The following is a 57671-nucleotide window of genomic DNA, read 5'->3' on the forward strand; positions in this document are numbered from 1 at the left end:
CTCTGCTCAATGCAAATCAGTAACGCAGATTAATTGATATTAGGTATTAATTATTTTGAGTGGGTGTCTGGTGATTTAGCGCTTTTGCTAAATCAACGCCAACTTTGGTACGATACATATCAGGACTCTTTATAATATATTTGTGTGGTAACTTTTATATTACCTCACTTTTTATGAAGTGAGGGAGTCCAATTATCTGTTTTTCCGTTTAATGCTCTTATTAAAAAGCGAACACGCTAGATTGATAAATCGGAACTTCCATTAATAAAATGGCTATTCATGACGTAATATCAGCGAAGGTCGGGTACTTGCGGCTTTAAAAGCAAGGCTTGCCACAGTCAGCCAGGTAATGCCGGTAATAAAAGCGGCTGCTAGCAGATAAACCCAAAGGGCTTGCTCGATACGATCATTAAAATTTGCCAACCAATCACCTATTAGCCAGTAACTGAGTGGATAGGCGATAACAATACTTATTGTCACCAAAATTAGGAATTCTTTGGCGAGTAAATTGACGATACTCAAACGTGAAGCACCAAGTACTTTACGCATGGCTACTTCTTTTTGACGGCGCAGGGTAGCAAAGGAAGCCAAGCCAAACGTGCCTAAACAGGTAAGGAAAATAGCTAATAGACTAAAAACGCTAACCATTTCTAAAGCTAGATGTTCGTTTTTATGGGCGTTGGCATAATCATCAGCAAGCGTGGTTATTTTCACGTCATTTAAATGTAACTCTTGGCGTATTAGCTGACGAACTTGGCTGCTTAGTTTAGCCATGTTGGTATTGTTTGCCTTAATGATGATATGACCTGTGCTAAAGAGGTCGTCAAATCCCAAGTTAAAGGATATTGGCAATGCCTGTTGCCGAGCCGAGCCAATTTTAACATTTTCGATAACGCCAACCACTTTAGCGGTCAGTTTAGAATTTGTGTCCATCAATGTTAGGCCAATAACTGACTCTGGCGATGGATAACCGGCTAATTCCACCATGCTACGACTGACTAATATGCCGACTGTGCTATTTTTTTCATCATCAATCTGATACCAGTCACCACTAAATTTCGGCGAGAAGTCTCTACCGGCCAGCAGTGTCAGTCCTAAGGTTTCAACCGCATAATAACCAGTGACCACCGTAGGTTGAGGACCAGTTAACGTTTCCCCATTTGGCCAAGTAAAAAACAAACCGCCATTAATATCATTGGTTAAGTCGAGACTAGACAATGTAACTTGCTCAACCCCAGGTAAATGTCTAATAGCCGTCAATAAACTGTTATTTTCTTTTCTATACAAGGCATCAGCCGGTAGCTCTTTTATCACCAAACGTGATGATTTCTCATAACCAATCGCTAAACTATCTATCAGACTCATCTGCTGAGATAAAGAAATCAAGGCAATAATTAAACCAACAGATAAAGCAGCCTGTAAACACAAGGTTAGCTTTCTAACAAAAACAGCGGTAGCACCACGTACTAAATCACCACTAAGCACTCTTTTTGCACTAAAAGAGGCAATAAAGAGCGCAGGATAAAGCCCAGATAACAAACCCACGGTTAATATCACCATCACGGATATTAACATGAACTCAGAAGCGTAAATCAAACTGAGCTCACTGCCCATCAGCTGATTAAAGTAGGGTAAGGCAAACTCGACCATGGCAAATGCCAGTAAAGCGGCCAAGGCAACCACTAGCAATGATTCAGTAAGAAACTGAAAAACCAACTGTGCCTTGGTTGCACCCAAGGCCTTACGAACACCTACTTCTTTAGCGCGTTTTGCCGATTGGGCAATATTGAGGTTGATAAAATTGATACTGGCAATCACGATCAACATAACACTCAAAGCAATGCATATTTTCAATACTGACGATGAGCCACTTTCTTTCATCAGAAAAGGCCCATTGCTTTTTAAGTGCATATCTTCCATGTTTATTAAGCTCATGGTAATCGCGCTATTCCCCTGTGATCGGTTTAACACAGCGGTCATTTGTTGCTCAAAATCTGCTATGTCGGTATTGGCTAAAAGTTTGTAATAAGCATAACCTTGGCCCTCGTGGATAAACTTAGCTGGCATATGAATCAAGCTATCAAACTGAACATGGCTATTCTGTGCTAAATCCTTAAAAATAGCGCCGATAGTATATTGGCCTTGCTGATGTTTTAAGGTGCGACCAACCACTTGAGACTCGCCAAACAAGCGTAATGCCTCTGATTCACTTAATACCAATTGATTCGGTTGTGTTAATGCCTGAGTGATATCACCAGCGACAATATCCAAGGCAATAAAGTCGAGAATATTAGTGCTTGCGCTATAAAAGTTGTTCAGCCGATAATCATTGCTATCCACTTGTACTAGTTTACTCACCGCTAGATTAAGTCGGCTGAGATCATCCGACTTTACTAATCTAAATATATCTTCTACCTGACTATGGTTTTTCAATGTTTCGGCATTTTTATAATTACTCTGTGAAATTACCTGTAACCCTATCGAGGACCAATCAGTGTGGGCAAGGTATACCCGCTCACTATCGGGCTGGTGTTTGTCATAGGACAATTCATGCTGAGCAAATAACGCCATTAAAATGGCTGCAGCTAAGCCTATACTTAAACCTATGACATTAAGAAAAAAATGTTGCTTATCATTTCTTATCGCGCGCACTGCCGTAACAAAATAATTTATGACCATGTTAAGCAACCTCGGCTGTCTGTGATACTTGAGTCGCTTTATCAAGCATGATTTGACCATCAAATAAGCGCACTAAACGGTCGGCATAGTTAGCCTCTTTTTCAGAGTGAGTGACCATAATAACGGTAGTGCCGGCTTTATTTAATTCACGTAACATCGCCATTATTTCATCGCCATTTTTTGAGTCCAGATTACCGGTTGGTTCATCGGCTAATATTAATTTTGGTTTGCCGACCAAGGCTCGCGCTACTGCCACCCGCTGTTGTTGACCGCCAGAGAGTTGCTGAGGGAAATGATCGCTTCGATGATCTATGGCAACACGTTTTAAAATCGCCTCTACCCGCTGTTTACGTTCGGCCTTGGCAATGTTTTGATACTGCAGTGGCAATTCAACATTCTCAAAAACCGTTAACTCATCAATTAAATTAAAACTTTGAAAAACAAAACCAATGGAGGTTTTACGAACTTGGGCTAATTGTTTTTCATTGAAACCAGCAATATCAGTGCCAGCAAATTCGAAACAGCCACTTGTGGCTGAATCTAACATACCCAAAATAGATAATAAGGTTGATTTACCACAGCCAGAAGGCCCCATGATGGCAACAAACTCGCCGTCATTTACGGTTAAATTAATATTGCTCAGTGCAGTTGTTTCTAAATCTAAGGTACGAAATACCCGGCTTAAATTAGTTATTTTAATCATTATTATTATTCCCTTGATGTAATTTCATGTAAATTAATTTAATTGCAATTGTTGCGCTTTATCGAAGTTGCCATAGCTTGAGGTGATCACCCGATCGCCTAACGCTAATCCTGACAACACTTCAAAATAGTGTTGGTTCTTTTTTCCTAGACTAATATTTCGACGTACTGCGCTACTGCCGTCTTTCGCTATTAGGTAAACCCAATTACCACCACTACTGCTAAAAAAAGCACCGCGATTAAGCAGTAAGGCATTGTCTCTGTTGCCACCAATCATTAGTTCAATATCAATGCTTTGGCCGCGCTTTATACTGCCAGTACCTTCGGGTAGATCGACTTCAATTTGAAATTGTGATTGGCGGACTCGGCTATCTATCTTGCTGACTTTTGCTGTCACTGTGCCGATGTCAAGCTTAACCATAACGGCTAAACCTCGTTGTACCTGGTTCAAATAATATTCATCAAGGCGTATTACTAATTTATATTCATTGGGAATATCTATTTGCCCCAGGCGGGCACCACGTTCTTTTGACTCACCTATTTCGACATTAAACTCACTTAAATAACCCGAAATAGGTGCTTTTATTAGCAAGTTTTCGAGGTTAGAGCGGGCAAAAGTCAGATTTTTTTCTAGCATTATTGCGCTTTCTTCTAGTTGTTCAACCTGTACCTTGCGAATGCTATTTTCTTGCTGTTGTCGCTCTAAGGTAAGTTCTTGTCTAGCTTTATAATAAGTGAGATTGTCTCTGATCTCTGTTAATTGATCCTTAGCGAGCACACCTTTGCTCACTAAAAGTGCAGATTGTTTTAAACGCCGTGTTAAATGGCTTATTTGTAGATTAATTTCTAGTAAATCCCGACGTAAGTTTAACCGGCTTGTTGCCATGTTCATTTGAGTATTCCGTAAAAAATTCAGTTGTTCGGTGACTTGTGCCTCACGCCCCATAACATCGAGTTGCAAGTTGGTATTGCTCAATCGCACTAAGGGTTGACCTTGCTCGACATACTCACCTTGTTCAACTAGGCGTTCTTCGACCTGACCGCCGGTTGCGGTGTCTAGGTAAATCGTTGTTTTTGGTACCACCTGCCCACGTAGACTCAAGGCATCGATGAATGCACCTTGGCTGACCTGACTTATGGTGATGCTATTGAGGGCTAAGTTATGGCTGCGGCCACCCGTAGTAGACTGGCTAAAGCCATAGGCAGCGGCTGCTATGACAAAAATAATTATGCCAATCAGACTAGGTTTTAAATACCTTTGCAGTATCGATCTAGTTATCTTTTTATCCATAATAGTTATCCATCAAAATATCCATAGAGCGTTTTCCTACTAACTTAGGGTTAGCTTGATTTGTCTTAATTGTCACTGCTGCTCTCTAGTTAATACAAGACTTGTGCCAAAATAATTAAGTAATATAAAACAGTAACTTAATGTTTTTATGATTAAAAAGGTAAGATATAGTGTCCACTTATAGAACAGTACCGCTAAAACAAACTGTCCATTTATGGACGCTATTTTGCTAGACGAGTTAATGATAAGTAAGATAGACTAAAAAAAAGTGTAAAAAATGGATCATAAAAATGAAGCAAGCGGGCTCAATTTTAGTTGTTGATGATAATCCTGATATTTTAGTCGCAATGCAGTTATTGCTTAAACAGCATTATCAAACAGTCGTTACTACTGATAATCCTTTTGATATTGGTAAAACACTTAACGAGCAACAAATAGAAGTGATATTGCTCGATATGAACTTTAACCGTGATGCCATCAGTGGTCAGGAAGGTTTTTATTGGCTGAAGAAAATTATTGCCCAAGACCCGTCTGTGGTGGTGGTGTTGATGACTGCCTATGGCGACATTAAGTTAGCCGTAGATGCCATCAAAGCTGGCGCCGCTGATTTTATTGCCAAACCGTGGCGAAATGAACAGTTATTAGCGGTAATTGCCGCGGCTTTTTCTCATGCAAGGGATAAGCAACAAGTCGGTAAACTTACGCGTCAAACAAAAGGATTAAATCAGGCACTTAGCGGGCAAAAGTTTGATTTTTTAGGACAAAGCGCCGCCATGCAAGCCGTATTTTACACCATAGAAAAAGCGGCGAAAACCGATGCTAATATTTTAATTACCGGTGAAAGTGGTACGGGAAAAGAGCTGGCAGCTCATGCTATACATCTAGCGAGTAAGCGTAGTGAGCAGGCTTTTATTAGTTTAGACATGGGCGCTATTGCAGCAAGTTTATTTGAAAGCGAGCTATTTGGTCATAAAAAAGGTGCTTTCACCGATGCTAAAGCCGACCGCGTAGGGCGTTTTGAACTTGCCCATGGCGGGAGTTTATTTTTAGATGAATTGGGTAATTTACCGATAAGCGAACAAACCACCTTATTAGCGGCATTGCAAAATCGTCAGATCACCCCTATCGGCGGTATTAAAACCATAGACGTTGATATTCGACTGATTTGTGCGACTAATGATGATTTGCCACAAGCGGTGCGGGACAATCGTTTTAGACAAGACTTACTTTATCGTATCAATACCGTGGAAATACGTTTACCGCCATTACGGGAGCGAGTTGATGATATCCCCTTACTGGCAACCTATTACCTCGATCACTTTAGTCATAAATATAAAAGGCAGTTAACTATTGCCCCTGAGGATATGCGCGCTCTTTGTCGCTATACCTGGCCTGGTAATGTCAGAGAGCTTGCTCATGCCATTGAACGAGCTGTCATTTTAACTGATGATGATGTATTGGATATTCGTTCCGTGGTAGGCACTGAGTTAGCTCAGCTAAATGTAGCGACTAATGCCTTTGAACTAGGCAAGGGCGGCTCTACAACACATGATAATGACTACGATACTTTTAATTTAGAGACCTTAGAACAGCGGGCTGTTCGTGCTGCTCTCAAACATCATCAGGGCAATGTTAGTCAAGCAGCTAAAGCACTTGGCCTAACACGAGGAGCTATGTATCGACGTTTGGATAAATATGGTCTTTGATAAGCCAAGTAAAAGTGAATGGCTTGAACGGGCCGCAAATATCTTACTGAACTTAAGCAAAAAATGATGTGCTATGAATTACATAAATAATCGACCACTGATCTTATTGAGTATCAATCTTGTTGGCATAATGGTTTGTATTATGCTACTGACAGGCATGTATATCAGCGCAGGTATATCTCCCGCTTGGTTGCTATTACTGGTGGTAACAGTTGCACTACTGGCATCTTTGTTGTCCTTATTTAAACGCCAAAACCGGCAGGTTTTTCAAGTGATAAGAGCCCTTGCAAATGGTGACAATACCTTAGGTTTTAGTGCTCAGCATCCAATGCGTCAGCATCTTGAACAGGTAAAAAAACAAATGCAGCAGGCGCGCTTTAATGCCGAGCAAAAAAGTGAGTTTTTAAAAGCTTTATTAGTGCATATCGACCTTGCTGTTATCGTGTCCGACGCGCAAGGCAACATAATTGAGTCTAATCCTGCGGTGGCCAGGTTACTGGGTAAAACAGCCACTCACCTTAGTGAACTTAGTCATATCGGTACCATGGCTTTGGCGGTAGAAAAAAACTTACATAGTACAGTGCAGTGGCTACGCGGAGAACAACTAGACACCTTAACGTTACAAGTGAGTGTTGCTGAAATTCAAGGGCAGCAACGTAAAATTATTACCCTACAATCGATTCATGAAATGTTATTGAATAAAGAGCAACAAGCTTATAAACGCTTAACCCGTGTACTTACCCATGAAGTTGCTAATAGCATAACGCCACTAGCTTCTATTGCCCAAACCTGCCTGGGACTTATGCCAGCAAACTTGTGCTTTGTTGATGAAGAAAGTAAAGAAGACTTAAACTTAGCGCTTAACACCATAGCATCACGTACCCAATATTTAGGTGAGTTTATTGCCAGTTTTAGGCAAATTAGCTGCTTAGCTATGCCAAACTTAGCGCCAACTCAGCTGGGAGAAATTATAGCGCGTACGCAACTATTACATCTGCAGCAACTCGCCGAGCATAATATTACCTTAACTATTGATAGCCAAAGTCAGCAGTTAGTGATGTTAGATAGCGGACAAATAGAGCAAGTACTTATCAACCTTGTTAAAAATGCCATTGAGGCAGTAGTGACTTTTAAAAATCAACAAGTTGATTTGGGCGAAAGCGATGTTGTGCAAGGTGAAATAACCTTAATCGTAGCGAAAAATAGTGCTCAGCAACTCTATATTGAAGTGGCTGACAATGGCGCTGGCATAGCAAGCCATGTAGTCGAGATGATTTTTGTGCCCTTTTTTACCACCAAGCAGCAGGGCTCGGGTATAGGGTTAAGCCTTTCACGACAAATCATGGTTAATCATGGCGGCGATTTAGTCTATGTCACCCGTCCTCAAGGAGCCTGTTTTAGGTGCATATTTGGTTAGTACATTGAGCAAAGGAGTAAATGACCGCTTTGTCGAAGCTATAACTCTTTGACATTAAATCGTAACGTCCGCTGACGTATCGTAAGTGTGAGTTTGGTCGGGTGATTTTGAACAACAAAAAAAGACGATTTTGTGGTAACAGTAACCCTTAGCTTCTAATCAATGCCAATAAAAAACAGATCAGTGTTAATGATTTCTTGGTGGTAGAAGTGATCCTAAGAGAGCAATTTTATTTGCTGATTGCTTACCTAGAATATTATGCTAATCACCTATTCTTATTCTGTATGACTTTTCAAGATGTAAAATAACTGCTTATTCGATAGGTTTTACCTATCAAGCTGATAAATACTATCGATTATACTAATTTAAGCCTCGGCGCTATTATTCTCCCGTCTTCAGGAAACGCTTTAACTCTTTATCGAGCAAACGTTTCCAACATCATTACTACACTTAACGGGAGTTCATTATGAACCAATCAATTATTAATACTAAATTACTACCTTTTAACGCTACCGCTTTTCACAATGGCGAGTTTGTTGAATTAAGCGAAAAAGATGTTGCCGGTAAATGGTCAGTATTTTTCTTCTACCCGGCTGATTTTACTTTTGTTTGTCCTACCGAATTAGGTGACATGGCAGACCACTACGCAGAATTGCAAAAAATGGGTGTTGAAGTTTACTCAGTATCAACGGATACCCACTTTACTCATAAAGCATGGCATGACGTTTCAGATACCATTAAAAAAATCCAATATCCTATGATTGGTGACCCAACGGGCGCAATTACTCGTAACTTCGGTGTCATGATTGAAGCCGAAGGTTTAGCACTTCGTGGTACGTTTGTGATTAACCCTGAAGGTGAAATCAAAATTGCTGAAGTACATGACCTAGGTATAGGCCGTAGCGCAGTTGAATTACTTCGAAAAATTAAAGCCGCGCAATATGTAGCAGAGCATGATGGTGAAGTATGTCCAGCAGCATGGCAACCAGGTGCAGATACTCTAGCGCCATCACTAGACTTAGTAGGCAAAATCTAAAGTATTAGTTATGTTTTTTAATTAGTTTAAATGGCACTTATTCTTTGTTGTTCAGCAATCACATAGGCAAGCTATGCTCATGCTTCACGCCTCGAATAAGCGTCATTTAATGCTAATTTAACTCAAACAATAGCGAAACATGGATGTTGAGCCGCTACTAATACTCTCTAAAACCTACAAAGTTTATTTCCCTTATTACTTTTCCACTTCCCAGTAAATATTTCAGAGGTCATTATGTTAGACGCAAATCTACAAGCACAATTAAAAAGTTATTTAGACAATTTAAAAACACCAGTCGAGCTAGTCACCTTTACTGATGAAAGTCCTAAGGCAAAAGAACTTAGCCAATTAGTAAATCAAATTGCTGAGTTATCACCGTTAGTTACCGCCATTGATGGCAATAATACTGCCCAAGCGAGCAAGGAAAGAATCCCTTCTATGTTAGTGCGTAGTGTTGCTAGCAAGAGTGAAATACGTTTTGCTGGCTTACCTATGGGCCATGAATTTACCTCACTGGTGATGGCGTTATTACACAGTGGCTCACATCCGTTAAAACTTGATGCGGAGCAAATAGAACAAGTGCGTAACCTTGAAGGTGAGTTCGAATTTGAAACTTATATCTCATTAAGCTGTCAAAACTGTCCCGATGTAGTGCAAGCCTTAAATATGATGGCGGCGATAAATCCGCAAATAAAACATACCATGATTGATGGTGCGCTATTTCAAACCGAAGTATTTGATCGCGATATCATGGCGGTACCCAGTGTTTATTTAAATGGCGAGTCATTTAGCCAAGGACGAATATCATTAACGGATATTTTAAACAAGGTCGATAAAAATTCTGCTGCTCGTCAAGCCAAAGCGCTGGAGAATAAAGCAGTCTATGACTTTTTAGTGGTGGGTGGTGGGCCAGCAGGTGCGGCAGCGGCAATTTATGCGGCACGAAAAGGCATTAATACTGGCTTGGTCGCTGACCAGTTTGGTGGGCAAGTTAGCGATACCCTAGCGATTGAAAACTTTATTTCGGTAAAAGCCACCCAAGGACCAAAACTGGTTGCCAGTTTAGAAGAACATGTTCGAGATTATGATGTTGATATCATGAGTGGGAATAAAGCCAGCCAAGTGAAGCGTAATGAAGAGACCGGTTTAATTGACGTTAGCTTAGCAAATGGCGCGGTATTGAGTAGTAAAACGGTAGTCTTAGCGACGGGAGCGCGCTGGCGTGAAATGGATGTGCCGGGTGAACATGAATATCGTGGTAAAGGTGTGGCCTATTGTCCGCATTGTGACGGGCCATTATTTAAAGGCAAGCGAGTAGCGGTTATTGGCGGCGGTAATTCAGGCATTGAAGCGGCCATTGATTTAGCCGGTCTTGTTGAACATGTGACGGTATTAGAATTTGCTGACCGCTTACGCGCTGATGACGTATTAGTGAGAAAAGCGAACTCATTAAGCAATATAACGATTATTACTCATGCGCAAACGACTGAAGTGTTAGGTGATGGTAAGCGAGTCACTAGCTTGAGTTACACTGATCGCAGCACGGGTGAAAATCATGAGCTAGCATTAGCCGGTATTTTTGTACAAATAGGCTTGATGCCGAACAGTGAGTTTTTACAAGGTGATATAGAGCTAACTAATCGCGGTGAAATTATCGTCGGCAGTCGTGGTGAAACGTCAATAGCGGGTGTCTTTGCCGCTGGGGATGTTACCGATAGCCCATATAAGCAAATTATTATCGCTATGGGCAGTGGCGCCACTGCCGCCCTAGGAGCTTTTGATTATCTTATTCGCCAAGATGTTTAATAAGGAATAGCTAGAGTGTGGAAATATTAGTTAGATAGCGTTAATTAGCAATTGTTTTTTTAAAGAAAGAACGCCGTTTAAAAATTACTTTTAAGCGGCGTCTTTAGTTATAAATTACTTATTTGAAGTTATTGTATTTGCTGATGACGACTTTACTTACTTCAAGCAAGTAGGCGGTTAATTGTTCAATGTTAATGGGTTTGGCTAGGTGTTTAGTAAAACCTACTGACAGAGCTTTTTCTTTACTACGGCTATCAACATCAGCCGTTAAAGCAAAAATAGGTAAATCAGCATATTCAGGCATAGCTCTTATTTTTTTTGTTGCTTGATAGCCATCTAAAACTGGCATCTGACAATCCATTAAAATAACATCCACCGACTCACGCTGTAAGTAATCGATAGCCAATTGGCCATTTTCGACCATCACAGCATCAATCCCTAGCTTAGTCAGTATGGTCTTGATGAGTTTTTGGTTGATACGATTATCTTCAGCAACCAATACTTTTAAGACCGAGATTTCATCAGGGTAGCTAGCAGGCTGAGTTGTTAGTCCTACATTACCTTGTCGACTTTCTTCATTTTGTCTGACTAACGGTTGCCATGAATGATGGCTGAACACTGTTGCTTTAGGCTTGGTGCTCGTCAGAGGCAGCCAGCAAGTAAAAATAAAGCTAGTACCAGTTCCTACTTTACTTGCTACCGATAGATCTCCTGCCATTAATTGGCTCAGTTTCTTAGCAATAGTTAAAGCTAAACCTGTGCCAGCAAAGCCACGAGATGTGGCATCGTCCGCTTGGGTGAAGGGTTTAAATAATTGTTCAATACCTTCTGCCGTAATGCCAATACCTGTGTCTTTTACTTTTATCGACAGATGCGCTTTATTATCGGTAACTGCAAGTAACTCAGCGCTCATGGATACATCACCACTGTGGGTGAATTTCATCGCGTTACCACATAGATTTATTAAAATTTGTTCTATGCGTGTTTGATCGCCTAAAAATGTCATGTCTGCAGGGATATTATCTATTAAGTGCCAACGGAGTTTTTTAGTGCTGGCTTCACCCTCAAATAAGCTGTAAATCCGAGTTAAAACTAAATGCATATCAAACGCTGCATCGGTGAGATATAACTTTTCTGACTCAATTTTTGAGATATCAATAATGTTATTTACTATGTGCAGAAGTAAGTCTGATGCAACATCTATATGTTGCAGGTAGGACTTTATTTCCTCCATGTTGCTAGATGCTCTGGCAAGTTGCGCGAAGCCAATCACTGAGTTCATTGGTGTTATTATTTTATGACTCATATTGGCGATGAATTGACTTTTTTCCTTATTGGCATAATTGGCCGCTTGCATCGCCTTTTGTAAAGATTCTGTCCTTTGCTCAACTTGATGATTAAGTTGTAATTGCCTGTTATGCATTAATAACAGCGAGGTAACTATTGTGGTGGCAATGACGAGCAGTAGTAAGTAAAACTGCAGGAATTCTTGCTGTTGCTGTTGGTTTAAATAACTTTTTTTAGCAAATAAATGGATATACCAGGTCTGTCCGGCAACATCGAAGGAATAGCTAAAATACTGGTTAATATCCGTCGACTTAATTTGACTGTCAGTGGCATTGGAGAGAAACCATTTGTTTTTGTTTTGTTCATACAGTTGGTAATGAAAGAGTTTTTGTTGTGAAGCACTAATCGCATTAGCAATAATTTTTTCTGCTAAAAAAACCCCAGTGGCAAAACCAATTAATTTTTTATCGGCGGTGTTTTTTGTTGGCATAGTTTGCGCAAAGACTGGAAAAAACAACAAAAATGCGGGTTCTTTATTAAAAGATTGCACCAGTTGAATTATCGGGGTGGCTTGCGGTTGATAATTTACCATGGTGCTATCTAGAGTCTTTTTTCGTGATGGATTGGAATAGACATTAAAGCCGATTGCTTTACGGTTACTCTGCTCAGGACTGATAAATTTCACGTAAACAATATCGTCATTAATGGCTAGCGGCTTGCCTCGAATAGTGGTTTTTTTATCGTATATTTGTGTTAATTTTTTTTCATGTTGAAGTTTGTCATTTTGTTTAATTAGCGGGTTCCATGACATGGCTTTAAGTGTGTTAGAGCTGCGAGTGAGGTTATAAACAAAGGCATGGAACTGTGCACGGCTGACATCAGGATTTTGTTGAAGAAACTCCGCTAATAAACTTAATTGCTCAATACTACTGCTTATTTGTCGGTAAATACCGTTTTCTATTACTTTCACTTCCTTGGTGATTAACTCATTGGCATGGATATTTGAGCTAGTAATAAAAAACTTGGTCAGTAAAATGATAATAATGAATAAAGCACTGACTGAATAGAGAATAATCCACCTAGCTTTACGTTGCTCGGTTTTTACCTGACGAAAGTTAAGTAAACTCAGAATAAAAGGCAGGGCAAGTAATACGCCTAATGAGTCAGCAAACCACCAAAAAATAAACTTTAACTGCAAGTCTGCCACAGCATAATGAGGACTGAATAGAGCAAGCGCACTAACGCCGATACTGGCAGAGATGAGGTTAACAAAAATACCGACAATAAAGATAAAATAAAGTGTTTTTTTGTTGTGCCATTGACGGAGTGGATTATCAAGCCAGTATCTAAGTAAGGCACTGCCCACCATAGCTTGCAGACCCGCACCACTCGCTATCATCACATTTTGTAGCGAGGTGACTGAAAGTAAAGTTGCGGCGTCAAAATTAGGGTTTACTGAAAAATTGAAAATATAGGATGCCAGGAATACGGCAGGAAAAAAGCGCCACCACCATAGATAGCAGCCAACCAAAGCGATACCTGCAGGCAACCAGATAGGAATAATTTGGCTTTGCCAGGAAATGGACGATAAAAAGTAACTGGAAATCACAGAGCTAACAAAAAGAGTAAGGTATAGTGGCCACGTTTTAGCTAATGAATACTCGTCTTTTAATAAGCAGGCGTTGTCCACAGTAATCCTTTGTTTTTTATAACGTAGATTTTTAATTAACTATAAAGCAAAAGTAAGCATTTACAACAATAGGCAAAGCTTTTGTTATGTTTTGAACCTAGTACTTATGGTGGTCTTTTTTGGTGTTTTGTAAGCACAGGGATTTTTATTTAAGTATCAACAGTCATCCATCCAGGCTTATTTAAACTGATTTTAGCGTAACTAAGGCGACAAAAATAAGTGGTGTGTAAATTGCTTGCAATATAAGTGTCAATATATTGTGGAATTTATCAAATGATCAATAGTCTAGGCCTGTATAGCTCCGTATTTAATAACAATTTAACTGTCGCTCAACAAAATACTTCTGAGATAGAAGCGATAATTGAAAATCATACTGAAAACAGTGTTAAAAGTGAAGGTTCTGCGGGCATAGCGACTAATAATTTATTTTTATCAAGCAGGGCTCAAAAGATAAATGCCATTAGTAGCGAGTTTTTTAGCGGTGCCCAGCTGACATTAGATGATGTTGGCAAGTTAAAAGAAAAACTTTACCAATTTGGACTGATTTCAAAAGGTGATTATGCGGCTTTAACTAGTGACACTGTCAATGAACAAAATAGTGCCGTTAGCGAGAAAATGTCCACCACCACTTTAACTAGTTATATCGGCGACTTTATTGAACGTTTGAATAAAGAGGATGTTGATGAAGAAACTCAAGGTGATGATGTAGTCACTGAAAGTGAAACCATAGTTGCGTTAACTGCGGCATTAAATATCGCTAAGGACATCCTAGCTAATGTTGAAGAGCAGAAGCATAAGGCTGATTTTAAGTCATCTCTGCAAGGTGTGTTAGCTTTACTTAAATATACTATCAATGATCAATCATTTGCAGGTTTACCCTTGGATGATCAAATAGGGTTGTCTAAGGTACATCAAGCGCTGGAAATTGTGGACCACCTATCGCCACAACGACTGAATAACGACAAAGTTAATCAGTATATTGAGTTATCTTTTCGCTAGTCGATTGAGCTTACTCTTTTGTTTAGCATGCTAACCTAGTAATAATGACTTGCTGATATACTCGATAGAAAAGATACTAGGGTCATGTAATAGCTGTGTATCTATCATATTCATATTTGATGGTAAGGGATTATAATTGCGTTTGTTTAAAGTTACCTTGGCGATATGCTTAGTCATTGTTATTACCCTTAGTACGGTATTTTATAGCCGTAGTTCAGTGGTTACTTCAATGGTAAATAATTATCTAACACCGCATAATAGTGCAATAACGTGTCTAGATTTTAATATAAATGCCAATTTTGATCTGTTGATTAGCCGCTTATGTATTGACACTCCCTATGCTGAGCTAGAGTTAATTAATACCAGAATAGAGTGGCAGTTTGAACCGAGCTACTTAACAGCGGCTAAAATAGCGGATGCTATTTCAGCGATACACATTGCCTCAGCTAATGTGCGTGCTAAGGCTGATATTTTTTTACCAGCCCGTTCAGCTGCGCAAAAATCTAACGAGTTTCCTGCTCAACTTAGCCAGTTACTCAATGATATCGTCGAGTTTACTGTGCCAGTCGAACTTGATATCCAAGCATTTAGTTATCAAGTCTTCACTAATCAATACAATCAACAGCAATCTATTTATCAAGGGCAATTATCAGCGACAGCAGAGCAGTTGCATTTTTCCCTAGCTAACGCTAAAAAAGAGTCTGTTCTTGTCCTTGAACTCGTGCGAAAGCAGCAAGGATTTAGCGCTAACATAAACACTGATTTAGCCAGCTTGAGAACTTTTTTGACTCTGCATCAATCGGCTTTACCGCCAGCATTAGTCGCACCATTAGTGACGGCAGACAATGAATCTTGGTCCGTTAAGGGGGCGTTTAACAGCCAAATTGACTGGCATCAGCAAGTCTTGACTATGGCAAATACACTCAGTCATTTTTCTTTTCGAGCAGAGCAAGGCTTTGCCCAATCAGGGCCTATTGAGATCGAAGCAACATTGGCTTGGCAATCAGTATTCACGGCTGGCAATTTAACTTTGGATTTTACTCATGATAAGAATCAAGCAAATTATCAGCACAATAAAATACAGCTAATTATTGAACAACCACAGCTGCTTAAGACACTCTCTGCCCAAGGAATTTCTCCGCAAGTACTCAATTTCCTTAACGATAATGTTATTAACGAGGTAAGTGTGAGCCCAAGGGGCTCGGTAAAGATAGATTTCACCAAGCAGCGTATTATAAGCGATGGCTTTAATATCAGCACTAGCAATATCAATGCACCACTAACACTATCACTCAATAATTTAGCACTCAGTTATCATGATAAGCCAGCAATAACGGTTAACTTACAAAAAGCGCAATTTTCACTGACAGGACAAGTAAATGTTGGCCAATTAGCGCCTTTTAGTAAGCAGCCGGTAAAACTAAATATTATCGGTGCACTGGTACAGCATAATGACTTTTGGCAAGTAACGCTTGGTGAAGACACGGCCATTGAAATAACTCAGCTAAGCCTGCCATCAAGTATGGGTCAGCAAGAAAAAATAAAAAATAAAGCAATAGTGACCTCGCTTATTAGCCACTGGCAAGGCAGTGTCGCTATTGCCAAGCATGACCGGAAAAGTCAGCTAAATAATAGTGCGGGGGTGACTTTTGAGTTGGAAATTAACCACCAGATAAGCCAGCTACATCTTGCTAATATCATCCATATTAACAGGCTTGAGTTAAATACTAAGGTCAGTGGTAGTGTTGATAATATAGTCATACATGCCGAAGTGATTGCCGACAACTTAGCCATTGCTAGGGTAAAATTAACCGGTGATATACGTCAACCCAGCATAGAGATCTTCGCCAAAGAGCTACTAATTACCGACTTATTCGCCTTAAAAATAAAGCTGCCCATTGAGATGGAACTTATTGATGGCACACTCAGTTACCACTTATCAGGGCAAATTAAAAATAATGAAAATTTCATGGCTAATCAGATGTTATTGGCTTTGTCGGTAAAGGATGTTAGCGGTGAAATAGATGGCACTTGGCTGCAAGAACTTAACTGGCAACAGCAATTTATGCTACAACATGGTCAGCTAACATCCATAGCTACAGATGTTAAAGGTAAGGCTAATGCGGTCAATAATCTGACCATTGCCAAGATCGAAACCGCCACGGTAATTAGTCAATTTTCGACGCAAATCGCTATTGATTTTGTCCAAGGTGAGCTAAGCCTGGTTGCTAGAAATAGCCAAGGTAATTTGTTTGGCGGGTCTTTTGCTATTGCTCACGCACAATGGCCTTTTAGTAAAACGTTGGCCGTAGAGCTTAAATTAACTAAAATAGACTTAGAAAAACTACTCGAGTTAGATAAAAAGCAAGGTATAGTTGTTACTGGCAAGGTTTCAGGGCAATTGCCTCTATATTATGATGGCGAACATTTTCTTATTAAAGCCGGGCATTTACACAATGTTGGTGATGGCCTTATCCAAGTTTATAATAACTCTGCGGTCGCAGGGCTAAAAGCCAGTAGCACAGAGTTTAGTTTGGCATTTGCTGCCTTGGAAAACTTACACTATCATCATTTAACTTCTGCCGTATCAATGACGGATGACGGTTATATGTTGCTCGTGACCGAAATCAAGGGCAGAAATCCTGATTTAGATAATGAAGTAAATTTAAATTTAAATCTTAGCTATGACTTATTAGGTTTGTTAGAGTCATTCAATATCACCGAGTACTTTGAGAACAAATTAATCAAAGGCTTACATTAGGGGCTGTTGAACTTTCGAGATTACTTTTACAGCAACATGTTTGATATTTAGGTAAGGCAGAGTATGTAAATGTAGCTAGCTACATGAACATACGATAACGTAGTATAAATTTCAAACAAGTGCTGCCCTTTGGGTTCATTTAAAACGAACTTATTCATTGTTGCTCGCTTTTTTAATAGAATAACTATGATACCAAGCTCGCGCCGCGATTAAGCCGGTTTTAAATTGAATAAATTTTAACCCTGAAAGGTCAACAGACCCTCGTTATTAAGGAACATTTATGGATAAAATACTGGCACCTCTGCTAGCAGTTTTTTTATTTACGGCTTGTACTCATAAAATTGAAGTGAGTGCTAAAGAGCCAATCACCATTAATTTAAATCTCAAAATTGATCATGAGATTCGGATAAAAGTCGATAAAGAACTTGATGATATTTTCAGTGACGATAGCGATATCTTTTAGGAGCAAGTATGAACAACGTAATAAAGCATTCAATCAAGCATTCAATTAAGCTCTTCATTAGGAAAGTATGCCTAGTACTTGTTGCCTCAACCATGGCATTTTCGGCGTGGGCAATATCTATTGACCAAGCAAAACAGCAAGGCCTTGTTGGTGAACTGCCTAATGGCTATTTAGGTGTGGTAGTTACCAGCGCTGAAGTAAGCAGCCTAGTTACTATGGTGAATAAAAAACGCAAAGATATTTACTTGAACTTAGCGCGTAAAAACAAAATTACTATGCAGCAAGTTACTAAATTAGCGGGTGAAAAATCTATCTCGAAAACCCAAGCAGGGCATTTAATTAAAAATGCTGCTGGCCAATGGGTTAAAAAATAACTTACTAGTCTTAGCTTAAGTCATAGCACAGTAACTATTTCAATAATAGCTAGTTTAATAGTCAATAAAAAACCGCAGCAGTTAACTAAGTGCTGTGGTTTTTTTATATCTTTTGAGCAGTAGGTGCTAATCAATCACCTTTGCTGTACTGATGTTTTTCATCACCGCGCCTTGAATTGCAATAGCTCAAGCACTCTGAAACATGCATCTTGAATGATAACGGGTATATAACTACTATTATTAAAGAATTAATGTGTTATCTATCATGGTGGAGCAAAGATGAAAATCTTAATAACTGGCGGTACTGGCTTAATTGGTCGGCACTTTATCAAATCATTTCAGCAGCCGTATCAATTCACTGTGTTAACCCGTAATAGCGAAAAAGCTAAGCAAGGTTTACCTCAAGGGATTGAATTTATTGAGCAACTGCCCGAGCAAAATTGCTTTGAGGTGATAATCAACCTTGCCGGTGAGCCCATTATTGATAAACGCTGGACCGTTAAGCAAAAAGAAAAGATTTGCCAAAGTCGCTGGCAAATAACCGAACAAATTATTGCCATGATTGAGCGCGCTAGAGTTAAGCCCACTTGTTTAATCAGTGGCTCAGCCATAGGTTACTATGGTGAAACTGGCAATGTTTCCACTCATGAAGATGCCCAAGTCAGCCAGGCAGATTTTGCTCATTCGTTATGTGAAAAGTGGGAAAGTATTGCCCTAAAAGCGCGTGAACATTGTCGGGTAGTGCTGTTACGCACCGGTGTGATTTTAGCGAGTGATGGCGGCGCATTGGCGAAAATGCGTTTACCCTTTACGCTAGGATTAGGGGGTAAGCTTGGCCATGGGCAGCAGTATATGTCTTGGATTCATATCGATGATATGGTGCACATTATTCATTTTAGCTTACAAACAACCAGTATTGAGGGCGCTATTAATTGTACCTCACCAAAGCCATTAACCAATGCTGCCTTCACTAAAGCCTTAGGTCAGCAATTTAATCGACCGACTTGGTTTAGTGTACCGGCCTTTATGCTCAAAAGTTTAATGGGCCAAGGGGCTGAGTTATTACTGACTAGCCAAAATATTTATCCGCAAAAACTGCTCAATCATGGTTTTGATTTTAATCACAGTAACCTTGAACATGCTCTTGCGGATTTACTTTAGCTTATAGAGCAAACTATTTAGTTTTGCTAAAACTTCGCTCATGGACAATACGATAAAGTATTGGCAAGACCAACAGCGTCAGTAATGTTGATGAAATAATACCGCCAATAACTACCGTGGCTAGCGGACGCTGTACTTCGGCGCCGGTACCAACGTTAAGTGCCATAGGCACAAAACCTAAACCTGCCACTAATGCGGTCATCAATACCGGTCTTAGTCTGATCATGGCGCCATCGATAATGGCAGTAAGCAACTCTGTGCGTTCTTTACATAGTTCTCTGATAAAGGCCAGCATCACTAAGCCATTTAATACCGCTACACCTGATAGGGCAATAAAACCGACGCCAGCAGAGATAGACAGTGGCATATCGCGTAGCCACAATGAAATCACGCCACCGGTTAGTGCTAATGGAATGCCAGTAAAAATGATAAGGGCATCTTTTACTGAACTAAAGGCCATAATTAATAGTGCAAAAATCAGTGCTAGCGTTAGCGGTAAGACCATCGACAAACGTTGGCTGGCCGACTCAAGTTGTTCAAAGGTACCGCCATACTCTAGCCAATAACCAGCAGGAATTTCAACTTCGCTGCTAATTTTAGCTTTGACTTCGTTAACAAAAGTGCCGAGATCTTTACCGCGAACATTGGTGGTGACTACTATGCGTCTTTTACCATTTTCTCTGCTAATTTGATTCGGTGCTGGCGATATCTCAAGAATTGCTACTTCAGATAAAGGTACATAGCCACCACTAGCCAAGGAAATTGGTAACTCACTCAATTTATTTACATCACGCCTAATAGTTTCCGGTAATCTAAGCACAATATTGAAACGACGGTCACCTTCAAAAATTAAGCCAACGTTTTTACCACCGATAGCAGTAGCGACAATATCTTGTAACTCAGCAACGGTTAAACCATAGCGCGCCAGAGCAATACGCTTTGGCACTATCGATAACATGGGTAAGCCAGTGACTTGCTCAACTTGAATATCACTAGCACCGTCAACTTGCTCAAGCACTTCGCGGATGGCATTGGCGGTGGTTAATAATTGTTGCAGATCATCACCTATTACCTTGATACCTAAATCCGCTCTTACCCCTGAAATCAGTTCGTTAAAGCGCATTTCAATGGGTTGTGTTAGTTCAAAGTTATTACCCGGCAGCTTTGCTACTTTAGCCATAATGTCAGTGGCTAATTCAGCATGAGTTAAATTGGCGTCTGGCCATTCGCTGCGTGGTTTTAACATAATAAAAGTATCCGCAACGTTAGGTGGCATAGGATCATTGGCAATTTCTGGCGTACCAATTTTTGAAAACACATTGAGCACTTGGGGAAATTGAATAATGCTCTGTTCAAGTAACTTTTGCATTTCCACCGCTTGCTCTATGCCGGTACCTGGAATACGAATAGCCTGTAATAAAATATCTTCTTCGTTCAGTTGCGGAATAAACTCTGTGCCTAAGGTTGTTGCCAACCACGTAGAAAATATCACCAGTATCGTTGCCAGTGACAGCACGAACCAACGCATTTTCATCGCCATAAGTAATAACGGTTTATAAATTGATTTACTGACTTTTATTACCAGACTTTCTTTGTCACTAATATCACCGGTCATAAATAAGGCAATAGCCGCAGGTACTAAAGTAACCGACAATACTAATGCCGATAGTAAGGCGATAACGACGGTAGCCGCCATAGGCTGGAACATTTTTCCTTCTACACCTGTTAATGAAAACAATGGGATATAAACTACAGTAATAATAATTACGCCAAATAAGCTCGGTCTGATCACTTCATTCGTGGCTTGAAAAACCACATGCAGCCTATCTTTAACTGCCAATCTGGCGCCATTATGACGCTGTGCTTCGGCCAGACGGCGGGTGGCATTTTCGACAATAATGACCGCGCCATCGACAATCAAACCAAAATCCAAGGCCCCTAAACTCATTAAGTTTGCCGACACCCCTGCTTGTACCATGCCTGTTATTGTTGCGAGCATGGTTAATGGGATCACCGCGGCGGTAATTAATGCCGCTCTAACATTACCCAGTAATAGCAATAGTACCGCTATCACCAATAAAGCACCTTCAACTAGGTTCTTTTGTACGGTAGCAATGGCTTTATCCACTAAGGTAGTTCTGTCATAAACCGCGGTTATTTTAATGCCACGGGGTAAAGAACTTTGTATTTGGGCAAGCTTGTCAGCGACAGCTAGTGACACTTCTCTAGCATTTTCACCCACTAGCATCATGGCAGCGCCGAGTACTGTTTCTTTACCATTGTGGGTGGCAGCACCGGTACGTAATGCTTTACCTATGGCAACCTCAGCAATATCACTGACCTTAATGGGTGTATTATTGAGGTTTTTGATCACCACCTGCTCAATATCAGCAATAGTTTTCAATTGTCCTGGCGATCTAACCGTCAGCTGTTGGCCATTATTTTCAATGTAGCCGGCACCACGGTTGCTATTATTGGCTGCTAATGCTGACTGTATATCGGCGAAAGAAATATCAAATTCGAGCATCTTTCTCGGAGATGGCGTTATGTGATACTGCTTATCAAAACCGCCGATAGTATTTACTTCGGTAACACCTTTCACCAAGGCGAGTTGTGGTTTGATGATCCAGTCCTGTATTTCCCTAAGGGCGGTGGTATCATAACGGCTACCATCGTCTTGCCTGGCATCATCATCTGCATCAAGGGCATACATGAATATTTCGCCTAACCCCGTAGAAACTGGTCCCATTTCTGGCGATAGACCTGCGGGCAGTTTACCCTTGATGGTATTCAGTCGCTCGTTGATTAAACTGCGGGCGAAATATAAATCCGTACCTTCTTCAAAAACCACAGTTACTTGCGATAAGCCATAGCGCGATAGTGAACGGGTATAGGATAAATTTGGTAACCCGGTTAAAGCCGTTTCAATCGGATAAGTGATGCGTTGCTCGGTTTCTAATGGTGAATAACCATCAGCGCGGGTATTGATTTGTACTTGTACATTGGTGATATCTGGTACGGCATCAATAGGTAGTTTTTGATAACTCCAAGAGCCCACCGCCATTAAAACTAAGGTTAAGCTGATTATTAGCCTGCGGTTGGCAATCGAGAAGCGTAAAAGTGATTCAATCATAATCCCCTCCTAGTGGTGATGTTCAGCGCTGGATTTCTCCAGATCAGCTTTAAGTAAGTAACTATTTTTCACCCCGTAGACTTCGCCCAGATCTAACCCCGACAATATTTGTGAAAATTGACCGTCGCTAAGTCCTAAGCTCACTTCGCGCATAGCAAAGCCATGGTCATTTTTAACGAATATCACTGTTTTACCAGCCATCACTTGAATGGCGCGATTATCAATAATGAGTGGCACTGATTTTTTGTTAATAACGACAGAGCCTGAAAGCAGACTACCGGCAGACCAGGTACCTTGGCTATTATCCAGTGGCACTCTGGCGATAATAAAAGGGCTATTTTTTGACGTAGGTAAAAGTTGGCTGATCACTGAGTCGGTAAATTGCAGCTCTCTAGTAATACGTACAGCTTGACCTATGGCGACTTTAGGTTGTTGCGTAGCAAAGACCTGTAACTCCAACCATAACTTTTGGTGATCCTCAATAGTGAGCAATACTTGTTCATTGGCTAATTCGCCTGGATTAGCATTACGCTGGGTGATAACACCAGAAATAGCAGCGTGAATGCTATAGCGCGTTAGGCTGTTATTGGATTCTATTTCAGCAATAAGCTGACCTTTTTTTACCTTATCGCCAACATTGACGCTGAGCTTGGTGATAATGCCGGCAAAGCGTGCGCGAACATGACTAACGCTACTTGGCTCAGTAGTCGAAGTGCCATATAAGGTCAGTCGCTGTTTTATTTCACCTGAACTCGCCGTTACGGTGGTAATACCGACGGTTTTCATCATCTCAGCTGACATTTCGATATGGCCCTCTTCGCCATGTTCATCGCCGTGCTCATCGCTATTTAAAATGGAGATAGGCTCACCGTGAACATCAGCATGTTCAGCTACTTTTGTAGCTGAATGGTTATCTACAGGCTTATCTGCATAGTAAGTTGCATAACTTGTTAGAGAAAATGGCGGGGTAAATAATAAGGTAGCCAGCACAGCACTCATTAATAATCCGTTCTTTAGGCCGACCTTCAGGCGGCGAGCTAAAAAGTGTTTGTTCATTAAATTATCCTTGGCTAAAGTGCTTGTTTGTCGGTGAAATATTTTCATATGAGGCTTGTTGTTGAAAATGCTGTGAGGCAGGTAAGGGCTCGGCAATCAATTGTTCAATGTCGGCGCCAAAATGTAACGCTGCTGATGCCGAGGTAATTAGTATTTGTTTAGCAATAAGTAATTCTTGTCTCGCACTTAAATAATCAAGATAACTATATAAGCCACGTTGATAGGCGATTTTTGTTTCAGCAAGTGCTTCTGCACGTAGTGGAATAATGGTATTTCTTAAGCTATTTGCGGTGTAAATAGCCTGCTTGCGACTGGCATAGGCTTGTTGTAATTGGTTATGCAACTGCAACATAGCGGTGATTTTTCTCGCTTGTACTTCATCTCGCTCTGCTTGCGCTGAAATAATAGCGCCTGAATTATTACTTGAGCTAAATAACGGTATGCTAAAGCCAGCAACGAGGGCGGTATCACCAATACCTTGCAACTGTTTTATGCCAAGGGTCCACTGAATATCGGTACTCGATTGGCTTTTGGCTAAGCGCACTTGTGCGTTTTTAAGCCGCTCTTCACTGGCAAAGGCGAGGATGGCAGGATTTTGTTTTACCTTGGCATAGAGTCGATCAAAAGTGATATCTGCAGCAAAGTGATATAAGTTACCGGCAACGTTAGTAAAGCTCGGCGAGCTTTCATTCCATAACAAAGCCAAGGAAAACTTAGTGGCGGAAAACTGCTGCTGTGTGGTCGCAGCGCCTAAACGGGCACTGCCGACAGCGGCCATGGCGCGTTTGATTTCGGCTTTTGGCGTCGAGCCTGCTTTGGCGCGTTTTTCCACGGCAAGCAAAGTGTCTTCTGCCAGTTGTGTTGCTTCATGTGCTAAGTTCAAGTTTGCTTGAGCAGTCAGTACATCAATATAGCGACGGGTAACTTCCGCTAATAAAGTTAGCGCGGTAATTTTCCGTTCAGCAGCTAACATGGCACTTCTATGGCTAACAAAATCACGACGTGCATCACGCTTACCACCCATTTCAATAACAGACGATAACGACACGGTAAACTCAGCGCCAGAAAAACCTTTTAGCTCTCCCGTTCCAGCAAAATTTTCTGCTTCAAACGCTAGCTGATAACCAGGCGCTAGTGCTTGAGTTTGATGTTGGCCATCCAGTGAGGCTTGGCGCAGAGCGAATACTTTAAAAGCCGGATTTTTAGCTAAGGTACGCTTAATTGCCGTGGCTAAGGTTAAAATTGTTGGCTTATCAGTAGCAGCGTTATTGCCCTGTGCTATTGCGTTAGGGCTAAGTAGCAATATAGCTACGCAGATAACTAGGTAGGCTACTGGATAAGTTAATAAGCTAGTTTTTCTCCATACATGATGGAGTACTAACGAGTGGTAATAAGATGAAAACATTGCTCTTCCTAATATTTACTAAATTTGCTCACTTAGGTAGGTGAGGTACTTAGCCAAGTTAACGGTTACATAACGACGATTTATTGGTCCGATAGTTATAATTTTCTGATATTTTCAGCTAACACCTACTAAGGCTTATCGCTATAATGGCGGCATAATAAACCTTCCAGTAACAGTAAGGTCAACGATTAAAAAAACAGTTATAAAACTATTATGAGTAAGTGTATGAATTCAAGTATGAAAGAGGTGTAAAAACTACTATGAAGGCTCAAAGTAAGGTGAGTATGAAAATAAGTCAGCTGGCTAAGGTCACCAATGTTGCCAGTAAAACCATTCGCTATTACGAAGACATTGGATTATTGCCTGCAGCGTATCGCAATGACAATGGTTATCGAGAATATGGTAATAACGATATTGAACGTTTGGTGTTTATTAGGCGTTGTCGAGAATTACAAATTCCGCTAGAACAAATTAAGACCTTGATAGTAGTACAGGTTGACCCAAAGTCGTCTTGTCAGGAAGTTGATGCTTTGATTGAGCAGCAGTTAGATAAGGTAAGAAAAACCATTGCCGAGCTAACCTTGCTAGAGCAAACATTGCATACCCTAGCGACCTCTTGCCCTAACGATAAGGTCGGTGATTGTCAGATATTAAAGAACCTTCAGCAAGAAAAACCCAGTTGATTGCTGCTTATCCAGAGTTCAGGTTACTTATTTATTATTGAGTAATAACTAACTTGGGCCAATGTTCTAGCCCGCCTTTTGATTCTCGCTAAGTGGTCAATTAATTAAGGTACTTACTTTGCTTATGATGATTTACAACTCATCTAAAGGATCGTATGCATCGTCCTTTAAACGGATACATTCTTTTTGAGACTTTCCTATCAAGTGTGAGCACTTAGCATTTTTTTTTGGAGGATTACTGGTTGCAGCTTCTTTTTCTGGTTGATTTTGTACTTCGTTATAAAGTGCACTGGCCAGATAAATGGCCGCATCGGCGGTACTACAATCTTGTCCTTTAGGGGGGAAACCATTATTGCCATTATCAAAAGTTTGCTCTCTACTACAGCTTGAGCTAATGGGTATAATACAAGCCGTTAATAGCGTCGTTAAGATGATGGTGCAAGTGATTCTTTTATACATTTTTACTCCTAGATACAACCTTGACGCTGACATAATCTTTGCCAGCGGTCCATTGACAGTAAAGCTACTCAGCCTAAGCTGTTAGCCATCTTCACAACAAGTTAAGCCTTTAATAAAAGTAGCATAAGCTTTAATGGCTTGCTGTCTTTTCATCGTTTGACTATGCTCGGTATCAGCGATGATTGTTAAGGTTTTGTCTTTACTATTGGAAGCATCATATAAGGCTTGAGAAAATTCAACAGGGGTGGTTGAATCATTTTTACCAATAAGAAACAATAAAGGGTTAGTGTATTTTCTAATAAGTTTAATATTGTCTATTGCCGCTAGTTCAGGTGATACCGTTACCGTTGAAAATACTGTGGACCAAGCGGGTACTAAATTATCAATTAATTCGGGTACAGTACTAATGGCACCATCAAGAATTAAACCATCGATTGCTCGTTCGCTTGCTATATAGCTAGCTAATAATGAGCCCATGGATAAACCATGAACGGCGGTTGGCAGATTGTCGGGTAAGTTTTCCTTTGAGAAATCAAAAATGTTCAGTGCATCATTTTGTAAATCTTTGACACTTAAATTACTTCTTTTCTCACTAACCCCTGTGCCTCGATAATCAAACCAAATCACATTGGCAGGTAATAGGGCAAACTGATCTAGAATGCCAGCAGACTGGCTTATTTTCATACCGTTGCCAGCAAAGAATATGACATTTACCTGTGCATTTTTGTGTAATAATTTTACGCCATTAAGCAATAAACCTTCTGGTGTCGTCAGGGATATTTTAGATATATCAATTAACGTGGCATCGTGAGTGATTTTATTATTTATTTGTATTAAATCTAGCGAAGGCTCTACCTTGTCATCTTGGTAAATAAAAGAGTCTGCGGTAATATTTACCGCACAGCCAGAGAGCATAAAAATTATAATTAACAGTGTTGTACATATTTTCATCGGGTCACATTCCTTGTTGTTGAAAGGTTAATGCCATCTTTAGCATTAACTTTCGGTGTTTATTTAGCTGTTCGCTAGGCTAACATCAATGGTGTTGATCTTAAATGATTGATTATTTAGGACAATAATGTCGTTAATATGTTCAATTTAAAATTTTACTGGGCTCTAGGGATGATCATTTATGCTGCAGAGAAAAGGTCTGAAAAAGTGAAGATATATAGCTTTAATCGCAGATTAAATTTTTTAAAGTTGGCCTGATAAATACTCAATTTCAAGCATATAGCCCTAGTCGGTCAGTTATCTATTGCTCTTTTATCTAGCGGTTACCACCAATAGCGATGGCCTATTTGAGCCTTGGTAGTTGCCCAGCGTTAACAATAAAAAGTAACATGGCTATGTAGTTAGCTCAGGACGTCGTTGTAAACGTCATCTTCGAAGTCTCTGATCGAAGATCCATTGCTTTTAGAAGCTGGATCCCCGATTAAGACACCACGGGGATGACGATCCTGAACCATGTACATAGGCATGAAAAGTAATGAAAATAACTTAAGCTGAAAATGGCTGTGTCCACTAAATATCTAAGCTTAACTTAGAGAGCATTCTATACTGAAATAATCAGTATTCAATGAAGGGGCTCGCTGTGGTGAGCAAACTAGCATTATTTAGTATTCTTTTACTTTTGCCTTGGCAATTATTGGCAATGGAAAAACTAAGGATTTTTACTTGGGCAGGCTATGTGACCGCTGAAAATATAACGCAAGTAAATGAAATATTGATAAGTAAGGGTTATAACTATCAAGTTGAAGTCATCACTACGAAAGCTGAAGATGCCGATCAAATGTTTGCCGTGATCCGAAATAAGCAATGTGATATTACTTTCCTGACACTTTTTTTTATTAAAATGCACGGTGAACAGATTTCCAGACTGTTACAACCGATAAATATTAATTCGCCTAGATTAAGCAACTATAAAAACCTAGATCCCAAACTAACTCATATAGCAATGGGCATGCAGCAAGGTAAACCACTCTATATCCCTTGGGGAGGAGGTGTTTATGGTTTTTTTGTCGATACTAATAAGGTTAAGCAAGAGGATATACCGACCTCAGTCAAGGATTTATGGGCTGCTAAGTGGCGTAATAAGTTCTCATTAAATCAAGGACAGTTTTGGTATAACGTCGGCTTAACACTGCAAGCGTTAGACTTTCATCCTTTTTACTTAGAGCAATTAGCACAAAAAAATGATCGCAGTGCTTTAAAAGAGTTACTGGCCAAGCAGGGCGTTGTGCTCAATAAATTTAAGCAGCTCTATAATAATGCCGGAGGATTTTGGCAAAGCTCAACAAAGTTTAATGACAATCTTGAAATCGTATCTAGTTGGGGGCCTGAGATAAAGAGGCAAAATGAGCATGGAGGAAAATGGCAGTTAATTAATTTTAAAGAAGGCCATTTGGCTTGGCTTGATACCATTAATTTTGTGCGTGAGCTAAAAGGTGACAAGCTAGCCGCAGCAGAAGTTGTTGCTAATTATTTTATTGATAAAAAAGTTCAGCAGAGGATTGTCGATGAACTTTCTATGTTACCGGCCTCGGTTAACCTAGACAGTAGGGGACTATTAGATCACTACCCAAACCTGTTTAATGCGGATTTATTTGTGCCGCCCTATAGTCAACTTTCTTATAGCTTAATGCAGCAAATGGTTGAACAAGTTACTGATGATCGTGAATAAATTATACCCTGGCTAACAGATTAAAATAAGCAGTTAAAGTGGCGATAAAAATATTATTAAAGCGGCTTAGGTATGAATAACAGTAGATGAATAAAGGGCGCGGCATAAGTGGCTAATAGCTGATATTAAATAGCAGCGGCAGTGAATACTATTCATTGCCGTTTTTTATTGGCTAGTTTATTGCTTTTGCACTGCTATTTATTCGGACTTGCTGTTATCAAGTAATCAATGAATTTTTGCGTAAGTAAGTTATGGTGACTGTCTTTATGAGTCACCAAGGAAAAACGTCTTGATAAGTCCAGTGGTGATTTCAGCGCCACTAAACCGCCATTTTTTAGCTCTTCAGCAATACTGAGTTGTGACAGGCAACCTAGCCCTAAACCGACCTTAACTGATTCTTTAATGGCACTTTGTCTGCTTAGCTCCATGGCTAAATTAATTTGTACACCTCTTTGCTCGGTGGCAGCATCAAAAATAGCCCGTGTACCAGAGCCGTGTTCACGCAATACCCAAGACTGTTGTTGCAGTTGCTCTAGGTTGATGGTCGAGTTTTTTGCTAACGGATGATTAGGTTGGCAAAAAATTTGTAATTTGTCATCTTGCCACGGGATGATTTTTAAATGTTTATGTAGCGCGGGTCCTTCTATTAAACCAATAGAGGCTTTGCCCTTGTCTAAATGATCTATCACCATCTGGGTATTACCTATGTGTATTTCAGGTACTACTTCAGGATAAGATTTTATAAATTTAGCAATTAATTTAGGCAGCAAATAAGTGGCTATGGTGGCGCTGGCGACAATGCGCAAGATACCACTCATGGTATTTAGATTGGCAAGCTGCAAGCTAGCAAGTAAATCGGCTATCTGGCGGACTTTAGGTAGGGATTTAAGACCATTCTCAGTGATCACTAAATTTCGACCAACCCGTTCAAATAGTGGATAACCTAAACTTTGCTCTAATTCTTTCAATGCTTGACTGGCGGCAGATTGGCTTAACGCCAGCTCATTGGCGGCTTTGCTGAGTTTACCTAAGCGTGCCGTGGCTTCAAATAGTTGTAGTTTTTTTATCGAAATACTCATAACTAAGTTTCCTTCAGCAACAATAGGCCTTAGGAATAGTTGGCCTTAGTTGCTCGTCTCTGATTTTTATTTAAACTAAAGAACAGTTCGGTTTTTTGAATACTATACATTAAATATATCCATTATTCTTATTGTAAACTTTGCCTTATATTATATTCCATAGAGTGATAACTCGTTGCCAATTAGTTATTAGCTATTTATTCGTTTTTTGTCAGAAAAGAGCTGCCTTATGCCTACCTATATAGTTCTGCCCATTATTACCTTGTTGGCAATTGCCTTAGCAAAAATAGAGCAAGTATCCGCTTTTGGTTTGAGTGCCCTGCCGTTAGCGATTGTTTTTGGCATGCTTTATGGTCATTTTTCATTAAGAGTCGAGGACAAAAGAGAGCAACAATTTTCAACCTTTTGTAAACAAAAGCTACTTAGATTAGGCATTATTTTATTTGGTTTTGGTCTGAGTTTTCAGCAAATCTTGGCGGTAGGTTGGCAAGCCGTTGTTGTTGATTTGGTCGTTATTGGTACAGTGTTTTCTGTCGGTACTTTTGTGGGTATCAAGGTACTAAAACTGCATCGTGATGTTGCTATTTTAATTGCTGCCGGCAGCGCTATTTGTGGTGCTGCGGCTATTCTAGCGACCGAATCTGTGCTTAAACCAAAACAAGAACAGGTAACTATTGCCATAGCGACAGTGGTACTTTTTGGTACCTTAGCCATGTTTAGTTACCCATTTATTTATCAATGGGTGGATATGAGTGAGCAATCTTTTGGTATTTATATCGGCAGTACCGCCCATGAAGTTGCGCAGGCGGTTGCTGCTGGACAAAGTATTAATGATGAAACCATGCAAACGGCAGTGGTTGTCAAACTTATTCGTGTGATGATGTTAGCGCCATTTATTTTAATGCTGAGCTCAGTACTGTGTCATCTTAGCAATCGAAACGATAGCCGTATCGCTAGTACGGCTAATGGCTGTGCCAGTAGCCGTATTGACAATAAAGCTCAGCGTGAAAAAAGTGTCATTATTATCCCTTGGTTTGTTTTTGGTTTTATGGCAACTGCGATGATTAATAGTGTTGTTATTTTACCCGAGTCACTGAAAGCAGTTTTGAGTTTTGCCAGTCAGTTCTCTTTAGCCATGGCCATGGCGGCACTCGGCGCGCAAACCCAGTGGGCCAGCATTAAAAAGGCCGGGCCTAAGCCGCTTATCTTGGCCTTGATATTGTTTATTATGTTAATTTGTGGTGGTTTTTTCTTAAACTCATGGTTAATCTAAAGGCTTAATTTCATGGGAAACCGAGGCAAATATTTAGTTTTATTACCGATATAAATTAAATATCCATAAATTATAAAGTAAATTTAAACCTTTTTTGTTATTGCGGCATCTCACTTAGCAATGACAATGACTGATAAAACAAATAAAGATATATGGAGATACCCTATGTTCAACGCTAAAAATACTTTTAAATACGCACCAATTGCTCTGCTGTTAGTGGCGGCTGGTATACAAGCTAAAACCATTAATAAAGAGTTTACTGTTGCCAGTGGCGGCTTATTAAAAATTGAAACTGATGTTGGTGCCATTGATATTGATACTCATGCGAAAGAAACTGTATTGATTACAGTAGAAATTAACGGAAAAAATGAAGATGATATGGAGGTTAGTTTCATAAAAAGTGGTGATAATATCAGCATTAAAGGGGATTTTGAGCGTAGCGGCTTCAGCTTTGGCTTCGGCAGTAATCCTATAAAAGTTACTTATAAAGTAACTTTGCCACAAAACTATAATGTCGATATTAATACCAGTGGTGGCTCTATTGAAATTGAAAACCTCACCGGTAAAGTTGATGCCTACACTTCTGGCGGCTCAATTTCTTTAGAAGATCTACAAGGTGATGTTGATATTAAAACCTCAGGTGGCAGTTTAGACCTGGATAATATCATTGGAAAAATTAATGCCAAAACCTCAGGTGGCAGCATTAAACTGAAACTACCGACCAATCCAAGCAAAGATAGTAACTTAAAAACTTCTGGTGGCTCTATTACCGCTTATTTAGCTAAAGACGTAGCAGTAAATCTTACCGCTAAAACCAGCGGTGGCCGTGTCTCAAGTGAGTTTGTTGTCAATGGCAAAACCACTAAACGTTCAATTGAAGGCACCATCAATGGCGGTGGCCCTGAATTGGTATTAAAAACCAGTGGTGGCAGTGTCCGTATTAAAAAAATATAAGAGCAAAGTATGCTACTAACCAGTTGCACGAGTCTTAAAAATTCTTTAATAAAGCTTGTTAGTAAAACTTTTTAGCAAGAATTTTAGTGAAAATAACAAAGCGTAATAGGTTGATTATTACGCTTTTTTGTTATTTCCTTTGATGACCGCAAGCACAGTCATCAAATAGGTTAATAGGTATTCCAATAACATTATTAGCTAAAGAAAAAAATTTTTATTTAGCGACGTTTTTTGTTATTACCTAAATAGTGACTAGACTAAATTCATAGTAAAAAAATAAAAAATAAAAACTGGGAAAGGTGTAATGGAAGAGATTAAAAATAAATTTGTTGCTCGCCAAGCTATTTTTGATCATAACCAGAATACCTATGCGTATGAACTTTTATATCGTAATAGTTTAGATGATTTTTATAATTGTTCAGAGCCAGAAAAAGCCAGCACGAAAATTATTTTACAAAACCAACTTTATGGTGACTTAAGCAATCTTTGTTCGCAAAAAAAAGCTTTTATCAATTTTGATGAAAAAACTTTATTAGCCAATGTACCCTTAGTGTTAGATAGAAACGCTGTAGTTTTGGAGCTGTTAAAAACTATTAATGTTACGCCTGATGTTATTAAAGTAGTCTCAGATTTATATAAAAAAGGCTATATCTTAGCATTAGATGATTATGATTTTTCACCTAAGTGGGAACAGTTGTTTCCCTATATATCCATTATTAAGGTTGATAGAGAAGACATTCCATTTGAGAAAATAGCAGCCTTAAAAAATAGCAAGTTCGTCGCAGATAAAAAGATAAAGATTGTTGTCGAAAGAATTGAAACTCATCAACAGTTTAATATGCTAATCCAAATAGGTATTGACTATTTTCAAGGTTATTTTTTTCACAAACCAGAAATAAGCGTTGGCCATTTTATTAAGCCTGTTAAGTTAAATTTGCTGCTGCTATTTGCCGAAGTGTGTCAGCTAGAGATGAACTTTGATACTTTAGCTGAAATAATTTCTCAGGATGTAAGTTTAGTGAATGGAGTGCTAAAATTAGTCAATTTGGAAATAGAAAAAAATCGAGTAGAAATCAGCTCGATAAAGCAAGCGGTTACTTTTTTGGGAACCGATAAAATAAAACAATTTATCGCTATTATCGCTATGTCAAAGCTATCATCTGATTGTAATAATGAGTTGTTAAGAGAGTCATTAGTGCGCGGTAAGATGATGGAATATATATCTTTTTCTCCAGCATTTTTAAAAATAAGAGGCTTAGCCTTTATTACCGGTGTCATGAGTCACATAGGTGCTATTCTCAATTGCTCCCTTGAAAAAATAATTATGGATTTACCCTTAGCAGAGGAAATAAAAACGGCCTTAGTAAACAAAAAAGGGCTATTACATGATGCACTCGAAATAGCAAAACATTATGAATTCTCAGACAATCAATACGAACCCTGTACCATCATGGCTAAGCACGATATATCAGAAGAGATGTTACTCATGAACTATCATGATGCATTAAAGTGGTGTTGTGCAACTTGCCCATAGGCATTAAAACATTGTTTATCAGATTTAAAATGAAGCACTTAAGTTGCTTTTTAGGCCATGGTAAAGATAAGGACATAACAAATGTTTAACATTATGATCATAGATGACTCTAAAGTAGCGCTCGAAATTACCGAGGAAATATTATCAAAAGAAGTCAATGCTCAGCTAAATATTAGAAAATTTTCTTGTGCTGTCGAGGCCAAAAATAAATTACTTTCATTTCAACCCGATTTAGTTATTACCGATATTGAAATGCCTAATACCAACGGTTATGAAGTTATCGAGTTTATTAAAGAAATAAGTGATGTACCTATAATCGCGGTATCAGGGAGTACTTTAAAAAAAAATGATACCGCGACTATTTTACATGTTGCCAATTTAATCGGTGCAGATTTTACTTTAACAAAAAACGATATCCGCAGTAAACTGTCCGATCTGGTGATGTCCATTTTTTGTAAAGAGAAAGACAGGTAATATAATTATTTGTCAAACTATTCGAATTTTTTTCAATAAGGTATTATCTTCATCGCAAGTATCAAGAAAAAATGCCATCTTTTTTAGCTAAGCCATGGAAAAGTGCAACGGCAATAATCAACGCTGTGCCATCACCAATCGCTGGGTATTAATATCTATACCTTGGTTTTGCAGTCCTTCAATGGTGGCAATATCATTTTGCATTACTGCCGCAATTAATTGCTCGCCCTCTGATGAGGGGAGTAATGAGCAATGTTTAGCATCTTATTGAGTATCGCTGATGCTTATTTTTGGCAAAAATGCCGGTGAGACTTTAATGGTCAGTGCTGTTAAAACTTCACTAAACTGAAAAATAATTTCACTGGGCATGTGCCATAAGGCTTGTTCCTGTAACGGCACAACAGCATGCTCTAATGTCGATTGAGTGGCACTTTCATCAATCACAGTGCTTGCTGTCGATGCGGGCTTGGCCACTATAGGTAATGCTGACGTAGTTAACAGTAATGTTAACGGCACTAACGTTGAGGTGATAAAGGCAGTCATTAACACCCAACTACGCATTTCTGCACTGAGGCCTGCTGCTTTTTCCAAAGAATTGCCATGATACTTTGTTCACTATCAGTGAGTTGGGTTGGTTTTTAGGTTGGAGGGTTAAATAGTAGTGAAAAATTGCCTGCTCAATGGCTAATGTTGAGCTAGAAAACTAGCTAGTTGCACTGTTTATAACGGTATAAATAGCGAGGTTTTTATTTAGTCATTTTAACAGACCCTATAAGAAAAGATCACCATTGGCTATGGGGATTGGCGACAAGTATCATCATAATTATTGAAATCAGCTCACAAACGATGAGATTTATTTGTGATAAGAGAGGTAAAAAAGGCACCACAATCTTGACTCAGGGCGAAAGCATTAACGAATTGAGAGCACTCGGATTACCATATCCTTCATATGATTTTAGATGATTATTTAAACTAGGGTTTAACAGTTAAACTTATTCATATTTCAATCTCTAATTTGAATAAATAAACAACCAAAAATCAATAAGCTGTATTATACTCAACAAATTAATCTTAAAAAAAACAACTTTAATATGATTAATTTCTTTTACATTGAAGACGAATATAGACTGCCCCGCGCTATTGTTCTCGCTGTAGTTGTCATTTGTATATTACCTTTTCTTTTGCAATTGATGGGCGCTGATTTTGGTAATGCCATTCACGTACCGGCAACCGGTCAGGCATCGAGTATTGCTCAAGTCACAACCGATGATATGTTTTATCAATTATCGGGTGGTTTTACCCATGCATTACTTGAGTGGACGGCGTTTAGTGCCGCTATCTTCGTGGTATTATTGGCTTTCTGTCATTATTCTATAACCAATGATATTACTACGCCTGTTATTGGTGTCGCCTTGTTTTGTGCCGGCGTTATGGATGCCTTTCATACCTTAGCTGCGACTAGGTTAATTAGTGCCGTTGCCGAAAATAATGATTTAATTCCTTTTACTTGGGCGTTATCACGGGTTTTTAATGCTGTCATTATGATTGCTGGCGTGGGCATGTTTTTATCGGGGAGAAAAATACACCCGAAGAATGGTTTTAAATTTATTATTATCACCAGCTTGGTCTTTGCATTTATTGGTTATCTACTGATCTATTTTGCCGCAACAAGTCATGACCTGCCACAAACTCAGTTTCCGCATGCAATTATTCGTCGTCCGTATGACATAGTGCCATTGTTACTGTTTCTTTTTGCTGGTTTAGTTGTTTATCCAATGTTTGCCAAACGCTACCCTAGCATTTTTGCCACCGCTTTATTATTAAGTGCCTTACCCGAGGTTGCGGTGGAGTTACATATGGCCTTTGGCTCACAACGATTGTTTGATAGTGACTTTAATATTGCTCATTTTTTAAAAATCATTGCTTATGTAATACCTTTGGTTGGCCTGGTATTAGACTATGTGCAAACCTATAAAATTCAAATAGCCCATCATGAACAATTAAAAGCGGCTCATGAAAAATTAAACACAAAAGCATGTGAATTAGATCGTACCAATAACCGACTGATACAATCTAATGCTGAGTTAGAAAAATTTGCTTATATTGCCTCACATGATTTACAGGAACCGTTACGGAAAATTCAAGCCTTCGGTGACCGTCTGCATAAACGAATTGCCATTGTTGATGATGTAAAAGCCATTGATTATATTGATAGAATGCAAAAAGCTTCAACACGGATGCGCAGTTTAATTGATGATTTATTAAAGTTTTCTCAGGTTGGTAGTGATGATTATACTCTCAAAGAGACGGATCTTAATGAAGTATTAAAGAGTGTAATTGACGATTTACATATCAGTATTGATGAAAAATCCGCTCAGATAAATATTGAACAATTACCTATCATTTTGGGGGAAAGTAATAAACTTTATCAGGTGTTTTTAAATATACTATCCAATTCATTAAAGTTCGCTAAGGAAGGTGAACAACCTATAATAAAAATAACCAGTCAACAAGTTATCGTTGAAAATAAAGACTATTGGCAAATTAAAATTACAGACAATGGCATTGGTTTTGAACAAGAATACGCGATAAAAATATTTGAAATATTCCAACGTTTACATGGTCGTAGTCAGTATCAAGGCACAGGCATAGGTCTAGCGATATGTAAAAAAATAATGGAAATGCACAATGGCATGATATACGTTGAAGCAGAATTAGATAAAGGAGCATGCTTTATTTTATTATTCGAATTATAAACTCTTGCATATAGTTGAGGAAAATTTATGAACCAAAGTATGACCCCGATTAGAATACATATGTGTGATGATGATCCCGATGATCAATTATTGGTGACTGATGCTTTAGAAGAAGCACGATTGGGCAACCCGATAGATTTCACTAATAATGGCAAAGAATTATTGCAGTATTTAAACCGCGAAGGAAAATATAGCCACCTGATTGACCAACCGCTACCAGGGTTGATTTTACTGGATTTAAATATGCCGGTGATGGACGGCAGGGAAGTATTAAGCAAGATCAAACAACACGATAAATTTCGTTCTATTCCTATCATTGTTTTGACCACGTCAAAAGCGGAAGCAGATATTGCCCGAACTTATGATATGGGGGTTAATTCCTTTATTATAAAACCAGTATCATTTGATAGTTTAGTAGAAATGATCAAATCTGTTACTGATTATTGGTTTCATTTAGTATCTTTACCAAAAAAATAACTGAAATAATTAGAGATTGAAATGGGGAAATATTCTAAATTTAAAGTGCTTATTGTTGAAGATGATGAAGATGATTACATCTTATTAGAGGCATTGTTAATAGAGGCCGTTGGTGATATTGGCTCGATTGTTTGGGCAGAGGATTTTAAGTCTGCTCAAACTAAAATAGCGAATGAACATTTTGATTTTTATTTCTTGGACAATCGCTTAGGGGCTGAATTGGGGGTAGAGTTAATCCTTGAGATAAAGCAACAATATGAAACCGCTCCGCCCATTATTATGTTATCAGGAGTCGATGATTATCGAACCGACCTCGATGCCATGGAGAGGGGGGCTGATGATTACCTGATAAAAAGTGAATTAACCTCTTATCTACTTGAAAGGACGTTTCGCTATTCATTAAAGAGTAAAGATCTTGAAGCAAAACTGGCAAAGTTGGCTCATTATGATAGTTTGACTGGTTTGTATAATAGAAGTCTCTTTAATGAATTACTCATTAAAACTATTCAACAGAGTGAACGTTCGGGACAAAAGTTTGCTTTAGTGACATTAGATTTAGACAATTTTAAATTTATTAATGATAATTATGGACACCCTGCTGGCGATCAGTTGTTGACCAAAATTGCCCGGCGATTAAAACACTCCACTCGAAGTTCAGATATTGTGGCAAGACTAGGCGGCGATGAGTTTTCATTGTTGTTAAAGGATGTCAAAAATGACTCTGACTTTGTTAAGTTAGTGGAAAACATTATGGCAATTTTTCAAGAGCCGATTCAAATAAATAGTAAGTCAGTTTCTGTAACCACCAGTGCTGGAATCGCCATTTTTCCTACAGATGCACAAATAGCGAATGAGTTAATCGATCATAGTGATAGAGCTATGTATCAAGCTAAAGCCCTCGGTCGCAATAATTATAGTTTTTATAATCAAAAGCTACATCAAGAAGCTATCGTTAAACATAAATTGGAATTAGAGCTAAATTGTGCCATCGATAACAATCTATTATGCTTGCATTATCAACCGATAGTTGCTCTAGACTCTGGAAAAATCAAGTCCTACGAGGCTTTGCTGAGGTGGCCTGATAGCGACAATGGCTTCCGCAATACTGAAGAGTTTATTGAAGTTGCTGAAGAGAGCAGTTTGATATTAAAGATAGGTGATTGGGTTTTTAAACAAGCTTGCTTGCAGTTAGAAATTTGGTCTGAACAGGGGATAAATGATCGACATATTGCTATCAATACCTCTGCAAATCAATTTAATTCCGATGACTTTACCGAACTAATTCTGAAATACGTGAGAAAGTCACCTTTTTTAGCGCAGAAATTAACTTTTGAATTAACCGAACGTAAACCCTTAGCTATTTCATCTAAAACAGTAAAAAGGTTGTTAGTATTATCAGAGTTAGGATTTAAATTTTCAGTAGATGATTTTGGTATTGGTCATTCTTCTATTTCTTATCTACGGGCATTCCCGATGGATTCAATAAAAATAGATAAGTCTATTATACAGAACATCTTAACATCCAATGAAGATTTGGCTCTTTGTACCGCTATTATTGCCTTGGGTAAGGCGTTAAGTTTAGACGTCATTGCTGAGGGGGTAGAGACAGAAGAAATAGCCAATTTACTTAATTCCCTAGCTTGTCCATACGCTCAAGGTTATCTATATGCTAAACCAATGCCTTTATAATATTGCTACTATCTTGATTAAACTTCGATTGTTTGCTTCAAGGCCTAAAACTGTCCTTTCAGCTCGGCTTTTTAGTAGCTGAAAATGTTTTGTGGTATTAGTGAACATTGTGCAGAACAGCTAAAGCCGCCTTTAATGATATAAAACTAAAGGCGACACTTTACCGGCTTAAAGGTTTTATAGCGCGGAACATGCCACCGTAACATTTTCAAGCTCTGCCCTATGATGTTTACTGGTAAAATCTAGCATGGGTCCAGCAGGAATTACCCGTGTTGGGTTAATGGTTTCGTGACTGCCATAGTAATGTGCTTTGATGTAGTCCATAGCAACTGTGTCAGCAATACCGGGCACTTGATATAAATCGCGCAAATAAGCCCAAATATTGGGGTAATCAACAATGCGGCGTAAGTTACATTTAAAGTGACCAACATAGACGGCATCAAAACGTACTAAGGTAGTAAATAAGCGCCAATCTGCTTCGGTTATGGTGTTACCGGTTAGGTAACGACGCCTAGTTAAGCGCGTTTCTATGTTATCTAGGGCAGAAAATACTTCGATCACTGCTTCATCATAAGCTTCTTGCGTAGTGGCAAAACCGGCACGATAAACACCGTTATTAATGGTGGGGTAAATAAAGTCATTAAGCTCATCAATTTCAGCCAATAATTCTGGTGGAGAAAAATCACCTGGCAGCGCGCCGACTTGATCAAAGGCGGAGTTAAACATACGAATAATTTCTGGTGACTCGTTACTCACTATAGTATTAGTTTTTTTATCCCATAAAATAGGTACAGTCACTCGACCAGTATAATCTGCTTGTGCCGCCGTATAAATTTCATGAACATTAGTAGCATTAAAGATAGGGTCGGCAATAACGCCTTCACCTGGTGCAAAAGTCCAGCCTTCATCACCCATAAAAGCATTGACCACTGACATTGAAATCATTTTTTCTAAGCCTTTTAGCTTACGATAAATGATGGTGCGATGTGCCCAAGGACATGCCAGTGACACATACAGGTGATAGCGATTGGCCTCGGCTTTAAAGCCGCCAATGCCCGACGGGCCAGCACTGCCGTCGCGGGTTATCCAATTACGAAAACTGGGGGCTTTACGCTCGAAACGGCCGCCCGATGATTTAGTGTCGTACCATTGGTTTTGCCATTTACCGTCTACTAATAATCCCATATTTTTGCTCCAAAAATTTTAAAAATACTGTATTGAAAATGTACTGCTTGTTTAGTTTGAAATGACTTTATACGGATTGCTATTATTAAAAAAGTCCACCTTGGTAATCAACAAATGCTTGTTGTATTTCCGCTTGGCTATTCATAACAAAAGGCCCGCCACGGGCGACAGGCTCGTTCAATGGTTTACCAGCGATTAATAAAAATCGACTGCCTTGTTTAGTGGCTGTTATGTTAACTTGCTCGCCATCACTGAGTATGCCTAACTTTTTAGCCGTCAATGTTTGTGCTCCGTTACTAGTAAGAACGCTGTTACTGTTGCTCTCACCTTTAATAAGGACCTCGCCCTCAAGCAGGTAAATAAAAGCGTTATGGCCTTTAGTTATGCCTTGGTTAAAGCTGCTACCTGGGGGCAAAATAATATCCATATAGGTGGGGAAAACGTAGTCATTTTTTACTGGCCCGATAGTGCCTTGGTCGGTTTTACCAGCAATCACTTTAACTCTGCCACCATTTTTTAACTGTTCAACCGCTATGGTTTCGGGGGCAAATTCTTGATAACGCGGTGCCGTCATTTTTGCAGATCTTGGCAGGTTGACCCACAATTGAAAGCCGCGCAGTAAGCCATCTTTTTGCTCAGGCATTTCAGAATGCAATATGCCGCGCCCTGCTGTCATCCATTGCACACCGCCGGGTTCAATTACACCTTCATGGCCCGCATTGTCTTTATGACGCATTTTACCATCGAGTAAATAGGTTACCGTTTCAAAACCTCGATGTGGATGTTCAGGAAAACCACCGATGTAGTCTTCTGCTTGGTCGCTTTCAAAGCAATCGAGCAATAAAAACGGATCAAGCATGTTCAATTGGGGAGAACCAATTATGCGGGTAAGCTTAACGCCATCACCGTCAGCGGTATCAATGCCGGAAAAAGTTTTAATTAGTGTTCTGGCTTTCATCTGTAACTCCATTTTATCAAGTTGTTTTTTAGTGGTTTACCAGGGCAGAGGGCGAGTCTATTTACTGCTAGCGCGGTTATCGAGAGCATAAGCGCCAGGACCTTGTGCTACTAACATTAAAAAGCCACCGGCAATGGCAACATTTTTCATAAACATAGCCATTTGCATTTGATCGCTAAAGTCGGCGTGAAATAACATGGCGGAGAGGATACTAAAGCCAGCTAAAGCAAAGGCAACCAGTCTGGTTTGCCAGCCAAGCATAATGGCAAGACCACCAAGTACTTCTAAGGCTATTACGAGCGGTAGTAACATGCCAGGTACACCCATGGCTTCCATATAGCCTTGCGTGCCGGCATAGGCGGTTATTTTAGTTAAGCCCGACATAAAGAAGATAGTGGCTAATAGTACACGACCTACTGGGGCGCTGATTTGTTGTAGTGTGGTGATGTTTTTTATACTGCTGCTGTTCATGGTGTGCTCCAAATTTAGTTGTGGTCAAAGTAATGAATTTACTCTTTATTAGTCTGCTTCGTTTCATTCTTCTCCAGTGGTAATTACAGTTTAGTTGTTGAACTAATTTGAATAAACAGTAGTATTTATAAAAGATAGTTCTCTAAAAGAGAACAATAGCTAACATGAGTATAATATGGGACAGTTAGAAGATATGGCGTTACTGGTGCGTATTGTGGATGCGGGCGGTATAGGCAAGGCGGCTGAGCAGCTCAATATGGCTAAATCAGCGGTGAGTAAACGCTTAAAAGAATTAGAAAATAGACTAGGTACACAATTGCTGTCGAGAACGACACGTAAATCCGCGCTGACCGAAGCCGGCTCGCTATATTATCAGCGGGCGATAACCATTATTGATGAAGTCGCTGAGCTAAATGCGCTAACCCACGGGGTGAAAAAATCCTTGTCAGGCACATTAAAGATCACTATGCCGTTATCATTTGGCTTATTACATTTAACACCAGTGATTGATGAGTTTTCTCAATTGCACCCTAAGTTAAAGTTACACATTGATTTTGTTGACCGTCATATCGATTTATTAGCAGAAGGCTATGAATTAGCCATACGTATCGCGGAGTTAAAAGACTCCAGTTTACAAGCCAGGCGCTTAACCCCCATTCGCCATGTATTATGTGCCAGCCCTGATTTTATTAAAAAGCATGGCTCTATTGAAACTTTGGCACAGCTTAATAATTTGGATTATTTACAGTACGGTAATATTGGTCAAAGCCACAGTCACCTGGCACAAAGTCAAAATGCGCAAGGGAAAGTAAGCCTTACCGATGCTAAAGGTAAAGCACATACGGTGCCACTTAATACCATAATGACAGCGAACAATGGCGACTTTTTAAAAGCCATGGCTATTAAGGGTAAAGGCGTGTGTTATCTACCCAGTTTTATCAGTTATCAAGCAATACAAGCAGGGCAGTTAGTGCCGCTGATGAGCAAGTATCAATTACCAATAATACATGCCTACGCGGTTTACCCGCAAACTCGGTTTTTATCCGAACGTTGTCGGTTACTGATAGATTTTATTGCTCAGCGCTTTGGTGATAAGCCATATTGGGATGAATATTAACTCGTGGCAGTGGTCGGTTTAGTTAGCTATCAGTGGGCCTTAAAGAGACATATTTCTACATTGCCTAGCTATGTTATGAGCTTGCTAAAATCATATCCGCTGCTTTTTCGCCAATCATTATCGTGGGTGCATTGGTATTACCGCTAATAATTTTCGGCATTATTGAGGCATCAACCACTCTTAAATTTTCCATACCGTGTACTTTTAATTGTGAGTCGACCACAGCCATAGCATCGTTTACTGGCCCCATTTTACAAGTACCACAGGGGTGATACTGGGTATCAGCTCTATTGCGGATATCGTGCTCAAGCTGCTCATCGTTACCGTTTTCAACAAAATAAAGCATATCTTTGCGAATGGCTGCAAAGGCTTTGCCCAGAAGAATATTTTGCATTTTTTTAGCGGCCCGTTTAATGATTACCATGTCGTTTTTATGGTTAAAAAAATTAGGATCAATCGCCAGTGAATCTTCAGGGTTATTACTGTTAAGTTTTACTTCACCAATACTCTCAGGGCGTAACAAGGTTATATGACAACTGTAGCCATGGCCGAAATTTATCGTTCTGGCGTGATTATCGGCAATAGCAGGTACAAATATCAACTGGGCATCAGGTGCTACTAAATTTTCTTCGGTACTAAAAAAAGCGCCAGATTCAGCGAACGTACTGGTAACTTTTCCGCTTCGATACTTCTGCCATGCAAACATTGCTTTAAGTATTCTTAAGCACCCTCTAACTGAGAAGCCAAAAGTATCGTGTTTACTCGCTACTTTAAATGTTTGCACATAATCAATATGGTCTTGTAAGTTTTGGCCAACACCAGGTAAATCATGGACACTGGCAATACCTTTATCTGCTAAGTGTGCACTGGCGCCAACACCTGATAACATTAAAATTTGCGGTGAGCCAAAGGCGCCACTACTAAGGATTACTTCCTTGTTACAGGTAATTTTAATGGACTTTTTATTCTTTTTGTAACGTACACCAATGGCAGTTTTACCTGAAAATAGTACTTTTTCAGTTAACGCGTGGGTAATAATGGTTAAGTTTGTTCGGGCAGTATTTGGGGTTAAGTAAGCCTTGGCGGCACTACAGCGCTCACCGTTTTTTATGGTACGTTGATAGTAAAAAGCACCTGCTTGCTCTGCGCCATTACAATCATCAATATGTTTGATACCTTGTTGTTTACATGCATCAATAAACATTTGATTGAGGTCACTGGCATCCGTTGCATTGGAAACGCTTAATGGGCCATTTTGGTTATGATATTCATCTTTAAAGGCTTCATTACCTTCAGACTTTTTAAAATAAGGCAGTATGTCTTTATAACTCCAACCTTCATTGCCAAGCGCAGCCCAATTATCGTAATCCCATTTATTGCCACGCACATATAACATGGCGTTAGTGGATGAGCTGCCACCTAAGGTTTTGCCTCTTGGCTGATAACCTTTTCGGCCATTCAAACCCGCTTGTGGGATGGTTTCAAAGGCCCAGTTATAAAGCTTAGTGGGTAACATGGCCGCCAAGCCGATAGGTGCTTTAATAAAGATACTTTTATCAGGGCCACCCGCTTCTAAAAGACAGACCGAGTTATTGGGATCCTCAGACAAGCGTGCAGCCAGCACACAACCCGCAGAGCCGGCGCCAACAATAATATAATCAAATTTAGCAGGTGTGCTGTTCATCATTTAATCCTTTAGACAAGCTTACTGATCGTACCAGATAACTAAATTAACGCTTTATCAGTGAGATAGCTATAGGAAAGGTACTGTTTTATTTGCTCTCATAAAAGAGGGCTTGCTATGCTAATTTCGTCTAAATGCTGACTTTTAGGCGCATTTTCCATATGCTAAGTGAACTAAGGCTGATGTGCGCTTAATATTGCTCCAGCTATATATTTACTAAAGGGTAAAAGATGATGAATGGTGTCGCTACAGCACTCGAAGTAACAGAAGATTTTTCAACGCAACTGCCACATTCGTCCAGTAATGATATTTCGAGCAGTGCCGCCTTAGCGCAATGTTTTAGTGGCCAAAAAAGTTACTTTTTGCAAAATACTTATCCCAGTTACCAGCAACGAATTGCTGATTTGCATAAGTTAAAATGTTTGCTTATCGATAATCAGCAAGCTTTTATTGAGGCTATATCGAAGGATTTTGGCCATCGCAGCGCTGATGATTCTAAACTTGGCGATATCCTCAGTACGGTCATGGGCATTAATTATACTATTAAGCGCCTCAAGCGCTGGATGAAAAAAGAAAAGAAACATGTGGGACTCTTGTTTCAGCCTGCCAAAGCCTTCGTTATTTATCAGCCAAAAGGCGTCATTGGTATTATCGCGCCGTGGAATTACCCGGTATTTTTATCATTTGGACCCTTAACGGCAGCACTAGCAGCGGGTAATACTGCCATGATCAAAATGTCTGAATTTACCCCTAATACCACAGCTTTATTGGCCGAGTTAATAAGCAATAGCTTTGCCAAAGAGCAAGTGGCGATTGTTAGTGGTGATGCAAAAATGGCCGCTACTTTTTCTAAGTTAGCGTTTGATCATTTGTTTTTCACCGGCTCTACTGCTGTTGGCAAGTTGGTGATGAAAGCGGCGGCAGAAAACTTAGTGCCGGTGACGTTAGAATTAGGCGGAAAATCACCAGTAATCATTGATAACAGTATGGATATTAATACTGCGGTCAGTCGTCTTATTTTGGGGAAAACACTTAACTCAGGACAAACTTGTGTTGCTCCTGATTATATTTTATGCCCGAAAGCAAAGGTTGAGGCACTTATTCAGGCATTTAAAACACGCTACCAAGCTATGTATCCCAGTATTAATAACAATCAAGACTGCACCAGTATTATCAATGATGGGCAAAAGTTACGCTTAGATAATTTACTGCAGGATGCCAGAGACAAGGGCGCCAATATCATTCCGCTTATTGCTAAGGTTGAGCTTGGTGAGCATAACGAACTGCGCAAAATGCCACTAACGCTGGTGACTAATACCAAGGATGAGATGTTAGTGATGCAAGAAGAAATTTTTGGGCCGATACTCCCTATTGTTGCTTATGATGACATCAATGACGCCATTGATTACGTCAACAACCAACCTAGACCACTAGCACTTTATATTTGTAGTTTTAACAAAGCCTTTCAACAACAGATACTACTAAAAACCCATGCTGGCGGTGTGTGTATTAATGATGCCGCTTTTCATGTCGCTAATGATGATCTGCCCTTTGGTGGCATTGGCGCTTCAGGTATGGGGCAATATCATGGCATTGAAGGCTTTAAAACTTTTTCACATGCAAAATCAGTGCTGTCACGTGGTCGGATAAACTTTACCACTTTATTATTTCCACCCTTTGGCACTAAGATTCATCAGCTGGTTTATAAGCTATTTATTCGATAAATATTGAGCTGTTTAGGCGCAGGGTAATCTTGCTGTTGCGTCTTCAGTGACTTTTTTACGAGGAAAGTGCGCATTGCCGACGTTTGCCTTAAAATATTTGCTATATATTTTCTAATTAATTATTGCGGGCTTATTACTGAGACTTCTCAGTAATAAGTCACCAATAATCTGTATAAACACTAACTCGTTGATATTATGTTAAATAGTATCTAGTTCTTTGTTGGATATTATTGAAAAGTCTCAGTAATATCCAAGTCTTAACAAAAATATAATGTATTTAGTTTCTAAGGTACTGAAAATATGGGATATTAATACAAATTAAATTAAATTAAATTAAATTAAATTAAAGTTATGGGACAGACATTACTGAGAAGTTTCCATAATACGCTGTTAGGTGAATTTGAGGCTACAGTGGTAAATCAAAGGCTTGTTGAGTTACGAAAAGTAGTTCGAAGTAAAAGTAAGACAGTTATTGATACTCTTCTTAAAGATCATAGTGCAGCTATTTGCATTTTATGTGCAACAGATAAAGATTTAACTAAAGAACATGTAATTCCTAAATGGACATTTGGAAATAATCAAAGTAAAAACTTTGTTACTGGTATTAATGGCTTGAGTCAAAGTTACAGTAAAACTACTTTACCCGCATGCTCTCATTGTAATTCCTACTTAATGGGTGCATTAGAGCGCAACTTGGAATTATTATTTCGTCATAAAGACTTATCAGAGGATTACTTTTCAAATGAAGAAAAGTCAAAAATAATTTTATGGCTTGAATTTATAGATTATAAATTTAACGCTCTTGATTTGAGGCGTAAGCTTAAAAAGCCTAAAGGTGGTACTTACATACCGTACTTGGCAAATTTTCCTGTAAGTATTATGCAAAGAATTGATGATTCACCTAGTAAGATATTTTCATCGTTTCGTAACAGTCTTAAAAAGTTGGGTGTTAAAAGTAAAGAAAAACAATTGAACTCACTTGTGACTTTTAAAACAACAAATGAGAGTTTCCATTTCTTTCATCACGCAAATGATTATATTTTTATTGAATTACCACAGCATAATGTTGCATTGTTCTATCACTTTAACCAAGAGTTTAATCTTGAGCGTGAAGCGTATGATTCTGCAATGGAAATAATTGGTAAGGTGTATTAATTCACATAACAAGCACTTTAAACGAAACAAAAACAGTTGGTTAGGTTTCGCTTCGCTCAACTATTTTAGCAAGCTATTACTTAGCCGCTTATGCGGGCGTTTTATATACATGGTTATGGATTCTACCTATGAGAAATAAAATATTATTACTAACATTACTTTGCTTGATCCAAGGCTGTACAGTTCTTGGAATGGTTATAGATAGTCAATTTCCGTCTAAAGATAATAATGATAAAAGTGAAAGCTTCTCTGAAATGGGTTTTAAAGCTGATATTGAGCTAGCAAAGTCAGTTATATATGATCAACCTCTACCGGGAAATGAACCTAAGATATTAACTGGTTGTAAATCGTTAAAAGGTAAAAAACAAGTTGAGTGCTATGAAGTGTCAAGTCAACTGAATAAAAGCCTACAAGAGCATGCTAGGCAATAGTATATAAGTAATTCAACAAGGACAAAAAACAGTTGGTTTTTGCTCCTTCGTCGCTATTTTAACCAACTATTTTTTGCCTGTTAATTGGGCGTTATGTTTACAAGGATAATTCATGAGTTACGTAGGAATCGCAAGAAATGCAGGTACGATATCAACAAATATTGAAAAACTAATCCGTAGTGGTGAAGGCTCTCCAGGGTTAAGTAAACGAATTGGTACTACTTCAACCAATATCACTGCATTTATAAACGGTAAGGCCTCTCTAGGTATTGCGAAAGCTTTAGGTACAACTACAACTAATGCACAACAATTAAGAGATGAAATTGGTAGAGAAGGTGCGATCGGTGTAATCATTGGCTTAGCTTGCGGTATGGATGCTAAGTAAACATATAAGAAATTAAACAAGGCTAAGTAATAGTTGGCTACGTTTCGCTTCGCTACACATTTTAGCCAACTATTACTTAGCCGCTTAAAATGGCGTTATATTTTTCCTAGAGTGCGGAGTTTACATCCATACTTTTATGTAAAATACGCACTATTAAAATTTGATTAACTTTATGCTCTTTGTAATAAATTACATGACTAGCTTGAGGGTACTTGTTGTAGCATTCTCTAATATAATCGCAATTAATACCTAACTCTGGTTCATCGGCTAAAAATCGAAAGGTATTATCCAGTATTTTTAAATAATCATTTCTCTGTGATTTCCCCCAAGTTAATTGGGTATATTTAGCTATTTTAATTAAATCTGACTTTGCTTTCGAAGATAATAAAAACTTACTCATTAATGGTTATCTTTATCTAGCTCGGTTAATAAACTTTCATAACTGTAATCTGCAATGCCGCTTTGTTCACCTTGGATTAGCATATTGCGTAAATTTAATAGCTTGGCTTCTTGATCTTCTAAAGCTCTTAATCCAGCTCTAACAATTTCACTTGCTGAGCCATAACGACCAGTGTTAAGTTGTTGCTTTATAAATTGATCAAAATGATCGCCCAATGTTACGCTTGTGTTTTTAGCCATAATGTAAAAGCTCGTAAGTACCAATATATATTAGATTATGGTACAAAAAATATAACAAGTCACTAAAAGGACAAAAAACACTTGGCTGTTTTCGTTCCTTAACATTTTAGTCAACTGTTACTTAGCCGCTTATTGTGGCGTTATTTTGTACAAGGAAAGTTTGGTGTTTTATTGGATAAAAAAATAATGTCGAAAGGCATTTGGTATATATTAGCAGCTACCATTGCTGCCCTTGTTGCCGGACCAGAAATAATAATAAGTATGGAACTCATGGTATTGGTAGAGTTTCTTGGAGCTTCAACATTCGTCTTAATGTATATTTCAGGTTTTAAGTTATTTTTCTCTGACGTGCTCACTAAATTAAAAAAATTCGAGTCACATTCTACTTTTTTAATTCCATCACTTCACTTGCTGAGGTATATAAGCCATCAGCTACCAAGTAAAGGTCACTTAAAACGCATTATATTCAAATGTGAGTCCAAATGTTCTGGTCATGCCACTATAGGCAGCAATCATCTCATTATTTTTGACGACACTAGAGACAAAATATTCGTCAGTTAGGTTTCTAGCCCAGAGAAAAGCTTTCCACTGCTGATTAATATTCCCAATGCCGATCCTGACGTTAACAATAATATAGTCGTCTTGGGTAAAGCGATTATCATATGCGTAGGATTGCGGCGGAATATTCACTTCAACTGGGCTACCAGTAAAATCGGACACCTGTGTTGTCATTGTTACCTCGGCTTTAAAATCGGTATTGTAGGCACTGGTATAAGCGCCATCTATAGCAACAAAAGCAAACAATGAATCACTGATGTTCCATTCATATTTCGTTAAAATATTGGCTTGGAATTTAGAGGTAAATGGTAAAGGCGAGCCAGCAAAGACGACCGATTGGCCTAGTTGATTAAAGCCATCACCTTTGGTTATTTCTGTGTCTAAGACTCCTATCGCAGCCATAACTGTTAAGCCTGCTAAAGGTAACCATTTTAGATCTAACTCAATTCCTTGAACAAAAGAGTCGTCCATATTTCCCAGAGTAAATGCCGTTCTAAACACAGGAATGGTTTTTTTAGTTAATAATTGCTTGTCCTGATAATCATAATAGAAAATACTCATGTTTAGCTGCGCTGTACCTTCGGCTAATAATGATTTCATTCCTATTTCATAGGCATCTAATTGTTCCTGTACAACAGGGTCTAACTGACTACTGACAATTGCAGCAAGTGAAGGATAACTTCCCGCTTTAAATCCTCGGCTATATGAGGCGTAGACTGAACTGTCCTGGGTGAGTTTGTAATTGGCAGCGAGTCGCCAAGATAAGGAGTTTTCAGCTAAGGTGTCAATGATCTGGCCAGTTCTTTGACTGTCCATGCCAAAATCAATCACTGTGACACAACCATTGATCGGCGTGCCAGAGTCTTCGCCAGCAAAGAAAAATTGATTGAATAAAGCTACGCCAGGGCCGCCAATATCTTCAGTACAGCCAGTATAATCAGCTGTGTCTTCCGTGTATCTGAGTCCGGTGGTTATCGTTAATTCATCATTGATATTCCAGTCAGCATTAGCAAATATCCCATAAGTGGTGGTTGCTTGAACGATAACATTACGGAGCTTATTAAAGCCAAAACCTGACATTGGCAAAATATTAACATTAGTCGCCAGTCCCCAATCTTGCGTCGTTTTATAATCAACATTACTTTTACTGTAATAGAGGCCCGCTATCCACACAATGTCATTTAGGGCTTGGGTAATTCTAAGCTCTTGTGAAAATGAATCGATCTTCCCATGCTGAAAGACATAGTCAGAAGGGACATATTCACTATCAGGTATGGTGAAATAATCCCCATGCAAATGCCCTTCATAAAAATTAGCCAGAGACCCGCCAAGTAATGTATCTAAAGGACCACCGGTTAGCTTTCTTATAAATCCGGCGGTTACCCCTGCGGTGCCACCTCGTTCATATTCAGAGCCATTATCTTTAAACTTAGTGTATCCAGTTAAGGCGGTTAGCGTCATATTGCTCGATAGTTCATGAGTAAGGCTTAAGGATATTGATGTCGTTTGGTGAGCAAGGGCAGGATTTCTGTCCGCAGTCCAATCGGCGGCACTAATATCATCACCATTACCTGGGAATAAATGTGGGTTAGCATTAACATCAAGAATAGGCTCAAAAATAGGGTATGAGGCATTGACTGGGCCACCGGCTTTGGCAGGTAAATATTCTATGGCTTGAGGGGCTAGGCTATCCGACCGGTCTTTTGAATAACCAAAACGAATTAAGGCCTTGGTAACAGCGCCAATGTTAATATCAAAACTTAATCTGGCGGCGATTTTATCTTGTTTCCCTAAGGTATCGTCACGTGACACACTTTGCTGCCAACCTTCACCTGAATGGATGATCTTGAGTGCAAATCGAGCATTGAGATCTTCAGTTAACGATCCATTGAGAAACCCTTCACCGCTATAGGTTTGAAAACTGGCAAGTGTTGCTTTAATGCCAGCATCAAAATCATCACTGGGTTTTGCGGCGATATAGTTTATTGCCCCTGCGGTAGCGTTACTGCCATATAAGGTTCCTTGTGGTCCTTTTAATATTTCGACTCGTTCAATGTCTATAATTATGCCTTTAGTCATAATTGGAAAAGGAATCGAAATTTCATCTATATAAACACCTACTGTTGCCGTGGCTTGAGCGCTGGATTCGTTAAAGCCAACGCCGCGCAAGGTATAGACCGGGGGGCCAAAAGCGGTATTGCTATAGTTAAATCCAGGTACAATTGCAGCAAGATCAGCCGTGTCTTCGATACCCATTTCGCTTAACTGATCGGCATTAAATGCTGTAATGGCCATGGGTATTTCATTAATGGATTGGGTGCGTTTTTGCGCGGTCACTTCGATTATTTCAATCTTACTCTTATCAGCTGCTGTTTTTTTACTTTGAACTTGCTGAGCGTTTACATTAAAAGACATAGAAATAAAGCTAATTATTAATAGTATTATGAATTTATTCGTGGGTAAAAAATTACTCATCATATTTTCTCTCAGTGTAATTTATGACAAATATAACCAGCATATTTACCTTTAATTAAGAGAGTACTATTTCAAAATAGTTAGGGTTGGTAGATCAAACAATAGACCTTAATTAGATGTAAAGCCATTGAGATAATAACTTTGAAAATTTTTAAGTTATGGCAGAGGGCTATCAAAATAATAGCCCCGTATCACATCACAAGGAAAGAGTACTAAGCGAACATATTGTTCGAACAACATTTGTTTTCTTAATAAAGTTTCATCGGCAATGAGTATAAGAGAGTTATAGCCAAAATCAGGTAAGTGAGTTTTTTAATTACCGAATAGGTAACTGCGTCTAGCTTTTAATTATTTGAATAACAGGTATAGAAGAAAACATATCAAAATGACGTATATATCCCAGTGAATTGGCTACATGCGGCTTATGCTAATCTGTATTATATTAATGATCGGTTGAAATAACTACTTTCTCTACATTCTTTGGGAAGTTAATCACAATTTTTATACCTTGTGAGGTTAATTTATCCCAAAAAATGGTGCCATTTAATCTTTGGGTAATGTGATTGTAAATAATTGTTAGACCAAGACCGGTACAGTCTGCGGTTCTTTTAGTAGTATAAAATGGTTCAAATATTTTTTCATAATCTCCCCTTGGAATACCACAACCATTGTCACGATAAATCAGGCATATATTTCCCTGGTTTTCACTTACTGCAATGTTAATGACAGGTTCTTTTGTTGATTCAAAGCCGTGAATGTAGGAGTTCTTAATTAACTGTATTAATACTTCAGAGAGAGAATGTTGATAACTAAAAGCTTTAATATCGCTGTTTATTTCTGTGATTATTTTGATTGAATGCTCTGATAAAATAGCTTGGTGTGACTTAACAATTAGATCAATTAACTGGTTAACAGAGAATTGTTGCACATCATCTGATTTTTCATGTAAAGAAAGGGCTTTAAAATTATGGATGAGCTTAATTGATTTATTTAAGTTGAGTTTGAGTAACCTCAAGCCTTCCTGATAGCTATTCTCTAGTCTAACAAGATCTTTTCGGGTGAGTTTTTGTTGTTTTATTTGCATGAATAGTTGTTCAATTTTATGTTCTATATGGCTAATTGAGGTGTTAATTATGCCTAGTGGGGTATTAAGTTCATGAGCAACACCTGAAACTAAGCCGACAAGCGAGGCCATTTTCTCAGCTTCTATTAATTGTGATTGGGTACTTTTCAGTGCCTCAAGTGTACTAGACAATTCATTGGTACGTTGTTTTACTCTGAGTTCTAATTGCTGCTGGTTCGCGTTTATTTTGTTTTCATAAACGGTAAAACGTCGGGCCAAATATTTAGTTAGCAATAGTGATAAGCTAATAAAAGAGAGTGTCACAAAAAAACTTAATCCCAAAAGGCGGAATAATTGGCTTCTATTTTGTTGAGCGATATTTTTTTCACGTTTTGCAAGGTAACTATCTGTTTCACTTTTATAAAAACCGGTACCGATGATCCAATTCCATTGTAAAAAATTACTAATAAAGCTAATTTTTTGAGCTGAGTTACCCGTGCTTGGCATTATCGGACTAAGATAATTTAAATACCCTCCCCCTTGCTTGCCTATTTCAATAATTTTCTTGCCTGCCGTGACCACATTCTCATCTGCATTGTCATATAAGTTAGTTCCCTGATAACTTTTTCGATAATGAGAAATTACATTACCTTGATAATCCAATATAAAAATATAGCCATTTAGGCCAAATCTAATATTTGAAATTCGCCCTACCATGCGTTGTTTAATATCATTTTCAACATCAATTAGGTATTCACCGGTACCTATAAACCAGTCGTACGGGGCGAAATGCTTACCAAAACCAATTTTCTCAAACTCTTGTTCTTTATTGTCTGGTTTAACAAACCACCAGTGATAGAAATATTCGCCATGTTCTTTGGCTAATTGACCTAAATCACGAACAATATACTTTCCCCTTATGTCTTGAAAATTTGCCATTGAAGTCCCTTCTATTTCTGGGATAATAGGGTGCATAATACTGAGACCGTTAGTTTTATAAATAAAAAAATAACCACGTCCATCATTAAAACGAACATTTCTTAAGGCATCGGAAATTAATTTGGTCACTTCTTTTTCGGATTTGTTTTTATTATTATCAAAGATATTGGTTGCAATGCTATGAGCTTGATAAATATGTTCTTTAATATTATCTTTTAATGTTTTTTCTGTACTGTCTCTTTCGTAAGTTATCTGTTGTATTAACTGTTCAACTTGTGCCTTAATCAATTCTTTTTCGGATGCGATAAAATCTTGCTTAAGACTTTGAATATCAGCACTAAGTTGCACTTTGTTATGATTGAGGACGATAAAAATTGTTAAGCAGGCGAATGCAGTAACTATCAGGGGAGGGATTATTTTTATTAGCCGTAGTAGCTTTTTATCATGGATTACTTTCACGAATCAACTCACCTTTGATTATAAAAAACAACATAAATATTAATCAATAGCCTAGGGAAATATTGCACCCCCTTTAGTAGTATAAACAACCTGCTATCGCCTATATTGATATGATAGAAGTTGCTAATTTATCATCATTATCTAGGTTTCTTCATAGTATATACCTAATCATAAATGTTGAGATTAAATGTATTCGTTGAAAAATATAACTTATGCTTATCTTATCGGGGCCATAATGCTCAAGTACATACTCAGATTATTGCTAGAAGGAGCACTAAATCATTGCCAGTTTTTAATGGTTTTTATTTACTTTTCTTGCATACAGGAACAGGTTATAGAGTAGGTTTTTCGAGGGAATAAGATGGTTGGCTAAAGGGCGCTGAATCCACGACAACCGGAATGACAATCAGGTTGTCGGTATAGGATTTACTTGGATTAACGTGTTTCAAGCTAGATATTATTTGTATTGTTCCTGTCATATCTTGGATTTAAGCAGAAGTTATTAGCTTTGCAAACTCACAGAATAGTACCAGAGATAAATTTTGTTTATTTATTATCAATATTTAAACTTTTATGTTCATTAAATTTATATCCTAGCGCTTGATAAGCTTTTTCTCGTTTCTTCCACATACGCTTTAATGTCTATGCCATTGCGGCTAACTAAACTTACCCGTTACTGACAGTATGAACTACAAAAACCTAAGGAAAATAATTAAATGAGTAACAATATTTCAGATAGCGCTATGAAAGGGGCAACGACTGTCGCATTGATAGGCGCACGATTTGGTGCGCAAAGCGGAAGTTACACCACCGTTATTTCTAACGTCCGCTTCAAGCTCATTGCTGCCATTGGAATTCTAACCTGAAATTATTTTCTAGCTACGAAACTAAGGCCAAAACGTCTATTTCAAACGCTCTGACCCCTTAATTTATAAGTACAAACTATTTGTCTTATCAGCTAATATGAGTATAAATGACAGCGTGGGGAAAAATATGAAAAATATACTGTTTATCACCGCAGATCAATGGCGAGCCGATTGTTTGTCCTCGATGGATCATCCCTGCATCAAAACACCAAATTTAGACAAGCTTGCAGAAGATGGTGTGCTCTTTAAGAATCACTACGCTCAAGCGGCACCGTGTGGCCCCGCAAGAGCCAGTCTTTATACTGGTATGTATTTACAGAATCACCGGATTGTTCAAAACGGAACCCCCTTAGATGCCAGGCATACCAATATCGCTTTAGAAGCCCGAAAAGCTGGCTACGATCCACTGCTGTTTGGTTATACCGACATGAGTCCTGACCCTCGAACCCGTGCGCCTGGGGATCCTGATTTAAGGCGCTATGAGGGCGTTTTACCGGGGATGACGCCAGCGGTGTTACTCAATAGCGAGGCGATCCCCTGGCTTATCTATCTTAAGGGAAAAGGCTATGAAACCCCGCTGGGCCCCTGGGAAGTCCATCAACCGGTTAAAAACTTTGCCGATGCCAAAAATCGGGGGCCATCTTTCGCTCCGTCCCGCTATAAGGCCGAGGACAGTATCACCGCATTTCTGACCGATGAAGTGCTCAAATATCTGTCCATCAAACAGGATAAGTCCTGGTTTATTCATTTGTCCTATCTACGCCCACATCCTCCGTTCGTCGCCCCCGAACCTTATCACGATATGTATAATCTTCAGGATATTCCTCCGACGGTAAAAGCCCAAACGGCTGAGATCGAAGGCCAACAACATCCCTGGCTATCGCATTATATTAATAATCAGACACAGCAGCTCTGGTATGGCCACGATGCCACAACCAATGTCACCCTGGATGGTGCCGAGGTGGATCAAATCCGCGCTACCTACTATGGCTTAGTGTCTGAAGTCGATCACCAGATAGGCCGTCTAATCCATTTTCTCAAGGAAAATAATCAGTATGACAATACTCTGATTGTTTTTACCACTGACCATGGGGAGCAGTTAGGCGATCATTGGTTGTTTGGTAAGTCTGGTTATTTTGATCAGTCCTTTCACATCCCGCTGATTATTCGTGATCCCGACAGTGATGCTAAAGCAGGACAGAAGATTGAGGATTTTACCGAATCGATAGATGTGTTCCCAACTATTTTAGATTGGATAGGCCTGGAGACGCCTTCGCAATGTGACGGCTGGTCGCTACTTTCTTTTTGCAAGGGGCAGAAACCCAATGTCATCAAAAAAGAAGTCCATTGGGGATATGATTTTCGTGACACGGAAGGTCGAAATGTGCAAAAAAACTTGGGTCTGAGAATAGATCAATGTACGTTAAATGTGATACGCGATAAGAAGTTTAAATATGTTCACTTTACGGCGTTACCGCCGCTGTTATTTGACCTTGAGAAAGATCCGGATGAATTGGTTAATTGTGCCGATGATCCTGCTTATATTACCGTGGTGACAAAATATGCTCAAATGTTACTGTCTTGGCGAATGCAGCACGACGATAGAATACTATCGAATACCTGGATAGGCCCAAAAGGACCATTAGAAAAGAAAGACCCTAAACCCTCACACACAGAGAATAAGAATAATTCTATGCTGAAAAAAAACATTGTAGAAGAGTATTAGCAGGCCAGTAGAACGTTGGTAACGTGCTCTGAATCAGGAGTAAAAGACTATATTGTGGTAATAACAGCCCTTAAATCTGATTATCAGCAAGTGCTAATTATAGTGGGTAATTACCCAGATATTTTGATTTCAACGGACTTATATTAGAAAGAATAGGGTGGCTAAAAGGAGTTGAATCCACGGTAAATGAATAATGGCATCACTGGTGATTCTTTAGAGTATAAATTTTTAACAAGGAAGAAAGAATAGGGTGGCTAAAGGGAGTTGAATCCACGGTAAATGAATAATGGCATCACTGGTGATTCTTTAGAGTATAAATTTTTAACAAGGAAGAAAGAATAGGGTGGCTAAAGGGAGTTGAATCCACGGTAAATGAATAATGGCATCACTGGTGATTCTTTAGAGTATAAATTTTTAACAAGGAAGAAAGAATAGGGTGGCTAAAGGGAGTTGAATCCACGGTAAATGAATAATGGCATCACTGGTGATTCTTTAGAGTATAAATTTTTAACAAGGAAGAAAGAATGGGGTGGCTAAAGGGACTTGAACCCTCGACAACCGGAATCACAATCCGGGGCTCTACCAACTGAGCTATAGCCACCACTGAGGTGTACTGAGACATACTTTATGCTAGGAGCAATAAATATTGTGCTGCTACTTAACAGCGCGGCGATTGTAGTGCATTTATGCCTAGCATGACAAGGAAAATCTTTGCTTTTAAGGGGATTTATACATAATTGCTTTTGTTTTAGCGTCTTTGTCTAATTAATCTACAGCTAAGTCAGCGAGTATTTGTTTTGCTAGTTATCACC

44 protein-coding genes and 1 tRNA gene are annotated in these 57671 nt (G+C 39.0%); 25 read left to right on the forward strand and 20 right to left on the reverse strand.

Annotated features, from left to right (window positions below; all coding sequences use genetic code 11):
• Nucleotides 1-273: 273 nt before the first annotated feature.
• The 3 genes from MTCD1_RS11440 to MTCD1_RS11450 are packed head-to-tail and all read right to left on the reverse strand — an operon-like array spanning nucleotide 274 to nucleotide 4672.
• Nucleotides 274-2679, reverse strand: a complete 2406-nt coding sequence (locus MTCD1_RS11440) for an ABC transporter permease (RefSeq protein ID WP_057182890.1) — start codon at nucleotides 2677-2679, stop codon at nucleotides 274-276.
• A 1-nt stretch (nucleotide 2680) separates the two neighbouring features.
• Complete coding sequence (locus tag MTCD1_RS11445) at nucleotides 2681-3382, reverse strand: ABC transporter ATP-binding protein (protein ID WP_057182888.1); 702 nt, start codon at nucleotides 3380-3382, stop codon at nucleotides 2681-2683.
• Between the two features lie 33 nt (nucleotides 3383-3415).
• Nucleotides 3416-4672 (reverse strand): efflux RND transporter periplasmic adaptor subunit, encoded by a 1257-nt coding sequence (locus tag MTCD1_RS11450; RefSeq protein ID WP_057182886.1) that lies wholly within the window; start codon nucleotides 4670-4672, stop codon nucleotides 3416-3418.
• 290 nt (nucleotides 4673-4962) lie between these two features.
• On the opposite strand from MTCD1_RS11450, the gene MTCD1_RS11455 reads away from it, so the two are divergent.
• From MTCD1_RS11455 to ahpF, 4 genes are all read left to right on the forward strand, one after another.
• Nucleotides 4963-6378 (forward strand): sigma-54-dependent transcriptional regulator, encoded by a 1416-nt coding sequence (locus MTCD1_RS11455; RefSeq protein ID WP_057182884.1) that lies wholly within the window; start codon nucleotides 4963-4965, stop codon nucleotides 6376-6378.
• Nucleotides 6379-6451: 73 nt separating this feature from the next.
• Nucleotides 6452-7795, forward strand: a complete 1344-nt coding sequence (locus tag MTCD1_RS11460) for a sensor histidine kinase (protein WP_057182882.1) — start codon at nucleotides 6452-6454, stop codon at nucleotides 7793-7795.
• Nucleotides 7796-8261: 466 nt separating this feature from the next.
• The gene (gene ahpC, locus MTCD1_RS11465; protein WP_057182880.1) at nucleotides 8262-8831 is read left to right on the forward strand and encodes an alkyl hydroperoxide reductase subunit C; all 570 of its coding nucleotides are present in this window, start codon (nucleotides 8262-8264) and stop codon (nucleotides 8829-8831) included.
• 234 nt (nucleotides 8832-9065) lie between these two features.
• On the forward strand, nucleotides 9066-10637 hold the full coding sequence (ahpF, locus tag MTCD1_RS11470) for an alkyl hydroperoxide reductase subunit F (protein WP_057182878.1): 1572 nt from the start codon (nucleotides 9066-9068) through the stop codon (nucleotides 10635-10637).
• Nucleotides 10638-10755: 118 nt separating this feature from the next.
• Here the strand turns inward: ahpF and MTCD1_RS11475 are convergent, their stop codons facing one another.
• The gene (locus tag MTCD1_RS11475; protein ID WP_057182876.1) at nucleotides 10756-13614 is read right to left on the reverse strand and encodes a CHASE domain-containing protein; all 2859 of its coding nucleotides are present in this window, start codon (nucleotides 13612-13614) and stop codon (nucleotides 10756-10758) included.
• Between the two features lie 273 nt (nucleotides 13615-13887).
• On the opposite strand from MTCD1_RS11475, the gene MTCD1_RS11480 reads away from it, so the two are divergent.
• The 5 genes from MTCD1_RS11480 to MTCD1_RS11500 all read left to right on the forward strand — a co-directional run bounded on the left by MTCD1_RS11480 (nucleotide 13888) and on the right by MTCD1_RS11500 (nucleotide 19372).
• Nucleotides 13888-14613: a hypothetical protein gene (locus MTCD1_RS11480; RefSeq protein ID WP_057182874.1), complete on the forward strand. Its 726-nt coding sequence runs from the start codon at nucleotides 13888-13890 to the stop codon at nucleotides 14611-14613.
• Between the two features lie 136 nt (nucleotides 14614-14749).
• Nucleotides 14750-17374: an intermembrane phospholipid transport protein YdbH family protein gene (locus MTCD1_RS11485; protein ID WP_057182872.1), complete on the forward strand. Its 2625-nt coding sequence runs from the start codon at nucleotides 14750-14752 to the stop codon at nucleotides 17372-17374.
• Nucleotides 17375-17654: 280 nt separating this feature from the next.
• Nucleotides 17655-17837: a YnbE family lipoprotein gene (locus tag MTCD1_RS11490; RefSeq protein WP_057182871.1), complete on the forward strand. Its 183-nt coding sequence runs from the start codon at nucleotides 17655-17657 to the stop codon at nucleotides 17835-17837.
• 8 nt (nucleotides 17838-17845) lie between these two features.
• Nucleotides 17846-18211, forward strand: coding sequence for a YdbL family probable chaperone protein (locus MTCD1_RS11495; RefSeq protein WP_082606597.1), 366 nt, complete (start codon nucleotides 17846-17848; stop codon nucleotides 18209-18211).
• 279 nt (nucleotides 18212-18490) lie between these two features.
• On the forward strand, nucleotides 18491-19372 hold the full coding sequence (locus MTCD1_RS11500; protein WP_057182867.1) for a TIGR01777 family oxidoreductase: 882 nt from the start codon (nucleotides 18491-18493) through the stop codon (nucleotides 19370-19372).
• 13 nt (nucleotides 19373-19385) lie between these two features.
• Here the strand turns inward: MTCD1_RS11500 and MTCD1_RS11505 are convergent, their stop codons facing one another.
• The 3 genes from MTCD1_RS11505 to MTCD1_RS11515 are packed head-to-tail and all read right to left on the reverse strand — an operon-like array spanning nucleotide 19386 to nucleotide 24966.
• Complete coding sequence (locus MTCD1_RS11505) at nucleotides 19386-22505, reverse strand: efflux RND transporter permease subunit (RefSeq protein WP_057182865.1); 3120 nt, start codon at nucleotides 22503-22505, stop codon at nucleotides 19386-19388.
• A 9-nt stretch (nucleotides 22506-22514) separates the two neighbouring features.
• Entirely contained in the window at nucleotides 22515-23561 is a 1047-nt protein-coding gene (locus MTCD1_RS11510) for an efflux RND transporter periplasmic adaptor subunit (protein WP_057182863.1), read from the reverse strand.
• Between the two features lie 4 nt (nucleotides 23562-23565).
• Entirely contained in the window at nucleotides 23566-24966 is a 1401-nt protein-coding gene (locus MTCD1_RS11515) for a TolC family protein (protein ID WP_057182861.1), read from the reverse strand.
• A 284-nt stretch (nucleotides 24967-25250) separates the two neighbouring features.
• On the opposite strand from MTCD1_RS11515, the gene MTCD1_RS11520 reads away from it, so the two are divergent.
• Nucleotides 25251-25649 (forward strand): Cd(II)/Pb(II)-responsive transcriptional regulator, encoded by a 399-nt coding sequence (locus MTCD1_RS11520; RefSeq protein ID WP_057182860.1) that lies wholly within the window; start codon nucleotides 25251-25253, stop codon nucleotides 25647-25649.
• A gap of 132 nt (nucleotides 25650-25781) precedes the next feature.
• Here MTCD1_RS11520 and MTCD1_RS11525 read toward each other — a convergent pair whose 3' ends face one another.
• Both MTCD1_RS11525 and MTCD1_RS11530 read right to left on the reverse strand, forming a co-directional pair.
• Nucleotides 25782-26108: a hypothetical protein gene (locus MTCD1_RS11525; protein WP_057182858.1), complete on the reverse strand. Its 327-nt coding sequence runs from the start codon at nucleotides 26106-26108 to the stop codon at nucleotides 25782-25784.
• Nucleotides 26109-26189: 81 nt separating this feature from the next.
• On the reverse strand, nucleotides 26190-27059 hold the full coding sequence (locus MTCD1_RS11530) for an alpha/beta hydrolase (RefSeq protein ID WP_088568951.1): 870 nt from the start codon (nucleotides 27057-27059) through the stop codon (nucleotides 26190-26192).
• A 640-nt stretch (nucleotides 27060-27699) separates the two neighbouring features.
• Here MTCD1_RS11530 and MTCD1_RS11535 point away from each other — a divergent pair.
• Nucleotides 27700-28788, forward strand: coding sequence for an extracellular solute-binding protein (locus tag MTCD1_RS11535; protein ID WP_082606596.1), 1089 nt, complete (start codon nucleotides 27700-27702; stop codon nucleotides 28786-28788).
• A gap of 194 nt (nucleotides 28789-28982) precedes the next feature.
• Here the strand turns inward: MTCD1_RS11535 and MTCD1_RS11540 are convergent, their stop codons facing one another.
• Nucleotides 28983-29867, reverse strand: a complete 885-nt coding sequence (locus MTCD1_RS11540) for a LysR family transcriptional regulator (protein ID WP_057182855.1) — start codon at nucleotides 29865-29867, stop codon at nucleotides 28983-28985.
• Nucleotides 29868-30096: 229 nt separating this feature from the next.
• Here MTCD1_RS11540 and MTCD1_RS11545 point away from each other — a divergent pair, with 229 nt between their 5' ends.
• From MTCD1_RS11545 to MTCD1_RS11560, 4 genes are all read left to right on the forward strand, one after another.
• Nucleotides 30097-31140 (forward strand): YeiH family protein, encoded by a 1044-nt coding sequence (locus MTCD1_RS11545; RefSeq protein ID WP_057182853.1) that lies wholly within the window; start codon nucleotides 30097-30099, stop codon nucleotides 31138-31140.
• A gap of 126 nt (nucleotides 31141-31266) precedes the next feature.
• Nucleotides 31267-32094 (forward strand): DUF4097 family beta strand repeat-containing protein, encoded by an 828-nt coding sequence (locus MTCD1_RS11550; protein WP_231733097.1) that lies wholly within the window; start codon nucleotides 31267-31269, stop codon nucleotides 32092-32094.
• A gap of 304 nt (nucleotides 32095-32398) precedes the next feature.
• Nucleotides 32399-33628: an EAL and HDOD domain-containing protein gene (locus MTCD1_RS11555; protein ID WP_057182851.1), complete on the forward strand. Its 1230-nt coding sequence runs from the start codon at nucleotides 32399-32401 to the stop codon at nucleotides 33626-33628.
• Between the two features lie 81 nt (nucleotides 33629-33709).
• A complete protein-coding gene (locus tag MTCD1_RS11560) occupies nucleotides 33710-34102 on the forward strand; it encodes a response regulator (RefSeq protein ID WP_057182849.1) in 393 nt (130 codons plus the stop codon).
• Between the two features lie 264 nt (nucleotides 34103-34366).
• On the opposite strand, the gene MTCD1_RS11565 is transcribed toward MTCD1_RS11560, so the two are convergent.
• Nucleotides 34367-34693, reverse strand: a complete 327-nt coding sequence (locus MTCD1_RS11565) for a hypothetical protein (RefSeq protein ID WP_057182847.1) — start codon at nucleotides 34691-34693, stop codon at nucleotides 34367-34369.
• Between the two features lie 500 nt (nucleotides 34694-35193).
• Between MTCD1_RS11565 and MTCD1_RS11570 the strand changes: the two genes are divergently transcribed.
• The 3 genes from MTCD1_RS11570 to MTCD1_RS11580 are packed head-to-tail and all read left to right on the forward strand — an operon-like array spanning nucleotide 35194 to nucleotide 39024.
• Nucleotides 35194-36858, forward strand: coding sequence for an ATP-binding protein (locus MTCD1_RS11570; protein WP_057182846.1), 1665 nt, complete (start codon nucleotides 35194-35196; stop codon nucleotides 36856-36858).
• Nucleotides 36859-36885: 27 nt separating this feature from the next.
• Nucleotides 36886-37335: a response regulator gene (locus MTCD1_RS11575; protein WP_057182844.1), complete on the forward strand. Its 450-nt coding sequence runs from the start codon at nucleotides 36886-36888 to the stop codon at nucleotides 37333-37335.
• A gap of 21 nt (nucleotides 37336-37356) precedes the next feature.
• On the forward strand, nucleotides 37357-39024 hold the full coding sequence (locus tag MTCD1_RS11580; protein WP_057182841.1) for a putative bifunctional diguanylate cyclase/phosphodiesterase: 1668 nt from the start codon (nucleotides 37357-37359) through the stop codon (nucleotides 39022-39024).
• 177 nt (nucleotides 39025-39201) lie between these two features.
• Here the strand turns inward: MTCD1_RS11580 and MTCD1_RS11585 are convergent, their stop codons facing one another.
• From MTCD1_RS11585 to MTCD1_RS11595, 3 genes are all read right to left on the reverse strand, one after another.
• Nucleotides 39202-40209 carry a glutathione S-transferase family protein gene (locus MTCD1_RS11585; protein WP_057182839.1) on the reverse strand — a complete coding sequence of 336 codons (1008 nt, stop codon included), beginning with the start codon at nucleotides 40207-40209 and terminating at the stop codon, nucleotides 39202-39204.
• Between the two features lie 85 nt (nucleotides 40210-40294).
• Nucleotides 40295-41167 carry a pirin family protein gene (locus tag MTCD1_RS11590; RefSeq protein WP_159459907.1) on the reverse strand — a complete coding sequence of 291 codons (873 nt, stop codon included), beginning with the start codon at nucleotides 41165-41167 and terminating at the stop codon, nucleotides 40295-40297.
• Between the two features lie 57 nt (nucleotides 41168-41224).
• On the reverse strand, nucleotides 41225-41638 hold the full coding sequence (locus MTCD1_RS11595) for a DoxX family protein (protein WP_057182835.1): 414 nt from the start codon (nucleotides 41636-41638) through the stop codon (nucleotides 41225-41227).
• A gap of 175 nt (nucleotides 41639-41813) precedes the next feature.
• On the opposite strand from MTCD1_RS11595, the gene MTCD1_RS11600 reads away from it, so the two are divergent.
• Complete coding sequence (locus tag MTCD1_RS11600; RefSeq protein ID WP_057182833.1) at nucleotides 41814-42755, forward strand: LysR family transcriptional regulator; 942 nt, start codon at nucleotides 41814-41816, stop codon at nucleotides 42753-42755.
• 73 nt (nucleotides 42756-42828) lie between these two features.
• On the opposite strand, the gene MTCD1_RS11605 is transcribed toward MTCD1_RS11600, so the two are convergent.
• Entirely contained in the window at nucleotides 42829-44439 is a 1611-nt protein-coding gene (locus tag MTCD1_RS11605; protein WP_057182831.1) for a GMC family oxidoreductase, read from the reverse strand.
• A 230-nt stretch (nucleotides 44440-44669) separates the two neighbouring features.
• Between MTCD1_RS11605 and MTCD1_RS11610 the strand changes: the two genes are divergently transcribed.
• From MTCD1_RS11610 to MTCD1_RS11625, 4 genes are all read left to right on the forward strand, one after another.
• Entirely contained in the window at nucleotides 44670-46163 is a 1494-nt protein-coding gene (locus MTCD1_RS11610; protein ID WP_438819286.1) for a coniferyl aldehyde dehydrogenase, read from the forward strand.
• Nucleotides 46164-46514: 351 nt separating this feature from the next.
• Nucleotides 46515-47318, forward strand: coding sequence for an HNH endonuclease (locus MTCD1_RS11615; protein WP_143760113.1), 804 nt, complete (start codon nucleotides 46515-46517; stop codon nucleotides 47316-47318).
• Nucleotides 47319-47446: 128 nt separating this feature from the next.
• Nucleotides 47447-47749, forward strand: a complete 303-nt coding sequence (locus tag MTCD1_RS11620) for a hypothetical protein (protein WP_143760114.1) — start codon at nucleotides 47447-47449, stop codon at nucleotides 47747-47749.
• A gap of 112 nt (nucleotides 47750-47861) precedes the next feature.
• Nucleotides 47862-48134, forward strand: a complete 273-nt coding sequence (locus MTCD1_RS11625) for a hypothetical protein (protein ID WP_057182827.1) — start codon at nucleotides 47862-47864, stop codon at nucleotides 48132-48134.
• A 106-nt stretch (nucleotides 48135-48240) separates the two neighbouring features.
• On the opposite strand, the gene MTCD1_RS11630 is transcribed toward MTCD1_RS11625, so the two are convergent.
• The 4 genes from MTCD1_RS11630 to MTCD1_RS11645 all read right to left on the reverse strand — a co-directional run bounded on the left by MTCD1_RS11630 (nucleotide 48241) and on the right by MTCD1_RS11645 (nucleotide 54267).
• A complete protein-coding gene (locus MTCD1_RS11630; RefSeq protein WP_057182825.1) occupies nucleotides 48241-48534 on the reverse strand; it encodes a type II toxin-antitoxin system RelE/ParE family toxin in 294 nt (97 codons plus the stop codon).
• The gene (locus MTCD1_RS11635) at nucleotides 48534-48773 is read right to left on the reverse strand and encodes a type II toxin-antitoxin system ParD family antitoxin (protein ID WP_057182824.1); all 240 of its coding nucleotides are present in this window, start codon (nucleotides 48771-48773) and stop codon (nucleotides 48534-48536) included. The genes MTCD1_RS11630 and MTCD1_RS11635 overlap by 1 nt, the downstream gene beginning before the upstream one ends.
• 450 nt (nucleotides 48774-49223) lie before the next feature.
• On the reverse strand, nucleotides 49224-51746 hold the full coding sequence (locus MTCD1_RS11640) for a TonB-dependent receptor (protein ID WP_159459908.1): 2523 nt from the start codon (nucleotides 51744-51746) through the stop codon (nucleotides 49224-49226).
• Between the two features lie 502 nt (nucleotides 51747-52248).
• Nucleotides 52249-54267 carry a sensor histidine kinase gene (locus tag MTCD1_RS11645; protein WP_057182820.1) on the reverse strand — a complete coding sequence of 673 codons (2019 nt, stop codon included), beginning with the start codon at nucleotides 54265-54267 and terminating at the stop codon, nucleotides 52249-52251.
• Between the two features lie 716 nt (nucleotides 54268-54983).
• On the opposite strand from MTCD1_RS11645, the gene MTCD1_RS21230 reads away from it, so the two are divergent.
• Both MTCD1_RS21230 and MTCD1_RS11650 read left to right on the forward strand, forming a co-directional pair.
• On the forward strand, nucleotides 54984-55133 hold the full coding sequence (locus MTCD1_RS21230; protein WP_157447818.1) for a hypothetical protein: 150 nt from the start codon (nucleotides 54984-54986) through the stop codon (nucleotides 55131-55133).
• 127 nt (nucleotides 55134-55260) lie between these two features.
• Nucleotides 55261-56859, forward strand: coding sequence for an alkaline phosphatase family protein (locus tag MTCD1_RS11650; protein ID WP_082606600.1), 1599 nt, complete (start codon nucleotides 55261-55263; stop codon nucleotides 56857-56859).
• Between the two features lie 525 nt (nucleotides 56860-57384).
• Here the strand turns inward: MTCD1_RS11650 and MTCD1_RS11655 are convergent.
• Nucleotides 57385-57460 (reverse strand) — tRNA-His (locus MTCD1_RS11655).
• Nucleotides 57461-57671: the final 211 nt, after the last annotated feature.

The organism is Colwellia marinimaniae (assembly GCF_002207865.1).
In the GTDB taxonomy this organism is placed as follows: Bacteria; Pseudomonadota; Gammaproteobacteria; order Enterobacterales; family Alteromonadaceae; genus Colwellia; species Colwellia marinimaniae.

Excerpts from the sequence above, each read along its gene's own strand:
- MTCD1_RS11440 (WP_057182890.1), bottom strand. The coding sequence starts at position 2,679 with ATGGTCATAAATTATTTTGTTACGGCAGTGCGCGCGATAAGAAATGAT.
- MTCD1_RS11445 (WP_057182888.1), bottom strand. The coding sequence starts at position 3,382 with ATGATTAAAATAACTAATTTAAGCCGGGTATTTCGTACCTTAGATTTA.
- MTCD1_RS11450 (WP_057182886.1), bottom strand. The coding sequence starts at position 4,672 with ATGGATAAAAAGATAACTAGATCGATACTGCAAAGGTATTTAAAACCT.
- MTCD1_RS11455 (WP_057182884.1), top strand. The coding sequence starts at position 4,963 with ATGAAGCAAGCGGGCTCAATTTTAGTTGTTGATGATAATCCTGATATT.
- MTCD1_RS11460 (WP_057182882.1), top strand. The coding sequence starts at position 6,452 with ATGAATTACATAAATAATCGACCACTGATCTTATTGAGTATCAATCTT.
- ahpC (WP_057182880.1), top strand. The coding sequence starts at position 8,262 with ATGAACCAATCAATTATTAATACTAAATTACTACCTTTTAACGCTACC.
- ahpF (WP_057182878.1), top strand. The coding sequence starts at position 9,066 with ATGTTAGACGCAAATCTACAAGCACAATTAAAAAGTTATTTAGACAAT.
- MTCD1_RS11480 (WP_057182874.1), top strand. The coding sequence starts at position 13,888 with ATGATCAATAGTCTAGGCCTGTATAGCTCCGTATTTAATAACAATTTA.
- MTCD1_RS11490 (WP_057182871.1), top strand. The coding sequence starts at position 17,655 with ATGGATAAAATACTGGCACCTCTGCTAGCAGTTTTTTTATTTACGGCT.
- MTCD1_RS11495 (WP_082606597.1), top strand. The coding sequence starts at position 17,846 with ATGAACAACGTAATAAAGCATTCAATCAAGCATTCAATTAAGCTCTTC.
- MTCD1_RS11500 (WP_057182867.1), top strand. The coding sequence starts at position 18,491 with ATGAAAATCTTAATAACTGGCGGTACTGGCTTAATTGGTCGGCACTTT.
- MTCD1_RS11505 (WP_057182865.1), bottom strand. The coding sequence starts at position 22,505 with ATGATTGAATCACTTTTACGCTTCTCGATTGCCAACCGCAGGCTAATA.
- MTCD1_RS11510 (WP_057182863.1), bottom strand. The coding sequence starts at position 23,561 with ATGAACAAACACTTTTTAGCTCGCCGCCTGAAGGTCGGCCTAAAGAAC.
- MTCD1_RS11515 (WP_057182861.1), bottom strand. The coding sequence starts at position 24,966 with ATGTTTTCATCTTATTACCACTCGTTAGTACTCCATCATGTATGGAGA.
- MTCD1_RS11520 (WP_057182860.1), top strand. The coding sequence starts at position 25,251 with ATGAAAATAAGTCAGCTGGCTAAGGTCACCAATGTTGCCAGTAAAACC.
- MTCD1_RS11525 (WP_057182858.1), bottom strand. The coding sequence starts at position 26,108 with ATGTATAAAAGAATCACTTGCACCATCATCTTAACGACGCTATTAACG.
- MTCD1_RS11530 (WP_088568951.1), bottom strand. The coding sequence starts at position 27,059 with ATGAAAATATGTACAACACTGTTAATTATAATTTTTATGCTCTCTGGC.
- MTCD1_RS11540 (WP_057182855.1), bottom strand. The coding sequence starts at position 29,867 with ATGAGTATTTCGATAAAAAAACTACAACTATTTGAAGCCACGGCACGC.
- MTCD1_RS11545 (WP_057182853.1), top strand. The coding sequence starts at position 30,097 with ATGCCTACCTATATAGTTCTGCCCATTATTACCTTGTTGGCAATTGCC.
- MTCD1_RS11550 (WP_231733097.1), top strand. The coding sequence starts at position 31,267 with ATGACTGATAAAACAAATAAAGATATATGGAGATACCCTATGTTCAAC.
- MTCD1_RS11555 (WP_057182851.1), top strand. The coding sequence starts at position 32,399 with ATGGAAGAGATTAAAAATAAATTTGTTGCTCGCCAAGCTATTTTTGAT.
- MTCD1_RS11560 (WP_057182849.1), top strand. The coding sequence starts at position 33,710 with ATGTTTAACATTATGATCATAGATGACTCTAAAGTAGCGCTCGAAATT.
- MTCD1_RS11570 (WP_057182846.1), top strand. The coding sequence starts at position 35,194 with ATGATTAATTTCTTTTACATTGAAGACGAATATAGACTGCCCCGCGCT.
- MTCD1_RS11575 (WP_057182844.1), top strand. The coding sequence starts at position 36,886 with ATGAACCAAAGTATGACCCCGATTAGAATACATATGTGTGATGATGAT.
- MTCD1_RS11580 (WP_057182841.1), top strand. The coding sequence starts at position 37,357 with ATGGGGAAATATTCTAAATTTAAAGTGCTTATTGTTGAAGATGATGAA.
- MTCD1_RS11585 (WP_057182839.1), bottom strand. The coding sequence starts at position 40,209 with ATGGGATTATTAGTAGACGGTAAATGGCAAAACCAATGGTACGACACT.
- MTCD1_RS11590 (WP_159459907.1), bottom strand. The coding sequence starts at position 41,167 with ATGAAAGCCAGAACACTAATTAAAACTTTTTCCGGCATTGATACCGCT.
- MTCD1_RS11595 (WP_057182835.1), bottom strand. The coding sequence starts at position 41,638 with ATGAACAGCAGCAGTATAAAAAACATCACCACACTACAACAAATCAGC.
- MTCD1_RS11600 (WP_057182833.1), top strand. The coding sequence starts at position 41,814 with ATGGGACAGTTAGAAGATATGGCGTTACTGGTGCGTATTGTGGATGCG.
- MTCD1_RS11605 (WP_057182831.1), bottom strand. The coding sequence starts at position 44,439 with ATGAACAGCACACCTGCTAAATTTGATTATATTATTGTTGGCGCCGGC.
- MTCD1_RS11610 (WP_438819286.1), top strand. The coding sequence starts at position 44,670 with ATGATGAATGGTGTCGCTACAGCACTCGAAGTAACAGAAGATTTTTCA.
- MTCD1_RS11615 (WP_143760113.1), top strand. The coding sequence starts at position 46,515 with ATGGGACAGACATTACTGAGAAGTTTCCATAATACGCTGTTAGGTGAA.
- MTCD1_RS11620 (WP_143760114.1), top strand. The coding sequence starts at position 47,447 with ATGAGAAATAAAATATTATTACTAACATTACTTTGCTTGATCCAAGGC.
- MTCD1_RS11625 (WP_057182827.1), top strand. The coding sequence starts at position 47,862 with ATGAGTTACGTAGGAATCGCAAGAAATGCAGGTACGATATCAACAAAT.
- MTCD1_RS11630 (WP_057182825.1), bottom strand. The coding sequence starts at position 48,534 with ATGAGTAAGTTTTTATTATCTTCGAAAGCAAAGTCAGATTTAATTAAA.
- MTCD1_RS11635 (WP_057182824.1), bottom strand. The coding sequence starts at position 48,773 with ATGGCTAAAAACACAAGCGTAACATTGGGCGATCATTTTGATCAATTT.
- MTCD1_RS11640 (WP_159459908.1), bottom strand. The coding sequence starts at position 51,746 with ATGTCTTTTAATGTAAACGCTCAGCAAGTTCAAAGTAAAAAAACAGCA.
- MTCD1_RS21230 (WP_157447818.1), top strand. The coding sequence starts at position 54,984 with ATGAGTAACAATATTTCAGATAGCGCTATGAAAGGGGCAACGACTGTC.
- MTCD1_RS11650 (WP_082606600.1), top strand. The coding sequence starts at position 55,261 with ATGAAAAATATACTGTTTATCACCGCAGATCAATGGCGAGCCGATTGT.